Origin of the sequence: Mesorhizobium sp. M0870 (assembly GCF_040319775.1) — a bacterium.
GTDB lineage: Bacteria > Pseudomonadota > Alphaproteobacteria > Rhizobiales > Rhizobiaceae > Mesorhizobium.
On the sequence record NZ_JAMYOI010000007.1, the window covers coordinates 53,661 to 108,931 of the forward strand.

The 55,271-nt window shown below is 61.3% G+C and carries 60 protein-coding genes (2 of these 60 cut by a window edge); 20 read left to right on the forward strand and 40 right to left on the reverse strand.

The features are described 5' to 3' along the window. Positions 1-1,646, reverse strand: partial view of a methanol/ethanol family PQQ-dependent dehydrogenase gene (locus NKH97_RS10770; protein WP_023810387.1) — the 5' portion only. Its footprint begins 256 nt before the window's first position; the window shows 1,646 of its 1,902 coding nt (coding positions 1-1,646); it begins with the start codon at positions 1,644-1,646; the stop codon falls past the left edge of the window. A 686-nt stretch (positions 1,647-2,332) separates the two neighbouring features. Here NKH97_RS10770 and NKH97_RS10775 point away from each other — a divergent pair. Continuing rightward, complete coding sequence (locus tag NKH97_RS10775; protein ID WP_023810388.1) at positions 2,333-2,686, forward strand: hypothetical protein; 354 nt, start codon at positions 2,333-2,335, stop codon at positions 2,684-2,686. 118 nt (positions 2,687-2,804) lie between these two features. Here the strand turns inward: NKH97_RS10775 and NKH97_RS10780 are convergent, their stop codons facing one another. The 6 genes from NKH97_RS10780 to NKH97_RS10805 all read right to left on the reverse strand — a co-directional run bounded on the left by NKH97_RS10780 (position 2,805) and on the right by NKH97_RS10805 (position 7,551). Further along, positions 2,805-3,668, reverse strand: a complete 864-nt coding sequence (locus NKH97_RS10780) for a quinoprotein dehydrogenase-associated SoxYZ-like carrier (protein WP_352610600.1) — start codon at positions 3,666-3,668, stop codon at positions 2,805-2,807. 117 nt (positions 3,669-3,785) lie between these two features. Further along, entirely contained in the window at positions 3,786-4,757 is a 972-nt protein-coding gene (locus NKH97_RS10785) for a quinoprotein relay system zinc metallohydrolase 2 (RefSeq protein ID WP_352793681.1), read from the reverse strand. A gap of 34 nt (positions 4,758-4,791) precedes the next feature. Beyond that, positions 4,792-5,532, reverse strand: a complete 741-nt coding sequence (locus tag NKH97_RS10790; protein WP_023810391.1) for an ABC transporter ATP-binding protein — start codon at positions 5,530-5,532, stop codon at positions 4,792-4,794. Further along, entirely contained in the window at positions 5,501-6,325 is an 825-nt protein-coding gene (locus NKH97_RS10795; RefSeq protein WP_128303314.1) for an ABC transporter permease, read from the reverse strand. Before NKH97_RS10795 ends, NKH97_RS10790 begins: the two co-directional genes overlap by 32 nt. Next, the gene (locus NKH97_RS10800; RefSeq protein ID WP_352793680.1) at positions 6,322-7,308 is read right to left on the reverse strand and encodes an ABC transporter substrate-binding protein; all 987 of its coding nucleotides are present in this window, start codon (positions 7,306-7,308) and stop codon (positions 6,322-6,324) included. The genes NKH97_RS10795 and NKH97_RS10800 overlap by 4 nt, the downstream gene beginning before the upstream one ends. 33 nt (positions 7,309-7,341) lie before the next feature. Continuing rightward, the gene (locus tag NKH97_RS10805) at positions 7,342-7,551 is read right to left on the reverse strand and encodes a hypothetical protein (RefSeq protein ID WP_023810394.1); all 210 of its coding nucleotides are present in this window, start codon (positions 7,549-7,551) and stop codon (positions 7,342-7,344) included. A gap of 363 nt (positions 7,552-7,914) precedes the next feature. Here NKH97_RS10805 and NKH97_RS10810 point away from each other — a divergent pair, with 363 nt between their 5' ends. Continuing rightward, a complete protein-coding gene (locus NKH97_RS10810) occupies positions 7,915-8,295 on the forward strand; it encodes a c-type cytochrome (protein WP_023810395.1) in 381 nt (126 codons plus the stop codon). Between the two features lie 47 nt (positions 8,296-8,342). Here the strand turns inward: NKH97_RS10810 and gph are convergent, their stop codons facing one another. The 10 genes from gph to NKH97_RS10860 are packed head-to-tail and all read right to left on the reverse strand — an operon-like array spanning position 8,343 to position 18,321. Next, positions 8,343-9,044, reverse strand: a complete 702-nt coding sequence (gph, locus tag NKH97_RS10815) for a phosphoglycolate phosphatase (RefSeq protein WP_352440185.1) — start codon at positions 9,042-9,044, stop codon at positions 8,343-8,345. After that, entirely contained in the window at positions 9,041-9,598 is a 558-nt protein-coding gene (locus tag NKH97_RS10820; RefSeq protein ID WP_023810397.1) for a thioredoxin family protein, read from the reverse strand. Before NKH97_RS10820 ends, gph begins: the two co-directional genes overlap by 4 nt. 21 nt (positions 9,599-9,619) lie before the next feature. After that, on the reverse strand, positions 9,620-10,306 hold the full coding sequence (rpe, locus tag NKH97_RS10825) for a ribulose-phosphate 3-epimerase (protein ID WP_128303317.1): 687 nt from the start codon (positions 10,304-10,306) through the stop codon (positions 9,620-9,622). A gap of 59 nt (positions 10,307-10,365) precedes the next feature. Beyond that, on the reverse strand, positions 10,366-11,304 hold the full coding sequence (gene cbbX / locus NKH97_RS10830) for a CbbX protein (RefSeq protein ID WP_023810399.1): 939 nt from the start codon (positions 11,302-11,304) through the stop codon (positions 10,366-10,368). A gap of 7 nt (positions 11,305-11,311) precedes the next feature. Further along, positions 11,312-11,746, reverse strand: a complete 435-nt coding sequence (locus NKH97_RS10835) for a ribulose bisphosphate carboxylase small subunit (protein ID WP_013532057.1) — start codon at positions 11,744-11,746, stop codon at positions 11,312-11,314. 18 nt (positions 11,747-11,764) lie between these two features. Continuing rightward, on the reverse strand, positions 11,765-13,258 hold the full coding sequence (locus tag NKH97_RS10840) for a ribulose-bisphosphate carboxylase large subunit (protein ID WP_013532056.1): 1,494 nt from the start codon (positions 13,256-13,258) through the stop codon (positions 11,765-11,767). Positions 13,259-13,279: 21 nt separating this feature from the next. Next, entirely contained in the window at positions 13,280-14,359 is a 1,080-nt protein-coding gene (gene fba / locus NKH97_RS10845) for a class II fructose-bisphosphate aldolase (RefSeq protein WP_023810402.1), read from the reverse strand. Positions 14,360-14,370: 11 nt separating this feature from the next. Then, positions 14,371-16,383 carry a transketolase gene (gene tkt / locus NKH97_RS10850; protein WP_128303319.1) on the reverse strand — a complete coding sequence of 671 codons (2,013 nt, stop codon included), beginning with the start codon at positions 16,381-16,383 and terminating at the stop codon, positions 14,371-14,373. 10 nt (positions 16,384-16,393) lie between these two features. Further along, complete coding sequence (locus NKH97_RS10855; RefSeq protein ID WP_127293351.1) at positions 16,394-17,266, reverse strand: phosphoribulokinase; 873 nt, start codon at positions 17,264-17,266, stop codon at positions 16,394-16,396. An 8-nt stretch (positions 17,267-17,274) separates the two neighbouring features. Then, complete coding sequence (locus NKH97_RS10860) at positions 17,275-18,321, reverse strand: class 1 fructose-bisphosphatase (RefSeq protein ID WP_023810405.1); 1,047 nt, start codon at positions 18,319-18,321, stop codon at positions 17,275-17,277. A gap of 124 nt (positions 18,322-18,445) precedes the next feature. Here NKH97_RS10860 and NKH97_RS10865 point away from each other — a divergent pair, with 124 nt between their 5' ends. Together NKH97_RS10865 and NKH97_RS10870 are read left to right on the forward strand one after the other, a co-directional pair. Continuing rightward, complete coding sequence (locus NKH97_RS10865; protein ID WP_127319312.1) at positions 18,446-19,384, forward strand: LysR family transcriptional regulator; 939 nt, start codon at positions 18,446-18,448, stop codon at positions 19,382-19,384. 192 nt (positions 19,385-19,576) lie between these two features. After that, positions 19,577-19,777 (forward strand): hypothetical protein, encoded by a 201-nt coding sequence (locus tag NKH97_RS10870; protein WP_023810407.1) that lies wholly within the window; start codon positions 19,577-19,579, stop codon positions 19,775-19,777. 15 nt (positions 19,778-19,792) lie between these two features. Here NKH97_RS10870 and NKH97_RS10875 read toward each other — a convergent pair whose 3' ends face one another. Genes NKH97_RS10875 through NKH97_RS10900 form a run of 6 tightly spaced genes read right to left on the reverse strand, consistent with a single transcriptional unit; the run spans position 19,793 to position 24,832 of the window. Next, entirely contained in the window at positions 19,793-20,422 is a 630-nt protein-coding gene (locus NKH97_RS10875; protein WP_352440191.1) for a hypothetical protein, read from the reverse strand. Further along, entirely contained in the window at positions 20,422-21,258 is an 837-nt protein-coding gene (locus tag NKH97_RS10880; RefSeq protein ID WP_050580490.1) for a lanthanide ABC transporter permease protein PedC, read from the reverse strand. Before NKH97_RS10880 ends, NKH97_RS10875 begins: the two co-directional genes overlap by 1 nt. A 35-nt stretch (positions 21,259-21,293) precedes the next feature. Further along, positions 21,294-22,082 (reverse strand): lanthanide ABC transporter ATP-binding protein PedB/LutE, encoded by a 789-nt coding sequence (locus NKH97_RS10885; RefSeq protein ID WP_128303321.1) that lies wholly within the window; start codon positions 22,080-22,082, stop codon positions 21,294-21,296. Between the two features lie 55 nt (positions 22,083-22,137). Beyond that, the gene (locus NKH97_RS10890; protein ID WP_023810411.1) at positions 22,138-22,581 is read right to left on the reverse strand and encodes a hypothetical protein; all 444 of its coding nucleotides are present in this window, start codon (positions 22,579-22,581) and stop codon (positions 22,138-22,140) included. A gap of 28 nt (positions 22,582-22,609) precedes the next feature. Next, the gene (locus NKH97_RS10895; RefSeq protein ID WP_352440192.1) at positions 22,610-23,581 is read right to left on the reverse strand and encodes a YVTN family beta-propeller repeat protein; all 972 of its coding nucleotides are present in this window, start codon (positions 23,579-23,581) and stop codon (positions 22,610-22,612) included. Positions 23,582-23,602: 21 nt separating this feature from the next. Continuing rightward, entirely contained in the window at positions 23,603-24,832 is a 1,230-nt protein-coding gene (locus NKH97_RS10900; protein WP_352440193.1) for a lanthanide ABC transporter ABC transporter substrate-binding protein PedA1, read from the reverse strand. 38 nt (positions 24,833-24,870) lie between these two features. Between NKH97_RS10900 and NKH97_RS10905 the strand changes: the two genes are divergently transcribed. The 5 genes from NKH97_RS10905 to NKH97_RS10925 are packed head-to-tail and all read left to right on the forward strand — an operon-like array spanning position 24,871 to position 29,449. Further along, positions 24,871-25,086 carry a hypothetical protein gene (locus NKH97_RS10905; protein ID WP_081734810.1) on the forward strand — a complete coding sequence of 72 codons (216 nt, stop codon included), beginning with the start codon at positions 24,871-24,873 and terminating at the stop codon, positions 25,084-25,086. Next, positions 25,083-26,912 carry a (5-formylfuran-3-yl)methyl phosphate synthase gene (locus NKH97_RS10910; protein WP_023810414.1) on the forward strand — a complete coding sequence of 610 codons (1,830 nt, stop codon included), beginning with the start codon at positions 25,083-25,085 and terminating at the stop codon, positions 26,910-26,912. The genes NKH97_RS10905 and NKH97_RS10910 overlap by 4 nt, the downstream gene beginning before the upstream one ends. A 3-nt stretch (positions 26,913-26,915) precedes the next feature. Further along, positions 26,916-27,467 (forward strand): flavoprotein, encoded by a 552-nt coding sequence (locus NKH97_RS10915; protein ID WP_023810415.1) that lies wholly within the window; start codon positions 26,916-26,918, stop codon positions 27,465-27,467. Further along, complete coding sequence (locus tag NKH97_RS10920; RefSeq protein ID WP_352440194.1) at positions 27,460-28,854, forward strand: DUF6513 domain-containing protein; 1,395 nt, start codon at positions 27,460-27,462, stop codon at positions 28,852-28,854. The genes NKH97_RS10915 and NKH97_RS10920 overlap by 8 nt, the downstream gene beginning before the upstream one ends. Positions 28,855-28,858: 4 nt before the next feature. Then, on the forward strand, positions 28,859-29,449 hold the full coding sequence (locus NKH97_RS10925) for a DUF447 domain-containing protein (protein WP_023810416.1): 591 nt from the start codon (positions 28,859-28,861) through the stop codon (positions 29,447-29,449). Positions 29,450-29,469: 20 nt separating this feature from the next. Here the strand turns inward: NKH97_RS10925 and NKH97_RS10930 are convergent, their stop codons facing one another. Continuing rightward, a complete protein-coding gene (locus tag NKH97_RS10930; RefSeq protein ID WP_023810417.1) occupies positions 29,470-30,507 on the reverse strand; it encodes a hydantoinase/oxoprolinase family protein in 1,038 nt (345 codons plus the stop codon). Positions 30,508-30,540: 33 nt separating this feature from the next. Here NKH97_RS10930 and NKH97_RS10935 point away from each other — a divergent pair, with 33 nt between their 5' ends. After that, complete coding sequence (locus NKH97_RS10935) at positions 30,541-31,251, forward strand: HisA/HisF-related TIM barrel protein (RefSeq protein WP_128303328.1); 711 nt, start codon at positions 30,541-30,543, stop codon at positions 31,249-31,251. A 137-nt stretch (positions 31,252-31,388) separates the two neighbouring features. Here NKH97_RS10935 and fae read toward each other — a convergent pair whose 3' ends face one another. The 7 genes from fae to NKH97_RS10970 all read right to left on the reverse strand — a co-directional run bounded on the left by fae (position 31,389) and on the right by NKH97_RS10970 (position 37,955). Beyond that, entirely contained in the window at positions 31,389-31,895 is a 507-nt protein-coding gene (fae, locus tag NKH97_RS10940; protein ID WP_013532036.1) for a formaldehyde-activating enzyme, read from the reverse strand. Between the two features lie 149 nt (positions 31,896-32,044). Then, the gene (locus NKH97_RS10945; protein WP_352440195.1) at positions 32,045-32,920 is read right to left on the reverse strand and encodes a triphosphoribosyl-dephospho-CoA synthase; all 876 of its coding nucleotides are present in this window, start codon (positions 32,918-32,920) and stop codon (positions 32,045-32,047) included. Further along, positions 32,917-33,864: an ATP-grasp domain-containing protein gene (locus NKH97_RS10950; protein WP_352440196.1), complete on the reverse strand. Its 948-nt coding sequence runs from the start codon at positions 33,862-33,864 to the stop codon at positions 32,917-32,919. The genes NKH97_RS10945 and NKH97_RS10950 overlap by 4 nt, the downstream gene beginning before the upstream one ends. A gap of 135 nt (positions 33,865-33,999) precedes the next feature. After that, positions 34,000-34,956, reverse strand: a complete 957-nt coding sequence (gene mch, locus NKH97_RS10955) for a methenyltetrahydromethanopterin cyclohydrolase (protein ID WP_352440197.1) — start codon at positions 34,954-34,956, stop codon at positions 34,000-34,002. Beyond that, positions 34,953-36,047 carry an ATP-grasp domain-containing protein gene (locus NKH97_RS10960; protein WP_352796696.1) on the reverse strand — a complete coding sequence of 365 codons (1,095 nt, stop codon included), beginning with the start codon at positions 36,045-36,047 and terminating at the stop codon, positions 34,953-34,955. The genes mch and NKH97_RS10960 overlap by 4 nt, the downstream gene beginning before the upstream one ends. 13 nt (positions 36,048-36,060) lie before the next feature. Then, the gene (locus tag NKH97_RS10965) at positions 36,061-36,954 is read right to left on the reverse strand and encodes an NAD(P)-dependent methylenetetrahydromethanopterin dehydrogenase (protein WP_023810423.1); all 894 of its coding nucleotides are present in this window, start codon (positions 36,952-36,954) and stop codon (positions 36,061-36,063) included. A gap of 29 nt (positions 36,955-36,983) precedes the next feature. After that, a complete protein-coding gene (locus NKH97_RS10970) occupies positions 36,984-37,955 on the reverse strand; it encodes a beta-ribofuranosylaminobenzene 5'-phosphate synthase family protein (protein ID WP_128303333.1) in 972 nt (323 codons plus the stop codon). A 156-nt stretch (positions 37,956-38,111) separates the two neighbouring features. On the opposite strand from NKH97_RS10970, the gene NKH97_RS10975 reads away from it, so the two are divergent. The 9 genes from NKH97_RS10975 to NKH97_RS11015 all read left to right on the forward strand — a co-directional run bounded on the left by NKH97_RS10975 (position 38,112) and on the right by NKH97_RS11015 (position 45,646). Then, positions 38,112-38,492 (forward strand): 4a-hydroxytetrahydrobiopterin dehydratase, encoded by a 381-nt coding sequence (locus NKH97_RS10975; protein ID WP_352796700.1) that lies wholly within the window; start codon positions 38,112-38,114, stop codon positions 38,490-38,492. 117 nt (positions 38,493-38,609) lie between these two features. After that, positions 38,610-39,698 carry a tungsten formylmethanofuran dehydrogenase gene (locus tag NKH97_RS10980; RefSeq protein ID WP_352796703.1) on the forward strand — a complete coding sequence of 363 codons (1,089 nt, stop codon included), beginning with the start codon at positions 38,610-38,612 and terminating at the stop codon, positions 39,696-39,698. Then, positions 39,692-41,323 carry a formylmethanofuran dehydrogenase subunit A gene (locus NKH97_RS10985; protein ID WP_352796706.1) on the forward strand — a complete coding sequence of 544 codons (1,632 nt, stop codon included), beginning with the start codon at positions 39,692-39,694 and terminating at the stop codon, positions 41,321-41,323. The genes NKH97_RS10980 and NKH97_RS10985 overlap by 7 nt, the downstream gene beginning before the upstream one ends. Further along, positions 41,311-42,219 (forward strand): formylmethanofuran--tetrahydromethanopterin N-formyltransferase, encoded by a 909-nt coding sequence (gene fhcD, locus NKH97_RS10990; RefSeq protein WP_352673756.1) that lies wholly within the window; start codon positions 41,311-41,313, stop codon positions 42,217-42,219. Before NKH97_RS10985 ends, fhcD begins: the two co-directional genes overlap by 13 nt. Then, positions 42,216-43,025 carry a formylmethanofuran dehydrogenase subunit C gene (locus NKH97_RS10995; protein WP_352796709.1) on the forward strand — a complete coding sequence of 270 codons (810 nt, stop codon included), beginning with the start codon at positions 42,216-42,218 and terminating at the stop codon, positions 43,023-43,025. The genes fhcD and NKH97_RS10995 overlap by 4 nt, the downstream gene beginning before the upstream one ends. 102 nt (positions 43,026-43,127) lie before the next feature. Next, positions 43,128-43,958: an S-formylglutathione hydrolase gene (fghA, locus tag NKH97_RS11000; RefSeq protein WP_352796890.1), complete on the forward strand. Its 831-nt coding sequence runs from the start codon at positions 43,128-43,130 to the stop codon at positions 43,956-43,958. After that, entirely contained in the window at positions 43,942-44,271 is a 330-nt protein-coding gene (locus NKH97_RS11005; RefSeq protein ID WP_352796712.1) for a hypothetical protein, read from the forward strand. The genes fghA and NKH97_RS11005 overlap by 17 nt, the downstream gene beginning before the upstream one ends. Before the next feature lie 124 nt (positions 44,272-44,395). Beyond that, positions 44,396-44,860, forward strand: coding sequence for a DUF488 domain-containing protein (locus NKH97_RS11010; protein ID WP_352796715.1), 465 nt, complete (start codon positions 44,396-44,398; stop codon positions 44,858-44,860). Then, positions 44,861-45,646, forward strand: coding sequence for a DUF8758 domain-containing protein (locus NKH97_RS11015; RefSeq protein ID WP_352796718.1), 786 nt, complete (start codon positions 44,861-44,863; stop codon positions 45,644-45,646). Between the two features lie 70 nt (positions 45,647-45,716). Here the strand turns inward: NKH97_RS11015 and NKH97_RS11020 are convergent, their stop codons facing one another. The 6 genes from NKH97_RS11020 to NKH97_RS11045 all read right to left on the reverse strand — a co-directional run bounded on the left by NKH97_RS11020 (position 45,717) and on the right by NKH97_RS11045 (position 53,527). After that, positions 45,717-49,493, reverse strand: a complete 3,777-nt coding sequence (locus NKH97_RS11020) for a vitamin B12-dependent ribonucleotide reductase (RefSeq protein WP_352796720.1) — start codon at positions 49,491-49,493, stop codon at positions 45,717-45,719. Between the two features lie 598 nt (positions 49,494-50,091). Then, positions 50,092-50,403, reverse strand: coding sequence for a PilZ domain-containing protein (locus NKH97_RS11025; RefSeq protein WP_023810434.1), 312 nt, complete (start codon positions 50,401-50,403; stop codon positions 50,092-50,094). A 132-nt stretch (positions 50,404-50,535) separates the two neighbouring features. Further along, positions 50,536-51,024: an NUDIX hydrolase gene (locus tag NKH97_RS11030; RefSeq protein WP_023810435.1), complete on the reverse strand. Its 489-nt coding sequence runs from the start codon at positions 51,022-51,024 to the stop codon at positions 50,536-50,538. A gap of 211 nt (positions 51,025-51,235) precedes the next feature. Beyond that, a complete protein-coding gene (gene gpt / locus NKH97_RS11035) occupies positions 51,236-51,736 on the reverse strand; it encodes a xanthine phosphoribosyltransferase (RefSeq protein WP_128303340.1) in 501 nt (166 codons plus the stop codon). Positions 51,737-51,868: 132 nt separating this feature from the next. Continuing rightward, positions 51,869-52,702: a universal stress protein gene (locus NKH97_RS11040; protein ID WP_352720284.1), complete on the reverse strand. Its 834-nt coding sequence runs from the start codon at positions 52,700-52,702 to the stop codon at positions 51,869-51,871. A gap of 81 nt (positions 52,703-52,783) precedes the next feature. Then, entirely contained in the window at positions 52,784-53,527 is a 744-nt protein-coding gene (locus NKH97_RS11045; protein ID WP_352720282.1) for a competence/damage-inducible protein A, read from the reverse strand. Between the two features lie 321 nt (positions 53,528-53,848). Here NKH97_RS11045 and NKH97_RS11050 point away from each other — a divergent pair, with 321 nt between their 5' ends. Further along, on the forward strand, positions 53,849-54,130 hold the full coding sequence (locus NKH97_RS11050) for a hypothetical protein (protein WP_352796724.1): 282 nt from the start codon (positions 53,849-53,851) through the stop codon (positions 54,128-54,130). A gap of 159 nt (positions 54,131-54,289) precedes the next feature. Here NKH97_RS11050 and NKH97_RS11055 read toward each other — a convergent pair whose 3' ends face one another. The 3 genes from NKH97_RS11055 to NKH97_RS11065 all read right to left on the reverse strand — a co-directional run. Further along, positions 54,290-54,529, reverse strand: a complete 240-nt coding sequence (locus NKH97_RS11055; protein WP_013532013.1) for a DUF2188 domain-containing protein — start codon at positions 54,527-54,529, stop codon at positions 54,290-54,292. 30 nt (positions 54,530-54,559) lie between these two features. After that, positions 54,560-54,838, reverse strand: coding sequence for a DUF982 domain-containing protein (locus tag NKH97_RS11060; protein WP_013532012.1), 279 nt, complete (start codon positions 54,836-54,838; stop codon positions 54,560-54,562). 255 nt (positions 54,839-55,093) lie between these two features. Continuing rightward, a protein-coding gene (locus tag NKH97_RS11065) for an NADH:flavin oxidoreductase/NADH oxidase (RefSeq protein ID WP_352796727.1) crosses the window boundary here: on the reverse strand, positions 55,094-55,271 show its 3' end. The gene runs 926 nt beyond the window's last position; the window shows 178 of its 1,104 coding nt (coding positions 927-1,104); its start codon lies off the right edge, out of view; it ends in the stop codon at positions 55,094-55,096.

Below are 55,271 nucleotides of genomic sequence, written 5' to 3' on the forward strand. Positions count from 1 at the left end.
GTCGTGATGTTGCCGATGATGCCGGACGGGGTCTTGAACTTGTAGAGTTCCTTGCCGTCCTTATCGACCGCCTTGATGTAGCCTTCGAGTGTACCGTAGAAGACGACGTCGCCATCTGTCGCCAACGCACCCGACCACACCGAGAACTGCTCGGGCTTCGACCAGACGATCTCGCCCTTGGCCGCATCCCAGGCAATGAAGTTGCCCATGTTGCCGTCGCCGCCAGGTGCGGGATACATCGACACGGTGGCGCCAACATAAGGCTGACCGGCGGTGTAGCTCACCTTGTAAGGCTCATAGTCCATGCAGACATGGTTGGTCGGGACATAGAACAGCCCGGTCTTCGGCGAATAGGCCGCCGGCTGCTGGTCCTTCGTTCCAAGCGCCGCCGGGCAGATGCCCGTCGAGTTGGTGTCTTCGCCGTTCTGCTGGGTCGAATATTTCGCCACGACCTGCGGGCGACCATATTGTTCGCTCTTGGGGTCCATGACGACTTCCGTCGCCCAGTTCACGGCCGGATCGTATTTCTTGGCGACGAGAAGGTCGCCGGTGGCGCGATCCATGGTGTAGGCGAAACCATTGCGATCGAAATGCACCAGCACGTCGTGCTTGGCGCCGTTGACCTCCATGCCATCGACGAGGATCATCTCGTTGATGCCGTCATAGTCCCATTCGTCATGCGGGGTCATCTGGTAGAGCCATTTGGCAACACCGGTATCCGCATCGCGGGCCATGATCGTCATCGACCAGCGATTGTCGCCGGGGCGTTGTACCGGGTTCCACGTCGAGGGATTGCCGGTGCCATAGTAGACCAGGTTCAGCTTGGGATCATAGGAATACCATCCCCATGTCGTGCCGCCGCCGGTCTTCCACTGCTCGCCTTCCCAGGTGTTCGTGCCGGAGTCCTTGCCCACCGGCTTGCCGAGATGCGTGGTCTTCTCGGGATCGAGCAGGGTGTCTGCGTCCGGACCTTCCGAATAGGCTTTCCAGGCGAGTTTGCCATCTTTCAGATTGTAGGCGGCCAGCCAGCCGCGAACGCCGAATTCGGCGCCGGATACGCCGATGAGCACCTTGTCCTTGACGACGACGGGAGCAGCCGTGCCGGATTCGCCCTTGCCGCCATCGGTCTGGTCGCCGTTCTTGACCGACCAGACGACCTTGCCGGTCTTCGCGTCGAGGGCGACGACGGTGGTGTCGGCCTGATTGAGAATGATCTTGCCGTCACCATAGGCAACGCCGCGATTGACCGTATCGCAACACATGATCGGAATGACGTTGGGATCCTGCTTGGGTTCGTATTTCCAGAGGATCTTCCCGTCATTCTTGAGATCGAGCGCAAAGACATTGTTCGGGAAAGGCGTGTGAACATACATCACATCGCCGATGATAAGCGGTCCACCCTCGTGGCCTCGTAGCACGCCGGTGGAAAAGGTCCACTTGACCTGCAGGTTCTTCACATTGTCCGCAGTAATCTGGTTGAGTTTGGAATAGCGGGTGTTGGCGTAGTCACCCGTCTGCATTGCCCAGTTCTTCGAATCCGAAGCCAGCTTTGCAAGGTCCTCGTTAGCCGACGCCGTAAAGGCCGCGCCGAGCGACAGAAACGCCGCAGTGGTTAGAATATAGGTAGCTTTCGTAAATACACGCATCCGAATTCCTCCCGAGGTTCATAGTGATGAATCATTTGCTGAGCCCACAAGGGCTTGCCCAAGCGATTCACGGGGGGGAAATATTTCCGGCAGCGTGTCACGACCTAAGCCAGATGTGCAGAGGGCACCGTTACTGCCCACCTCACCTTGGCCTACGAAAGACTGTCGCCGCTCCCTAATGACGGTGACGCCCTTGAAGCCGGAAACAGAGTGAGGCTATGTCATCGCAAAACGCTAGGCAAGCAAAAAAGCCTGGGTGTTTTTTTGCACCGCAATATCGTAAATGATGCGGCGCAATATAAGGAAATAAGTATGGTAGTATTTGTTAGATGAAGTATTTCTGATTGAGAAATAACGGTGGGCCGGATAAAATTTGATTATTTTTTGAGTTTTACATTTCACCTAAGTGTGGATTTTATTTGGAGGTATTCACTTCGATGTCTCGGCATGGCCATGTACGTGCCCCGTTGGGAAACGATAGTGAGCCAAGCATGAGATGATCGTTGGAGTTGGAGCGTGGACCGGGGCATGGGGCCCCCATGCGGAACCACCGTCGACCAGCACTGCATTCCTCCTTTGGTCGTATACGGAAGCCATGGGCGCTTGACTGACTCTGCGGCACGTTGCCAACTGCCACGGTGATCCCGACTGGGCGCATCGCGCCCAGCCCAACCGGAGGTTTTCCCGTGATCAGATATGTTGGATTTTCGACTTTGCCGCTGCTCCTTGCCGCGCCGCTGGCCTTCGCAAACCCGGCGGGCGCCGCGGGAGATTACCCGACAGCAACGATCGCCGATTACGTGCTCGGCTGCATGCAGACGAACGGCCAGACACGTCAGGCGCTGGAAAGCTGTTCCTGCTCGATCGACGTCATCGCCTCGATCCTTCCCTACGACCACTATGAGAGAGCCGAGACTTTCAAGAGCATGTCTTTGACCACAGGGGAAAACGCGGGGTTGTTTCGCGAAAGCGCACCGGCGAAGGCAGCCCGCACCGAATTGAAGCGCGCGCAGTCGGAAGCCGACGTGCGCTGCTTTTAGAGCCTGCTCCCTCCGCAAGCCGGATGGAGTACCATCCTTTGTCTGATCCTCGCGAAACGAACTCCACTTTCGGGATCGAGCTGGCAAGCAGCCGGCATTACGGCGCAAGAGGGATACTTCAGAGACCTGCTGTCTCCAGGGGCCACTGATTGCGGAATGTCTTGCCATCCGTGTCGATCGCTTCCACCTGGATTTCGCCGTTGCCGTGCACGCTGAAATCGAACCGGAAATTGGGGTCTTCCGAAATCGATATTCCACCTTCCATGGAGAGGATCGGCCGGCCGGCTTGGGAGATCGACAGTTTCTGGACAAAATGGGCCGGTATGAAATACTGGGTCAGCGGATCCCGCTGCAGGCCCGAATTATTAGGGTGCCGGATCATCAACTGCAGTTCCTCGGTCTTGGTCATCGTCTCTTTGGGCGGGAACTGGCGCAGCTTCATCTGACCCATCGTTGCGTTGGCCTCGTCCTGGTTCTTGACCGCAGGGGCGGAGCATCCGCCTGATGCCTTGACGAAGGTCTGCATCATATGGAGTTGGCCGCTCTGCGTCTCAGCGATGGCACGCAGATAGGAATAGTCGTTGACGCGCACGCGCGTCGACAGATGCGTCACGCCGGCATCCTTGCCGAGCTGGAACGTTGCCGCCACCGGTGCAGGGTTGGCATCGATGATCAAGGTAACGGATTTGATGCCGTCCGGCGCCTTGGCTGGATCGAGATAGATGTCGACGGGCACGATGGCGGCATCCTGCGCCCGCTTCGGCGCTTCGATCCTGACGACCCCGGTATCGACCAGAATTGCCCGATCGCCGAACACGTCGCCCTTCAAATCCTGCCAGATCCTATCCGAGGACGCGGTTGTTTGCTGTGCGCTGGCGGTTCCCGAGGAGCCGAGCAGCGTGCCGATGGCCAAGATGATCGCGACGAAAACGGATGCGAGCGGCAAAGCGAGCTGCCGGCTCGAGTAAGCGTGATTTTGCATTTCGATGCCTCCACCAATGCAAGAGAGGTGGTGCCCAGGCTGCGTTGAGGATAAGCCTTTGGCGACACCTTGGCAAATCGCCGTGCGTTACAGGTACCTGACGCGTGTCGGCATCGTCTATTCCCATTCGAGTTCGGCAAATGCGGCCGTTGCGTTGCGCTCGTTGTAATCGTCGAACAGGTGCCAATTATCCCGTTCGGTTTCGCCCGCGGTTTTAACTGCTTCGCGCAGCGGCGTTCCGTCGGCGATCGCCTTTCGGATATCGCGCGCCAGAATCTCGAAATAGCGTCGCTCCTCCGCCAGCGCCTGTGGCCAGTCGGCCGTTACAGGACCATGACCTGGAACGACGCGCGCGGCGTCGATCGCGGTGAGCGCATCCATCTGGCGGAGCCATCCAAGCAGTGATCCGTCGAGCGTCGGCAAGGAGCCTATGAACACGAGATCGCCGGCAAAGAGCGTTCTGGTCGCGGGATCGAACACGGTCAGGTCGTTGTCGGTGTGCGCCGCCTTCCATGCGCGCAGTTCGATCATGCGCCCGCCGAGGTCGAGTTGCAGGTGATCGTCGACCAGCATGGTCGGCGACACGATCTCGATCCCCTCCATCAGCGCCTCGCCAAGCTGTTCGCGATAGTTGTGCAGATAGAATGCACCACGCGCCTCGAGAGCACGCGGCAGATTGCGGTGACCGACGATGGTCGCGCCGATCTTCCGGAATGCCGCATTGCCGAAGATATGGTCGGGATGCATGTGGGTGTTGACCAGGAAGCGAACCGGCTTTGCTGTCAGCTTTCCGATCGCGGCGAGAAAGGCGTGCGCCTCGATCAGGCTGCCACCGCTGTCGATGACGGCAACCACATCGGTGCCTATGACGGCGCCCAGATTGCAGATCGCACCGTCGTTGGCGGCGGTCATCAACTCATCCGCGCCCTGGAAGGCGAAGACGCCGTCGGCGATTTGTCTGACCGAGAACCGCAAGCTGCCGCCTGCGGCCAGAGCGGCTCGTCCGAGGCAGCATGGCAGCAAGGCGGCGCTGGCGGCGGTGCAGGCGAAGCCACTCACAAGCCTGCGTCTTAGCAGATCAACCGACATGAAGGCCTCCGATATGCATTTCGCCTGCTGGCGATCAGGTGACGTCCGGAAATCTATGATGGAACGACCGCAGAAGGTCGCTCATCACCTGCGAATTGCGATGTTGCCGTGGCAGCCGTACGTCGAACACGCCGAGCACATGGGTTGGCCGCGGCGCGAGCACGATGATGCGGTCCGACAGCATCAGTGCCTCGCGTAGATTGTGCGTCACCATCAAGGCGGTCGTTGGCCGTGCCGACCACACGGTCAAAAGCAGATGCCGAAGCCGCTCGGCGGTCTGTTCGTCGAGCGAGACAAAGGGTTCGTCCAGGAAAAGCACCGCCGGCTCGGTCGCGAAAGCCCTGGCAAGTGCTGCCCTGCGCGCAAGGCCGAGCGACAGTTCGGCAGGATAGAGCGAGCGCATACCGGCGAGGCCGAGCGTGTCGAACAGCCTGTCGAGATTTTTCGCTCTCAAGCTTTTCGGCAACGCCAGCCTGACATTCTGTTCCACCGTTCGCCACGGCAGCAGGGTCGGTTCCTGGAATACGGCGGCGATGCGGTTCGAACCTCCTTGCGGCAACTGGAAGGAGCCGGAAAAGTCTTTGTCCAAGCCAAGCAGGATACGCAGCGTCGTGGTTTTGCCGCAGCCTGACGGTCCCAGCAAGCAGGCGAATTCGCCTTGCCGGACCTCGAAGGAAAGGTCCTGAAGCGCCGTGATCGAGACGCCTCGCGCGGACCTGAAGGTCTTTTCGGCGATGTCGACCTTAAGCGGGACGACGGCGCCAACGGGTTGCATGTCGTTCAACGGGCTGCACCAGGAGAAGTTCAATGACAAGCATCACCGCCACGAAAGCCAGCGTGTAGGCAAGAATGGCGGCGACATCGAAGAGCTGGAAATAGAGATGGATCTGGAAGCCGACACCGTTCGAGCGGCCGAGCAGTTCGACGACCAAGACGATCTTCCAGATGAGGGCGATGCCGGATCGCGATGCGGCGGCAAGATAGGGCTGCAATTGCGGCAGCAGGATATGGCGGATGCGTTCAAGGCGGCCGAAGCGATAGACGGTGGCCATTTCGGCGTAACTTGGATCAAGCGCCCTGGCGCCTTCGCGCATCGTCACCACGACATTCGGGATCTTGTTCACCGCCACCGCGCCGATCGCCGCCGCCTCGTTGAGGCCGAACCAGATGTAGCCGAGGACGATGACCACCAGCGCCGGGATGTTGAGGAACAGGATCACCCACGGGTTGAAAAAATGGTCGACACGACGATGGCTGCCGAGCAAAACGCCGATGACGGATCCGATGATCATTGCGACGATATATGCCGCGGCGACCCGGCCGAGGGTCACGCCGAGATGGTAAAAGAGATCGCCGTTCGCAGCCTCCCTGAGAAGCACCTGCCAGACCTGCCCAGGTCCTGGAAAGGCACGGCTTGGCCAGACGCTTGCCGCAAGGTTCCACAGCAGGCAAAGCCCGAGCAGGGAAACCGCTACGGTCAGCGCGGGCACCAGTGCCATCGCCAGGCTACGTCGGCCGGACATGCTCGGCGGGGCATCACGCGTGCCGCCGGTTTCCAATGCGGTCATTTCCGGGGTTCCTGCCAGAATGTGCCGGGCGCCATCTCCGGTGCGCTGCCGACCAGCTTCGCGCCGCCGATCGCCGCCAGCACATGGTATAGCCTGCCGGCGTCGGCCGCTTCCTCGGCGACCGACCGTCTGGGAATGCCCTGGCGGTAGCGATCGCGCAGCTTTTCCAGTTCCTTGCCTTCCGCGCGAATGATCGGCGCCAGGCGCAGCCATTCGTCATCGGATCTGGCCAGCAAGTCCTTGGCTTGCGCGGACGCCCTCACGAAACCCCTGACGGCATCCGGGTTCTGGTTCGCCCATTGGTCATGGAAGACGTAACCGAGCGCCGAAACGGGTCCCAGAGCCCCGAGCGTCTTTGCCGCGTCATTCACGCCGATCAATCGACGGAAGCCATTGGCCTCGAGACGCGCGCAAAAATGCCAGAAATTCAGCACTGCATCGAGTTCGCCCTGTATCGCCTTTTCCGAAATCAGTGGCGGCGCGCCAAAGACGATGTCGCTGGTTGCCGACAGGTCGACGCCGACATCGCGTCTGGTCAGCGCTTGTATCAGCAGCCAACTCTTGTCGAGCGGGCCGCCGGCGACGCCGATCTTCTTGTCCTTGAGATCGGCGACCGTCCGGATCGGCGAATCCTCCTTCACCATGATCGCACCCACCGCGGTCGAATAGGGGGTCAATGTGAGGTCGCCGCCTTCGGAGCGCTGGCGCGAGACCCACAGCCAGTCGGAGACGATCATATCGATCGCGCCAGCCAGCATCGCGACGTTGGTTGCATCCTCGCCGGCGAAGTCGATGATCTCCAGACCGATCCCGTTCGCGGCATCGAATTTGTGCTGCCTTAGCGTATCGAGTTCCCAACTCACGGTTCCAAACTTCAGCACACCGAGGCGAATCCTGGCTGCCGCAACGCCCGGCCTGGTAGCAAGAACAGCGGCTGTCCCGAGAACCGCCAGACGCAACGTCATGCGCCGTGAAACCATCATGACACCTCCTCCCCAGGGTTCCGCGCTGCCAAATCAAATGGCTCGTTCCTTGTTTGGAAATGCGCATTTCCAGCGCATGACCTTGAGGGTCGGGTGTTCTTGGGACCATTTCGCGATTTCGCTGGGGGCAAGGATCATGCATTGGAACAGAGTGCCGCGGCTCTCGAAATAGAGATGTTCGTCTCGGCAATTGCTCGGATTGGCGCTGAGGCAAACCGTCAATATGAGATCGACCATGTCCATTCAGCACCTCTTGCGCGTTCCCAAACGCTCATCCCGGCGAGCTCAGCCCAACCAGAAGCGAGGGCAAAATCACCGTTTGCCGGATTTCCCGAGGTGCCAATGGAGAAACCGGAGTGAGGTCAAGCTACGCGCTCGCCGGATCACCGTCAACAAAGACGAATGGACGGGTCTGTTGAGCACCCAGGCCTCTAAACCTTTGTACGATTGACTTTCACAACATGCCAATTAGCTTCTGAATCACGCGGCGCGGCTCCACGGGAGAAGCGGATATTCCACACCACCGCGTAAGGCGCATGCCGACGGATCAAAGGATCGGCATGCGCAAATCGTCCAGGGCACCCAGACGATCAATGAGGAAATGCCATGCGCGCAATCGCATTTTTCGCAGTCATGTCCGTTGTGCCCTTCATCGCGAGCCAATCCCAGGCACAGGATGCGGCGGCGGGTGAGAAGGTCTTCGCCAAATGCAAGGTCTGCCACGTCGCCGACCAGGACAAGAACAAGGTCGGCCCGTCGTTGAACGGCGTCATAGGCCGAACGGCTGGAACACACCCGGGGTTCAGCTATTCTCAGGCGATGGTCGCGGCTGGCAAATCCGGCGTCAAATGGGATGAGCCCTCACTGAAGACCTATCTTCACGATCCCAAGGCCATGGTCAAAGGAACGAAGATGGCGTTTGTCGGCCTCAAGCAGGACGAAGACATCGCCAATGTCATTGCCTATCTGAAGCAATTCTCGAAATAGAGCGCAGCCGGCCGTTCGAATTTGCGTTCGGCCGGCGGACGCCTCAATCACGCATCGGCTTGCAGCCTCTGCATTGCCGAAGGCAGATCGAAAAGGCTGTCGCAAACAAGGTCGGCGCCAAGCTCTTCCACCGGAATGTGGCTGTAGCCGCCGCGCAACAGAATGACGGGCAAGCCGGCGGCGCGTGCGGCGCCCAGGTCAGCGCCACTGTCTCCGACCAGCAGCGCGTCACCGGCGTCGACCCCAAGCTGTGCCAACGCCAGCAGCAGGGCATCGGGCGCCGGTTTCAGGAATGTCACCGCGTCTCCGCCAACGATGGCGCCGAAATATTCCGTCAATCCGAAATGAAGCAGGATTTCGCGGGTCGCCAACTGCGGTTTGTTGGTTACCACCCCCATGCTTACCCCGCCCAAATGAAAGTGGGTGAGAGCCTCCCTGACGCCAGGCATCAGCCTTGTCAGGCCGGTCAGATGCCGGCGGTAGATAGGCGCCATGACGCGGTTGGCCTCATCGAGAGCGTTACCGAGCAGTGGCGCTCCCGACGCCGCGAAGGCTCGCTCGATCAATTTCCTGACGCCGCCGCCGATCATGGCCGTGACCTGATCCAGGCGCAGCGGCGGCAGATCGCGGCTGGCCAGCAATTCGTTGACTGCGGCCGCTATGTCCGGCGCCGAGTCGACCAGCGTGCCGTCGAGGTCGAACAGGATCGCCTTCGGCGATCGAAGCGGCCTACCTGCGCCGACGTTCATGCGGCATCCTTCCACTTGATCGAGCAGCCGATCGAGGCGATCTGGTCCAGCGGCCCGTCGCCGGTTCGGGCAACCTGCTTCATCGCCTCGAACAGATCGCGTCTCAGCCCGGGCGCTCCGGCTTCTCGTCGCGAGGCGTCCAGCCGACCGCGATATTGCAGTCCCAACTCGCTGTTGAACCCGAAGAAATCGGGAGTGCACACGGCTGCGTAATCGCGCGCCACAGTTTGGTGCTGGTCGTGCAGGTAAGGGAAGCTGAAGCCGCTCGTCGTGGCGAATAGCTTCATTTGGTCGAAGGAATCCTCCGGGTAGGCATCGGCATCGTTTGAGTTGATCGCGACAAAGCCGATACCTTCGGCCTTGAGGTCGTTGGCATCGCGCACGATACGTGAAATCACCGCCTTCACATAAGGGCAGTGATTGCAGATGAAGGCCACGACCAGGCCGTTCGGGCCGGCCTGGCTGAAGATCGAATGCGACCTGCCGTCGACGTCAGGCAAAACGGCATCGATGGCGCGCCAGCCGAAATCGCAGACAGGGGGGACGGCCGCCATGCTTGCCTCCGATGGAATGGTTTACGCGGCTTTCCGGATCGCACCGTCGGCCGCCTGTCGGATGGTTCCAATGTTGGCGCGATAGGCCGCCTCGGTGCCCCCCTTGAACACGGCCGACCCGGCGACCAGCACATTGGCGCCGGCCGCGGCGACCAGCGGGGCGGTTTCGGCCGTGACGCCGCCATCGATTTCGATGTCAATCGGGCGGTGGCCAACCAGTGCCTTGATTCGCCTGATCTTCTCGATGACCGCGGAAATGAAGGCCTGGCCGCCAAAGCCTGGATTGACCGTCATCAGAAGCACCAGGTCGAGCCTGTCGAGCACATATTCGATGGCGCTCTCCGGCGTCGAAGGATTCAGCGATACGCCGGCCTTCTTGCCGAGATTTTTGATCGCCTGCAGGGAACGATCGAGATGCGGCCCGGCCTCGGCGTGCACCGTGATGATGTCGCAGCCGGCGTCGGCGAAGGCGGCCAGATAGGGGTCGGCCGGCGCGATCATCAGATGGCAGTCGAAGACTTTGTCCGTTCGGTCGCGGATCGCCTTGATCACCGGCGGACCGAAGGTGATGTTGGGTACGAAATGCCCGTCCATCACGTCGAGATGGATCCAGTCGGCACCCGCCCGCACGACAGCTTCGACCTCGTCGCCGAGCCGCGAGAAATCCGCGGAAAGCACGGAGGGTGCGATGATTGTCCTGGTGACCATGGTCGTCGTCTCCAATCCTGTCTGCGCTGTTGGTCTCTGCGCCAGCCGGCTTCATCCCGTCAGCGCATCTTCGTCTCCGGTTCGCCTTCGAGTTTCCCTTCCGCGAACACGCGGCTGCCGCGGATGTCGGATTCCTCGATGGTGACAAGATCGGCCTTGGTCAACACCCTGCTGCGCGATGCGAAAAGCCGGTTGGCCTGCCGCAGCCGTGCCCGATCGAGCCCATTGCGGACCGAACGCGCGTTGGAGAAATGCGGCAGCCTCATGCGGATCGGAAGATACTCTTCGAGCGCACGGGATGCCGCCTCGCTGAGGCGATAATTCTGCTCCGCGAGCATAATCTCGGCGATTGATTTCAGTTCGCTGACACCATAGTCGGGGAAATCGAGATGGTGGGCGATGCGCGAACGCATACCGGGATTGCTGTCGAAGAAGCGGTCCATCTTGTTCTTGTAGCCGGCAAGGATCACAACCAGATCGTCACGGTTGTTCTCCATGCACTGCAGCAGGATTTCGATCGATTCCTGGCCGTAGTCGCGTTCGTTCTCGGGCTTGTAGAGATAGTACGCCTCGTCGATGAAAAGCACGCCGCCCATGGCACGCTTGATCACCTCGCGGGTCTTGGGCGCGGTGTGGCCCACATACTGGCCAACAAGATCGTCGCGCGTCACGGCGACCATGTGGCCTTCGCGGACATAGCCCAGACGATGCAGGATTTCGGCCATCCTCAGCGCCACGGTGGTCTTTCCGGTGCCGGGATTTCCCGTAAAGTTCATGTGCAGCGTCGGGGCGCCCGAGGTCAGCCCGAACTTGCGGCGAAGCCGGTCGACCAGGAGGAGAGCGGCGATCTCGCGGATGCGGGTCTTGACCGGCTTCAGGCCAACGAGTTCACGGTCGAGCTTGTCCATCACCTCGTCGATGTTGGAGGCCTCGAACTCGGCCTGCAGATCAACCGTCGCGTCCTGTGCGGCAGCGTCCTTGGTCATCGCGTTCAGCATGGTTCAGCTAGCTCCGCTCGCCCTCGGGCCTGTCGGTCGCATAAGGCACGATCGAATAACCCTGGCTGCGGCCGTCGCGCTCCTGGCGCAGCAGCCGGAACCCGGGTTCGCTGGGCGGCCGGTTGACAATGAACGACATGCGCGGCGCTTCCCAGCCCTTGGTCGAATCGAAGGCGGTTACCCGCACATACATGTTCGGACAGGCTTTCCGGCAAGCATTGACCTCGAGCAGTATGCCCGCCGGATCTTTCAAATCGAACATCGGGTTGCCGTACATTTCCCAGTAGGTGTTTCGCGGATGCGGATCGTCCGTGTACTCGACGCTGACCGCCCAATGGTTCTTCAGCGCGTATTTGATCTGCGCCGAAATCTGCTCATCGGTCAGGTCTGGCAGGAACGAGAACTGTCCCTGCGTGACCTTGTTTCCCGGATTGGTCATCATGACGATGGTTCCTTTCGTCTAGAAGCTGGGCGTTGCGGTTGGCACGAAGTCGGCCGTGTCGGTCGATTCGTAGTTGAAGGTGACGTCCTTCCAGGTCTCCAGGGCAGCCTTCAGCGGCGTGCACCATCTGGCCGCCTGTTCGAGGATCTTGGTCCCTTCGCGCAAATAATCGCGCCCCTCGTTGCGGGCCAGGATCATCGCTTCCAGGGCGACGCGATTGGCCGTCGCGCCTGCCTGGATGCCGTCCGGATGGCCGATTGTGCCGCCGCCGAACTGCAGGATGACGTCCTCGCCGAGATAGTGGATCAACTGATGCATCTGGCCGGCATGGATGCCGCCCGAGGCGACGGGCATCACCTTGTTGAGCGAGGCCCATTCCTGATCGAAGAACAGCCCGGTTTCGAGGTTCTGCGGCGTGCGCTCCTCACGCAGCGTGTCATAAAATCCCTTGATCATGAGCGGGTCGCCTTCCAGCTTGCCGACCACAGTGCCGGCATGGATGTGGTCGACGCCGGCCATGCGCATCCATTTGCAGATGACGCGGAAATTCATGCCGTGGTTCTTCTGGCGCGAATAGGTCGAGTTGCCGGCACGGTGCAGGTGCAGGATCATGTCGTTGCGGCGTGCCCACTTGGCCATCGACTGGATCGCCGTGTAGCCGATGACGAGGTCGATCATGACGATGCAGGAGCCAAGCTGCTTGGCGAATTCGGCGCGCTCGTACATCTCCTCCATCGTGCCGGCGGTGACGTTGAGATAATGGCCCTTGACCTCGCCAGTGGCAGCCGACGCCTTGTTCACGGCCTCCATGCAGTAGAGGAAGCGGTCGCGCCAGTGCATGAAGGGCTGCGAGTTGATGTTCTCGTCGTCCTTGACGAAATCGAGGCCGCCCTTCAGCGCTTCGTAAACGACGCGGCCGTAATTGCGGCCCGACAGGCCGAGCTTCGGCTTCGTCGTAGCGCCGAGCAGCGGCCGGCCGAACTTGTCGAGCCGCTCACGCTCCACCACGATGCCTGTCGCCGGCCCCTGGAAGGTTTTGAGGTACGCGACCGGGATACGCATGTCTTCCAGCCGCAGCGCCTTGACTGCCTTGAAGCCGAACACATTGCCGATGATCGATGCGGTCAAATTGGCGATCGAGCCCGGCTCGAACAGGTCGAGGTCGTAGGCGATGTAGGCGAAGTACTGTTGTTCGGTCTTGGTTCCGGGACCGGTGTTCGGCACCGGCTCGGATCTGAACGCCTTGGCGCGGTAGAGCTCGCAGGCGGTCAGCCGGTCGGTCCACACCACGGTCCACGTCGCGGTGGAGGATTCGCCGGCGATGGCGGCCGCCGCCTCCTCGTGGTCGACGCCCGGCTGCGGCGTGATCCGGAACATGGCGATCAGATCGGTCTCCTTGGGCCTGTAGTCAGGCTCCCAATAGCCCATCTTCTTGTAGGGGATGACCCCTGACTTATAGCGTTCCTTGCCTTCCTTGAGCGTCCCCGCTGGCAGTATGTCGATCTTGTTCATGACAGGTCTCCTGTTTGTTGCTCAGGCGGCTTTCGCGGTTGCGATATGGGGGTCGAGTTTTCCCGCGGCGTAACGTTTCGCCATCTCGTCCATGGCGATGACCTTGATCTTCGAGGCGTTGGACGCCGTACCGAAGCGCTCGAAGCGGTCCCGGCAAAGGTCGCGCAAGGCATCCATGGCGGGTTTCAGGAATTTGCGGGGATCGAACTCGCGCGGGTCTTCCGTCGCGACGCGGCGGAACTGTCCGGCCATGGCCATGCGGCAATCGGTGTCGATGTTGACCTTGCGCACGCCGTAGCGGATGCCGCGCTCGATCTCCTCGACCGGAACGCCAAAGGTCTGGGGCATCTCGCCGCCGTATCTGTTGATGATGTCCTGCAGCTCCTGCGGCACCGAGGAAGAGCCGTGCATGACCAGATGCGTGTTGGGCAGCTTCTCGTGGATCGCCTCGATCACCTGCATGGCCAGGATGTCGCCGTCCGGCTTGCGGGTGAATTTGTAGGCGCCGTGCGAGGTGCCGCAGGCAATCGCCAGCGCGTCGACCTGGGTTGCAGTCACAAAGTCGACCGCCTGATCGGGATCGGTCAAGAGTTGGTCGTGAGAGAGCGCGCCCTCGGCGCCGTGGCCATCCTCCGCCTCGCTTTGGCCGGTTTCCAGCGAGCCGAGCACGCCCAGTTCGCCTTCGACGGAAGCGCCGACCCAATGCGCCATGCGTGCGACGCGTTCGGTTATGGCGACGTTGTAGTCGTAGCTTGCCGGCGTCTTGGCGTCCGCCATCAAGGATCCGTCCATCATCACCGAGGTGAAGCCGTGGCGGATCGCGGAAAGGCAGGTGGCCTCGCTGTTGCCGTGGTCTTGATGGATGCATAGCGGGATGGCCGGGTGGATTTCGGTCAGCGCCTCCATCATCTTGGCCAGCATGATGTCGTTGGCATAGGACCGGGCGCCACGTGAAGCCTGGATGATGACTGGCGCGTCGCAGGCCTTGGCCGCCTCCATGATGGCGAGGCCCTGTTCCATGTTGTTGATGTTGAATGCCGGAACGCCGTAGCCGTGCTCGGCGGCATGGTCGAGAAGCTGGCGAAGGGTGATGCGAGCCATTGTGAATCCTCCTAGATGATGAGCTTCAGCGCCGCTGCAGCAACCGCTTCGGACGTTATGTTGAAATGCCGGTAGAGGTCGGGGGCAGGGGCGCTGGCGCCGAAGCCGGTCATGCCGACGAAAGCGCCGGTCTCGCCGATCCAGCGATCCCAGCCCAGCCGGGCTGCCGCTTCGACCGCGACGCGCGGCGCCGAGCCGAGAACGGCCTTGCGGGTGGCGCTTTCCTGCTCCTCGAAAAGCTCCCAGCACGGCATCGACACGACGGCGACGGCGACGCCATGCTCGGTCTCCAGCCTTTCGGCGGCAGCAACCGCGATCTCGACCTCCGAGCCGGTGGCGATCAGGGTGACGGCGCGGTGCTTTGTCGGCTCGCGCAGGATGTAAGCGCCTTGGCAGGAGCGGTTCTCGTCGCTGTGCGACCGACGCAGCATCGGCAAGTTCTGGCGCGACAGCACCAGGACGCTCGGCCGATCCTTGCTCTTTAGCGCGAGTTCCCAGCACTCCGCCGTTTCGATGACATCCGCCGGGCGGAAGACGTTGAGATTAGGCGTGGCACGCAGCATCGCAAGGTGCTCGACCGGCTGGTGCGTCGGGCCGTCCTCGCCGAGGCCGATGGAATCGTGTGTCATCACATAGATGACGCGCTGGCCCATGAGCGCCGAGAGCCGCATCGCGCCGCGCGCATAATCGGCGAAGCACAGGAACGTACCGCCATAGGGCACGAAACCGCCATGCAGCGCGATGCCGTTCATGGCGGCAGCCATGCCGTGCTCACGAATGCCGTAGTGAATGTAGCGGCCCGCATAATCACCCGGCGCAATGCGGTTCATGCCCTTGGTGATCGTCAGATTTGAATGCGTCAGATCGGCCGAGCCGCCGACGGTCAATTCCGTTACGCCGTTGATGGCCTCCAGCGCCATTTCGGAGGCTTTTCGCGTCGCCACCTTGGTTGCCTTCTCGACATGTTCGCGACGAAAGGCGTCGAGCGCTTTGAAGACGGTGTCGGGCAGTTCGGCGGCGACGGCGCTCTCAAAAGCCTCGCGCCGCGGCGAGGCGGCAAGCCGCTGCTCCCAGGCGCGCCGCATCGCTTCGCCGCGACCGGCAATCTCGCGCCAGGCGAAAAGGATATCATCCGGCACATCGAACGGCGCGTGGGCCCAGCCGATGTTTTCGCGTGTCGCGGCGATCTCTGCTTCACCCAGCGGTGCGCCGTGCGTCTTCTCCGAACCGCCGAGATTGGGGGCACCCATGCCGATCACTGTGCGGCAGGCAATCAGCGATGGCCGATCCGACCGCCGCGCCGACTCGATTGTCGCGGCGACTGCCTCCATGTCGTGGCCGGCGACGCTTTGGACATCCCAGCCGGCGGCCTTGAAGCGCGCCGGCTGGTCCATCGACGTGGAGAGGGAGGTCGGCCCGTCAATGGAAATCGCATTGTCGTCCCAGAAGACGATCAGGCGGGAAAGCTTCAGGTGACCAGCGAGGTCTATCGCCTCGTGACTGATGCCCTCCTGAAGGCAGCCGTCGCCCGCAATCACATAGGTATGATGATCGACCAGATCGGTACCGTAGCGGGCGGCAAGCATACGTTCCGCCAGCGCCATGCCGACCGCCGTGGAAATGCCCTGTCCCAGCGGTCCGGTGGTGGTCTCCACGCCAAGCGCATGGCCGTATTCCGGATGTCCGGCGGTGCGGCTGCCCAACTGCCGAAATCGCTGCAATTCCTCGATCTGCATGTCTTCATAGCCGAGCAGATGATGCAGCGCGTATTGCAGCATCGAGCCGTGGCCGGCTGAAAGCACGAAACGGTCACGGTCGGGCCAGCCCGGCCTCGACGGATCGATGTTGATGAAGCGGTTGAACAGCACCGTTGCGACATCGGCCATGCCCATCGGCATGCCAGGGTGACCCGAATTCGCCTTTTGGACACTGTCCATCGCCAGCGCGCGAATGGCGTTCGCCATGTCGCGCTCCGAGACGGGAGCGGTTGTGGTGACGGGCTTCAGTGCTGTTTGGCTGGTCATTGCATCCTCCTCACGACACACGGCTCTTGCGTTCAATCAATTGCAGGATGAGCGGCGTCAGGATCAGCTGCATGGCAAGATCGAGCTTGTTGCCTGGCACCACGATGGAATTTGGCCGCGACATGAACGAGTCGTGGATCATCGACAGCAGATACGGAAAATCGATGCCGCGCGGATTGGCGAAGCGGATAACCAGCATCGATTCGTCGGGCGTCGGAATCCAGCGCGCGATAAACGGGTTGGACGTATCGACGATCGGCACGCGCTGGAAGTTGATGGCGGTCTGCGAGAATTGCGGGACAATGTAGCGGACATAGTCGGGCATCCGGCGCAGGATGACGTCCATCACCGCCTCGGTGGAATAGCCGCGTGTCGAACGGTCGCGATGGATCTTCTGGATCCATTCGAGATTGATGACCGGCACGACGCCGATCTTGAGATCCGCATGCTTGGCCAAATTGATCGTGTCGGTGACGACACAGCCGTGCAGCCCCTCGTAGAAGAGCAGGTCGCTGGGAGCGAATTCGCGCCATTCGGTAAAGGTTCCCGGGGGCGTGCCGTGCTGCTTTTCCTCTTCCTCATCATGAATGTAGGTGCGGGTCTTGCCGGTTCCGCGGCGGCCATATTCCGCGAACACCTCTTCGAGAATTCCGAGTTCGTTGGCCGCGGCATTGAAATGGGTGAAGTTCGGGTTGCCGGCCTTTTCCTCCTCGGCCACCTTTGCCTTCATCGCCGCGCGGTCGTAGCGGTGGAATGCGTCGCCTTCGATGAAAGCGGCCTCGATGTTCTCGCGCCGGAAAATCAGCTCGAAGATGCGCTTGACCGAGGTCGTGCCGGCGCCCGACGACCCGGTGATGGTGATGATGGGGTGCTTGGCTGACATGGTGCTGCTCAGGCTCTGAACAGGCCGCGGCGGCTGAACAGCGGCGCACGCTCACCGATGTTGCTCGGCTCTGTGTGGTAGCGGGTGATGCGCGCGACTTCCCGCGCCGACCCGAAGATCATCGGCACGCGCTGATGCAGGCTCTCGGGTTCGATTTCCAGGATACGGTTGATCGCATCGGTGGCGGCACCGCCAGCCTGTTCTATGAGATAGGCGATCGGGTTGGCCTCGTAGACGAGGCGCAGCCGTCCCTGACCATAGCCCTTGCGCCGATCGCCGGGGTAGAGAAAAACGCCGCCGCGCATCAATATGCGGTAACAGTCGGCAACCAGAGAGGCGATCCAGCGCATGTTGAAATCCTTCTCGCGCGGTCCTTCGGTGCCCTCCAGGCAGTCGTCTACATAGAGCCGCACGGCCTCGTCCCAGTGCCGGTAGTTGGCGGCGTTGATGGCGAACTCCTGAGTGCGTTGCGGAATGATCCGGCTTTCATAGGCCTGGACGAAGGTTCCGAGCCTTGTCGAGAAGACGAAGACATGCGTGCCGCTGCCGAGCGACAGGACGAGTGCCAGCTGCGGCCCATAGATGAAGAAACCGGCGCCTAGCTGGTTCACGCCCGCCTGCAGGAAAGAGGCGGCCGGATCAGCGTCCGGCGCGCCAGTTGCGGTCAGGAGCGAGAAGATCGTTCCGATCGACACGTTGGTGTCGATGTTGGAAGAGCCGTCGAGCGGGTCGATCGCGATGGCGAGTGGCGCTTGCCTGTCGAGCAGGACTGGCTGCTCCAGCTCCTCGGAGGCGTAAAGCGCGACCGGTGCACGGCGCATGGCGTCGAGGAAGATGTCGTCGGAGAAGACGTCGAGATCCTTCTGGACGTCGCCATCGGCATTGGCGCCACGGGTTTCGGCAAAGGCGGCGCCGAGCACCCCTTGGTTGATGGTGTTGCGGACCTTGATGGCGGCTTGTGTCAACTGACGGACGGTCGTCACAACTGCCGAGCGAAATTCGTCAGGCTGGCCGAGATAGGAGTTCAGAAAAGCGTCGAGCGTTGCCGCTGGCATCGTAACCTCCCGGTCGGGCCGCATCTCCTCGGAGCGGCTGGACTGGAGGAATGGAAACAAACGTCGCCAGATAAGTAAAATTCAATAACTTTACTTAACCAGTAAAAATAATTTAGTATGCGGCATGAGAAACCTCACCCTTAAGCATTTCAAGACCGTCCAGGCAATCATCAAGTGCGGCAAAATTGTCAGCGCAGCCAAGATGTTAGGTCTGTCTCCTCCAGCGCTGACAATCCAGCTGCGGCAAGTGGAGGAAGAATTCCAGCTGGCTCTGTTCGACCGAACGTCGGACGGCATGCGTCCCACTGCCGCAGGTCGGGCTTTCGTCGAGACAGCGCAGGTTATCGAGGAGCATCTCGGTTTGCTCGAAGACAAGATGGATGCCATCAAGGGCGTACGCACCGGCAGCTTGAGGCTCGGCGTTGTTTCCACCGCCAAATATTTCGCGCCGCGGCTGATGGCTGCGTTCATGAAGGACCATCCCGACATCGACATGCGGCTTGCCATCGGCAACCGTGCCCAGACGATCGACAACCTCAGGAACCACGACATCGATATCGCGCTGATGGGGCGCCCGGCGAAGGAGGTTCCGGTGCGTGCTTCGGTCTTCGGCGATCACCCGCTGGTCATCATCGCGCCGCCCGACCATCCGTTGGTCGCGGCGCGCGATATCTCCAAGGAGCGCATCGCCGAGGAGCATTTCCTTATTCGCGAGCCCGGCTCCGGAACCCGCATCTCGTTGGAAATATTCCTGAGCGACGTACCTGGGCGCATCGACGACCTCGGTGTCGAGATGGCCTCGAACGAAACGATCAAGCAGGCGGTGATGGCTGGTCTCGGCATCGCCTTCATCTCTGCCCACACCATCGCTGCGGAAACCGAAGCAGGCCGGCTTGTCATCCTCGACGTTGTCGGCATGCCGATCCGCCGGCAATGGTTTTCGGTGATGCGAACCGATCACGCGATCTCGCCGGCCATGGCCACGTTCAACGATTTCCTGATGCGCAAGGGCGCGATGTATCTGCCCCTTTTCGGAAAGCTGTATCCAGACAAGGCGGGATGACATTGCACGAACGCAACGGATGAAAGCCCGGTGGATAACGCTCGCGATCGTTGGTGTTATATAAGCAATATGTTATGTTGCAGTGCGAAAGAGCGGGGGCCACGTCCTTTCACACCCGTAAGCGATCCGTATGTGCAACCCCTGCAGAAATCTCCCGGGTAGGGTTCGGGAATTCGATGGGGAAAAGGGGTAATGCTTTACACACTCGTTATGATGGTCTGCCTGACGGATGTACCGCGGACCTGCGAACAACGCGAACAAATGGTAGACGGTCTGGCGATGAATCCCGGGACTGCCTTCATGCAGGCGCAGCCGCTGGTGGCTCGGTGGATCGAGACGCATCCCGGTTATTTCGTGCAGCGCTGGCGTGTGCTGCCTGGCAGGGGGTCATGAGGCAGGCGCCAAGGTCTATTTCTTCACGACGAGCGTTTCCGAGACGGTCTTCGACAACTGGTAAAGCCGCTGCTCGATTATCGTGGGCACATCGCAGACATAAGTCAGCGACTGGACCCGTTCGGTGAAAATTCGCGTCGCGAAATTCAGCTGGTCGGTTCGCCGTTCGACTTCGTCCGGATCCGCATCGGCCTTGGCGCGCAGCGCGTCGACTTCGGATGCTTCCTTGCGCAACTGTGCCGCCATTTCGAGCTGTTTGTGCGCATAGCGGGAGATGCCGGAGATCACGTGCGAACGCTCGGCGTCCATATGGTCGAACATTCCCTGCACCAGCATCGTCATTTTTGGTGCGACCTGCTCGGCCGACAGGGAAGTCGCGAAATCCTTGATCTCTTTCTGGGCTTCGGCAACCGGCGTCCGCCGGGCCGCCACCGCCTCGACAAGCGCCGACACACGGGCATCCTTCGCCCAATCTTTCGCGGTCGCAGGAAGCTCCGGCCCATTCCAGATCTGGCCAAGCGAGAGCTGTGGCACCTTACGCTGCATGCAGGGCCAGTCGGGATCGGTGTTTGCCGCGCCGGCGCTCCCCATCGAGGCAAGCGTGGCGACCAGAACCAGAGTGTGAGCAAGCCTCATTCGCGCCATCAGGCGTTTCCTCCCATGTCCTGTTTGCGGATCACCAAACCGCGCGAAGGATCGTATGCGATGATGGCGCCGCCCAGAAACAGCAGCGTGCAGCCGGCGACGACGCCCAGCGACAGCCATTCGATCTGTCCGTAGAAGGCAAAGCGGATCAGTTCGACGGCATAGGTGAACGGGTTGCAGAGGCAGATCTTGTAGAGCAGCGGGCTCGCCTCCTGGATGCGCCACAAGGGATAGAGCGCCGGAGACGCGAAATAGCCGGGAAAGATGACGAAGTTCATGATGCCGGCGAAGTTTTCGAGCTGCTTGATCAGCGAAGACAAGAGCATACCGAGCGCGCAAAGCATCATGCCCGACAGGAACAGTGCCGGCAGCACGTAGAGGTAGCCGAGTGGCGGCGCCTTGACGCCCCACAACCAGGCAACGATCAGGAACGCGTAGACCTGCACGATCGATACGGCCACACCGGCCAGCATCTTCGACACCAGCAGGAACCAGCGCGGAAACGGGCTGACCAGCAGGATGCGCATGTTGCCCATCTCGCGGTCGTAGACCATCGACAGCGAAGACTGCATGCCGGAAAACAGCAGGATCATGCCGCAAAGGCCCGGTGTGATATAGACCTCGTAGAGCACATAGGTCTTGTAGGGCGGGATGATCGACACGCCGAGCACCTGGCGAAAGCCGGCGGCGAAGATGAACAGCCAGACGAGCGGCCGGACCAGCGAGGAAATGAAGCGTTCGCGCTGGTGCAGGAAGCGCAGGCACTCGCGCAGGACGACGCCTTTCAGGCAAATGAGATAGTGGCGCAGGCCGAATGGCTCAGACCGCACCGGCATGATGCCGGCGACCTTTCCAGGCATCGCAGGAGCGCTCATGGCGACGTCTCCGCCATGCCCGCCGCATCGACGCGGCTGAGCTTCGAAAAGGTTTCGCGAATCGAATTTCCACCGTTCGCACGGGTCACATCCGACACCTTGCCGCTCGCGACCAGATCACCCCGCCGCAGTATGACAACATGGTCGGCGTCTTCGACTTCGTCGATCAGATGCGTGGCCCAGAGCACGCCGATGCCCTCTGCCTGGACGAGCTTGCGGATGGTGGCGAGGATGCCCGCGCGGGATTCGATGTCGAGGCCGACGGTCGCCTCGTCAAGCAGGAGCAGGGAAGGTCGGTGAAGCAGCGCCCTGGCGATTTCGATGCGTCGCATCTGACCGCCGGAGAGGCTGCGTGCCTTGTCGTGCTGGCGGCCCTGCATGTCGACCGTTTCAAGCAGCGCGGCAATGCGCTGGCGAGCTTCGCGTCCGCCAATGCCATGCAGCGAGGCGTGGTAGGAGAGATTCTGGTAGACGCTGAGGTCGAGGTCGAGCGTGCGTGCCTGGAACACGATGCCGACCCGTCTGAGTGCTTCGCCGGACGCGCGGCGAATGTCATGGCCGAAGATGCGGATCGATCCGTGACGCGTGTCGTAGAGGTGGCTTATCAGTGAGAACAGCGTTGTCTTGCCGGCCCCGTTGAGGCCGAGCAGAACGGTGAAAGTCGCCGGCGCGATCGAGAAGGAGACGTCGTTGAGCGCCCGCTTCTGGCCATAGGAATGGCTGACGGCGCCGACATCGAGCGCCGCCACCTCTTCTCCCGGACCGTTTGTCCTCATATGCTGCATGCCGGGTCGCTCCTTCAGGACGCGTTGGCTATCTGGCGCCCTGGTCGCCTTTGTCTCACTTGATCGTAATCTTGCCCTTCAGTCCCTTGTCGGCAAGGTCGGGAACCGACCAGGTATATTCGCCCGGGCGAACGGTATGGAACTGCACCTGGATCGTTCCCGCATCGTCGAATTCCAGCCAGGCTGGTCCGCCGTCCATATGCACTTCCAAATCGTTGATGACGATCTGGTCCATCCAGACATTGCGGAAGAGGTCGGTCACGAACTTGTATTCGAAACCGCCTTTGGAGGTGATCTTCCAGCGATACCCCTGGCCGGCGATCAGCTCGAAGTCCTTCTGATTGACGGCATAGGTGGAATCGGCCGAACCGATAATCAATTCCGGCAGGTTCTTGCTGGCACGCGACGGTTTTGGTGTTGCGTCGTCGGCGCTTGCTCCGATCGGAGCAAGGACAAATCCGGCGAGCGCGGCGAAGAAAAACCTGCGGCAAAGTTTCATGTCTTGACCTCCCGATGATCAATGTCTGCTATTTGGGCGAAATGACCACACCCCAGGGCTGCTGGCCCACGGTGAGCGATTGGACCGGCTCGTCGGTGGCCGTGTCGATGAAGGTGATATCGTTGGAATTGCCATTAGTGGTGATTAGCGTTTTCTGGTCGGGCGTGAAGGCCAGATGCCAGACGCGCTGGCCGACGAGGATGTATTTCTCCACCTCGTAGGTATCGGTATTGATCACCGCGACATGGTTCGCCGGGCCGAGCGCGACATAGGCTTTCTTGCCATCGGCACTGATGGCGATGCCTACCGGCTGGATGGTTTCGGCCCGCAGTCCCTGAATCGCGAACTGGATCTTCTTCACCACTTCGCGTTTGGCGTTGTCGATGACGCTGACGGTGCCGCCAACCTCGGCGCTGACCCAGACCTGCGTGCCGTCGGGCTTGAAGTCGGCGAAGCGCGGGCGCGTGTCGACCAGCACGTTGTCGGTCACCTCATGCGTGCCGGTGTCGATGAAATGCGCCATGCTGGTGGTTTCCGAAGTGTTGACCATGGTCTTGCCATCGGGGCTGACACCCATGCCTTCCGGTTCCACGCCGACCGGAATCTCGGCCAGGACCTGCTTGCTTTCGACGTCGATGGCGGTGACGAGATTATCGTCCTCATTGGCGACATAAAGCGTCTTGCCGTCCGGCGAGAGCACGAACAATTCGGGATCGGGGCCGGATGGCAGCGTACCGACGATTTCAAGCGTCGCGGTATCGATGATCTGGACCGTATCGTCATCGCTGGCGCATAGGTAGACGAACTTGCCGTCATGCGAGATGGTGATGCCGCGCGGCCTCTGGCCGACTTCGACGGTCTTCATCACCTGCATCGTCGCCGTGTCGACGACGGTCATCGTGTTGTCCTTCTCGTTGGAAACGTAGGCCGTATAGGCCGATGCGGGGCTGACTGTCAGGCCGGCCGCGAGAATGGCGAATGCGCAAGCTCGTTTCTGCACGCAAATTCCTCCCGATTGACTCTACTTGAGAGCGCATTTCGTTTCCGGCTGATCGACACCGAGCGTGTCGAGTTCGGAGACCTGGTGAAGATAGCCCTCTTGTGGCGATGTCGAGACGACGGACTTGGTATCGCCAAGCAGGATCGGCTGGCGAAGCTGGAGGTTCCATTTGCGGAAGGTCAGCTTCTGCCCCTTGAAAGCAGCAACCGAAAAATCGTCAGAGCGCATGTAGTCGCTGATCTTTTTCGCATCGTCGCCGTTGGTGCGCGTGGTGGCCTCGCCGACGGCACGCACCGCCGTCCAGGCCGACATGTCCTTGGAGAGCATCCGCCGGCTCGTCGTCTTCAGGAAGCGGCTCTGCATCTGGATGCCGCCCCACTGTTCGCTGGCGGGATGCCACGACGATGCAACCAGACCGGCCGTGCCGGCGACCAGCCGCGGCGTCCAGGTGCGATAGGGCACGTAGGTCCCGAAAACCTCGCTTTCGTCGGCGACAAGCACCACGTCATGCTCCGGGAGATCTTGCGTGAACACGGAAATCTGCTGCTGTATCTGCGTGGCGCCGGTGTCGGTGCGCCTGGCTGTGCCGGTATCCTTGAATTCCTTCTCGGCGACGATCTGGCCGCCGAAGCGGGTCGCCGCGCGGCGCAACGCATCGGCGTAAAGATGATCCTGCTCATGCGATCCATAGAGCAGCACCCAATTCGGCCACTTCTTCACCATGAGATACTGCGCCAGCGCATCGGCCAGCATGCTGCGCGTCGGCGCGATATGGAAAACGTTGATGCGGCAGTCCTCCTCGCGAAGGCTGTCGTCGGTCGCGCCGACGTTGAAGATCAGCACGCCTTTTTCGCGGGCGATGTCGGCGATCGACAGCAATTGTTTTGCTGAAAGATCGGCGACCACATAGCGGTCGCCTTTGGCGATCAGGTCCTCGAATGCCCGAACCGCGTCGCCTTCGGGTTTGATCTCGGTCACGTCCAGGCTGAATTTCTGGTTGGTGAACTTTCCCGTCGTGTTGTTGTCGCCGATTGCCACCTCGGCGCCGGCGACACCTTCGTCACGTGGCGGCAGGTCGAGCATGGAAAGCGTCAATTGCGGTGCGTAGGCCCGCAAATAACCTATTTTGATTTCAGTTGTCTTTTTTTCCGGCTTCGCCACCGTTTCCTGGCCTGTCGCGTCGGAAACGTTGACGGTCAGGGAAAAAAAGCACAAAAAGGCAGCGAGAGTGCCTGGCACCGCGCTCGTCATCGATAGTAATTACCCATTCTTGCGCAAAGGTTCGACTGTTGCCGGACCCGCGCCAAGTCAAGGTGCCCATGATCAACTTAGCCGACCCGCAAAATTTATCAAACCCTATCGGACGACTTTTCGCGCCTGCCAGAACGGTGCGGAAAGTCGCCAGCGTCGATTCGCGTGGCAACACCGACGAGACGTGGCGCAGGGGCATCGACCGCCTTTATAAAAACGTCTTGTCCTCCAAACTGGAGAAACTGTTCAAATGACCAGAATGCTGGCAAGCGTCACCGGCATCGAAGAGGCGGAGATCGCTCTTTCTGGAGGTGTCGATATCGTCGACCTGAAGGACCCGAAGGCGGGAGCCCTGGGCGCGGTGTCCACGGAAACCATGCGCCGAACCATTTCGTTCATCGCTGGTCGGGCTCCGGTCAGCGCGGTCTGCGGCGACCTGCCGATGGAGCCCGAAACGATCCGCATCAAGGCCGAAGAGATCGCGGCGACCGGCGTCGACTATGTGAAGATCGGATTTTTCCCTTCGGCAAATATCTCTGCCTGCGTAGAAGCGCTCGAACCGCTCGCTGCACGAACGAAGCTGATTGCCGTGCTGTTTGCCGATCTGGCGCCGGAGTTCGAGCTTCTGCCGATGTTCGCCAGGCATCGCTTCCATGGCGTGATGGTCGATACCGCGCAAAAGGGGAAGGGCCGGCTGCTCGATCATCTGCCGCCGGAGCGTATTCCGGGATTCGTCGATCGCACGAAATCGCTCGGTCTGATGGCAGGCCTGAGTGGATCGTTGGAAGCTCCGGATATTCCGCGCCTATTGCCTTTCGCTCCGGATTTTCTCGGCTTTCGGGGGGCGCTGTGTGGCCATTCCGGTCGCACGAGTTCGATCAGCGCCGAGGCGGTCTCGCAGATTCGAGAGTTGATCCCGACGGAATCCGGGACCGGCGGTCAATTGAGTATCGACTATCGCCTGTTGGCGGCGAGAGGCTATTCGCCGGACACCGACCCGACACTGGGCACGGACAGGACTTTTGTGCGGGATTTTGTTCTGCCGGTCCAGATCGGCGCCTACAGCTTCGAGCATGGCCATACTCAAAAAGTGCGCTTTGATGTGACCGCCGACGTGCTGCAAATCACCGACCATCCCGAGGACATGCGCCATGTATTCTCTTATGACATCATCATGGACGGCATTCGCACCATCGTCGCGCGAGGCCATATCCAGCTCAGCGAGGCTTTGGCCGAGCAGGTGGCAGCGCACGTCCTGGAGAACCAGCGGGTCGTGCGCGTTACGGTAAGGGTGGAAAAGCTCGAGCTCGGTCCTGGCGGTGTCGGCGTCGAGATCGAACGCAAGCGCCAATCGGCGGGACGCGGCGCTGCCTCCGGCACCGCTGGCCGAGAAGACCGAAGCGTTGTCTTCCGGCCGCGCCAGGAACGCCCCGAAATGCTCCGACGGGCCATCGTCAAGCTTGGCGGCAGCACGGCCCACGCGGCGGAGATGAAGAGCTGGATCGCAGCGCTGGCGGGTTCCCGGCTGCCGATCGTCATCGTGCCCGGCGGCGGGCTCTTTGCCGATCATGTGCGTGAGACGCAGACACGCATGGATTTTTCCGACACCGCCGCACATGCCATGGCGATCCTGGCCATGGAACAGTTCGGCCATGTCATCCTCGACCGGGACGAAAGGCTGACGCCGGCACGGTCGCTGGATGAGATCGGGCGAGCGTTGGAGGCGGGGAAGGTTCCGGTGTGGCTGCCGTCGTCACTGGCACTGCCGGCGCTGGATGTTCCGGCCTCCTGGGACATTACCTCCGATTCTCTGGCCGCCTGGCTTGCCGGTAAGCTTGGCGCAAACGCGCTGTTGCTTATCAAGCAGACCGGTGCATTCTTCGACAGCGATACCGCTGACAGCCTGAGGACCCGAGGCATTGTCGACCCAGGCTTTGCCGCCATGCTGCCTGACGGCGTCGATTTCCATCTCGCCGGTCCGAAGGATGCTGCCGAGGCCGGCGCGATGCTCGTGTTAGGCAAGCTGCCCGGCATCAGGATCGTGGCTTCTACAGGGTCGTCGGCAAAGAAGGCGGGATAGCCGATGGTGAAGCTGCATGTGCCGCGCTGGGCGTGGGTTTTGACGGGTTCCGGGCATTTTTTTACGGAGAGCTTCGCACTTGTTCGCCAACTCGAACATTGCGATGTCTTCGTGTCGAAGGCCGCCAACGAAGTGCTGCGCATGTACAAGCTCAAACTTGATTTCCCGGAGACGACGCGCGTGCTGCACGACAAGACCGCGAGCGCGATCCCGGTCGGCGAATTCTACCACGGTGTCTATCACACGGTCGTGGTGGCGCCGGCCACGTCCAACACGGTCGCCAAATGCGTGCATGGCATTTCCGACACGCTCGCCACCAATGTCTTTGCCCAAGCGGGAAAGTGCCGTGTGCCAGCCATCGTCTTTGCTTGCGACACCGCACCGGAACTCGAAACCCAGGCACCGCACGGGCTGGTCAAGGTCTATCCGCGCAGGATCGATCTGGAAAATACCGAGCAGTTGAAGAGTTTCGAGCGGACCCAGGTGGTCGAGTCGCTCGCTGATCTCGAAGCCTCGCTCACACGGCGACAGGCCGAACTCGCAAGCGATGGCTGAGCGGCTGGTTTTTCTTACCGGCCATCTGGCCAAGGCGCGGCTGGAACGGCTGCTGGCCGGGCTGGGCAGAACCGAATTCGCGTGGGAAATCGTCGACGTCGGCGTCAAGGTCGCCGCGCTGATGAGCGAGGACATTGTGAAGCGTCGGCTCACTCTGACAGGAGACGCCGACCGCGTCATCCTACCCGGACGCTATCGGGGAAACATCGAGCACCTGTCGGAGCATTTCGGCGTGCCTTTTGTGCGCGGCCCCGACGAGATCGCCGACCTTCCGGCCTTCCTTGGCCGGGCGGGCAAACCGCCGGATCTGACGCGTCACGATATGCGCATCTTCGCCGAGATCGTCGATGCGCCGATGCTGTCGGTCGAGGCACTGATGGCGAGGGCCTCGATGCTAGCTGCGGCCGGCGCCGATGTCATCGATCTGGGCTGCCTGCCGGAGACGCCGTTTCCATTGCTGGCGGAGGCTGTGCGAGCGCTCAAGGCACGGGGATTTATGGTCAGCGTCGATTCGGCCAGCGTGGACGAACTGACGATCGGGGCACGCGCCGGCGCGGACTATCTTCTCAGCCTCGATGAGAACACGCTGCCGTTGATCTTCGATCATAGGGCTACGGCAGTGTTGATACCTTCCACGCCTGGCGATCTGGATTCGCTCGGCCGGGCCATCGAAGCCGCGCAAAAGGCCGGTATCGCCTTCATTGCCGATCCCGTGCTCGACCCGATCCATTTCGGCTTCGCCGTTTCACTCGGGCGCTTCATCGAGGCGCGGCGCCGCTGGCCGGACGTCGAATTGCTGATGGGCACCGGCAATCTCACCGAATTGACCGACGCGGACAGTTCTGGTGTTACGGCCGTTCTAGCGGGACTCTGCTCGGAACTCCGGATCCGAAACGTGCTGGCGGTGCATGTCAGCCCACACACGGTGCGGACGATCGAGGAGCACGATATCGCCCGCCGCGTCATGTTGGCTGCTTGCACGGACGGCGCCTTGCCGCGCGGCTATCACCCAGGCCTGTTGCAGGTCCACGATCGCAAGCCTTTCACAGCCTCAACCGACGATATCGAGGCATTGGCGGTCCAGGTGCGCGATGCCAACTTCCGGATCGCGGTAGCGGAGGACGGCATCCATGTTTTCAATAGCAAAGGGCATGCAGTTGCCACGGATGCGTTCGAACTTTTTGCCGGGCTGGACGTCAACGCCGATGGCGCACACGCTTTTTACCTCGGCGCGGAACTGATGAAGGCCGAGATCGCGTGGCGCCTCGGCAAGCGTTATGTGCAGGACGAGCCGCTCGCATGGGGCGTTGCCGCGCCGGCTCCCGAAACCGACCGTACCCGTCTTGCCGAGCCGGGCAAGACGCTCCGCGCAAGGAAAGAGCGCTAGGACCATGCCCTACATCCGCGAATCGATCATCACGACGGTCAACAAGGCAGGCAACGTCCACATCGCGCCGATCGGCATCATTGCCGAGAATGACGGCTGGGTGATTGCGCCGTTCCGGCCGTCGGTCACGCTCGACAATCTCGCCGAAGTGCCGTTCGCCATCGCCAATTATACCGACGACGTGCGTGTCTTTGCCGGCTGCCTGACAGGCCGCAAGCATTGGCCAATCGTTCCGGTTGACGGGTTTCCGGTGCCGAGGCTCGAGGCGGCGCTGGCGTATTCGGGGCTCCAAGTCCAGGCAGTCGATGACAATGGCGTGCGCCCCCGCCATTTCTGCCGCGTGGTGCGGGAGGAAGCGCTTGCGCCGTTCACCGGCCTCAACCGAGCCAAGGCGGCGGTGCTTGAGCTGGCCATCCTGGTCAGCCGGCTCGGCATGCTGCCGCGCGACAAGATCGAGGCGGAAATCGCCTACCTTTCGATCGCCATCGAAAAGACAGCAGGCGACGGTGAAAAGGAAGCCTGGGGCTGGCTGATGCAGCGTGTCAGCGATCACTTGACCGCCAAAAGTTCCGGTAGCGAGGACGCGCGAGCATAGGCGCGGGCGCCGCAACCTGCTTACGAAGGATATCCCGCCAAAAGCGCCACCGCGGACGCGGGTGCCGCGCTGCTCGCTTGCCCGCGAATGGTGTCATCAGCGGGGATGATGTCGGCGAAATCAATGTAACTGCGTTCCATGCGTTCTGCCAGTCGCCTGATCTGCCAGCGGCCGATTCCGGCGCCGACGATCGGGACATCCCGAGGCAGGGTTCCGGCAACCAGCGACGCTGCATCGTGCACTTTGCGCAGTTGCTGCTCGCTGAACCAGCGCGCGACTTCACCCCATTCCGGCGGGGTAAGGTCAGTGGCGTCGCGCCCGACCATGCGCGCCAGCCGCGCGATCGAGCCATCCACGGTCTTTTCCTTGCCGTCGGCGGGAGGGTGCCTGTCGTCGTCCTCGTCGAGCACGCCCAGGATGCGGTGAGCGTCGGCGATTGAGGCGAAATACTCGTTCATCAGCGGCGTTAGCCTGCCACGGACGGGAGCCGACGAGGCTACGCCGAACAGGAATGTTCTGGTAAAGCCGGTATAGACCAATTCGCCGGTTAGAAGCCGTCCGGCGTCGGTGTAGCCGTCATTGGCCACGGCGCCGTTCTTGATGGCGATGATATCGGTGGTGGTGGAGCCCATGTCGACGAACAGGGCATCGCCGGCAAGTTTTGCCACCAATAAGGCTGTCGCGTGCCAATTGGCGGAAGCCACATCGGCGCCTAGCTGCGCTGCCCGCTCGACCCCGACGAAACCGGATGGTCCGGCATAGACCAGCTTTTTGTCTGTGGGGAAATGGGTGGAAATCTGACCCAGCAGAGCCGCTACGCCGACATCGCGAGACGGAAAGATGTCCGACAGTTCGCCTGTCATGGTGAATGCGTTGAGATCCGCACCCGCGTAGATCGGAGCCGTTTCGTCGAGGGCTGAAGCCAGCTTGTGCAGCCCTTGCCAGAGCGGCGTTGCGATCGTTACCGCCTCGACGATGCGACCGTCTTGTGCGCGGGTCACCTTCAGATGTGCGCCGCCAATGTCGAAACCGGCAATGATGCCCTTTCTTTTTTCCACGCTTCAAGCTTTCATGACGGGGGCAATTGGTCGGTGAAAAAAGCGTTGCGTATCATTCCGGTTCTCGACCTGAAAGACGGCGTGGTGGTTCGCGCCCAGCAGGGAAAACGCGATCGCTACAGGCCGATCGTTACGCCGCTCAGCCGAAGCCCTGATGTCGTCGCGGTCGCTGAAGGACTGCGTGGGCTTTATCCTTTTTCGACCTTCTACATCGCGGATCTGGACGCTATCGAAGGCGGTGTGCCAAACAGCGACGCACTCGCCCGGCTGAGGACGATGGCGGAGCCGCCGGAACTTTGGGTCGATGCCGGTGTGGCCGACGAAAAGACACTTTTGGCGGCGCTTGCCGAACGCTCGCTGTCTCCTGTTTTGGGCTCTGAATCGCAGCGGGACGACATGTTGCTGCGGCGTTTTCGCGATCATCCCGATCTCATCCTGTCCCTTGATTTCGTCGGCGATAGTTTTTGCGGACCGCGTTCTCTTCTCGATGAGCCCGAGCTTTGGCCGCAAAAGGTGATTGTCATGACGCTGGCCAAGGTCGGTGCGGCCGCCGGTCCCGACTTCGGGCGGTTGCAGGAGGTCAAGGCCAAGGCCGGAAATCGCGCCGTCATCGCGGCCGGCGGCGTCCGAGATGAGACCGACATCAGCGCCTTGTCCGCGATGGGTGTCGCCGCGGCGCTGGTCGCAACCTCATTGCACAACGCTACGCTCACCCCCGGCCGCCTCGCGTCACTCGGCGCCTGACAATCGTCGCTCGTCAACTCCCGACGGGCGAGCGCCCTTGGGGAGTTGACGTTTCAAAAGCCCAGAACCTTTTTCAGCCGGCGCAACAGACCATCCGTCTCAGAAGAGGGTTTTTCCTGTGCGGGGCTGTCTCTTGTCTAGGCTGCGAACGGATGCTTGACCTTGTCGCGCTGGGCCGTTGCTTCGGCGGCGGTCGGCGTTCCTGCAACGGCGCGCTGGATAGCTTCCTTTGTCGCCTCGTAATTGTATTTCTGGATCTTGGCGTCGTCCGCCGCGTCCCAATGGATGAATACCCCGACGCAGATGAACACGTCGTCCGCTTCGTTGGCCGGAATGGTCCCGTCCGCGACGCTGTCCTGCACGGCCTTTGCCACGGCGTGCTGCGCCGGGCCGAACATCTGGACCGCCTGCTTGGCGCCCTTGATCGTGACCTTGTTGAACATCACGGTGTTGGGCTTGCATTGAAGATTGGGCGCGATCACCGCCAAAAGCGAAGTAAAGCCGTCCTTGTTGTTGGTAAGCGCGTTGCAGAATGCCGTTTCGACCGCGCTCCCCCGCGGGCCGATGAGCAGGTCGACATGCGCGACTTCGTTGCCGTCTCCCACCAGCGATTCACCGACCATAACCTTTGAGATTTTTGCCATGCCAATTTCCTCCAAGACACAATTATGGTGTCCACGGACGCTGCAACCGAGCAGGCGCTCGATGGACAGCTATCCTTGTTGGCAGCGTCCGGATTTGCCCGGACCGGTTGGCTAGATAGCCGCGGAAGCACAGCTTCCGCTTTTGGAAGTCAAGCACCAACGCCGCGATTATGCAAGGTGAGGGCGAGGGTGTGGACTAAAAGAGTAGCCACGGTGAGGTCGGCCGAGGTGCCGGGATTGATGTTGTCGGCCTTTAACCGACGGTCGAACTCCATGAGCAGGCGAATGCGAGACGGTTCGTCGCCCTCGGCATGGAGCGCCGCCTGGACGGCAACGGCTTCCTGCCGCGCCTGATTTGCGACGTCAACGCCGTGCTTGCGCATCACATGGCTGTCGGGGAAGTCGGCGAAAAACGCCATGTAGACGAATATCGTCGGCCACATGCCGGTTTCTCCACGTGCCAACGCTCCATCCAGCGCCGCGAGCCCGACCCCGAACACGTCGCCGAAACAGCTGCCGTACTGGCGGGCGATCATGTCGCGGTCGGTGGCCTCCCGCATCGCGTCCAGCAAATGGATCTTCGGCTCCTGCCGCACATCGTTGGCGGCTTCTCCGAGGCCACCTGGCGCGGCCGTGACGATCGCCTCGAACACCGCCTTGGTATCCTGCACGCTCAAAGCCCGAAGCAGCGAGTCGAGATTGTCCTGCAGTCTGTCACCGCTCATTTCGGCGGCGCATATCAGTGGCCCTGTCAGAAGGATGATTCCGAGATTGGTATTGGTTGCGACCGCCAGTCGGGTCGCGCGCACCGCCTCCAGCATGCGCTGTCCGACCGGCAGACGAGGATCGGTCAGCGGCCCGGAAGAAACCTCCGCACTCATCATGAATTGAGCGGCCGACATGCCGTGTCCGTCGGCGAACAGATGGACGTTGCCCGGTTTGAGGGCTTCGATCTCCATCCTGCAGGCATCCTTGTAGCTGGCCCGGAGGCGTTCACGCGATAGCGCCAACCTAGCGGCCCTCACGAATTCGCAGGCGCGGCGAAACGGTAGGGCCGCGGCGCGGCGGCCGCTTCGGCGCGGTCGGCCAGGAGTTTCAGCAAGGCATCGGCGATTGCTTCGGCGATGTTCACGGCGACCACCGATTGCAATCCCGACCAGGCGGGCATGCTGTTCACTTCGAGTATGAGCAGATTGCCGTCGTCAGCCCGCACGATGTCCACGCCGGCAAAATCCGCGCCGACCGCAGCTGACGCGGCGACAGCCAGCGAGGCCAGTTCCGCCTTGCCATGTTCGGAAACCTGTTCCGGCACGCCGCCCCTGTTGACGTTCGTGATCCAGTCGTCGCTGATGCGGCTCATCATCGCCACGGTCTCGCCGGCGCAGACAAAGACGCGAAAATCCCGGAAAGGCGGACCGGCACGCGACACATATTGCTGAAGGTAGTAGACGCTGTTCACCTCTTCTGCGGCCGGCAGGTCCGAGAGCGTGCGGATCAGCTTTATCCCGCGGCCTTGCGCCCCGAACAATGGTTTCAGCACCAGCGGTCCCCGCGGAAGCTCTTGCGCCGCGATCTCCTCGGCGACGGCAAGTCCTTCTACGGCAAAGGTGCGTGGCGTAGGCAGGCCGGCATTTTTCAAGAGGAATGTCGTCATCGACTTGTCGACGCAGCGCTCGATCGCCTGCGCGGAATTCCACACGGGAACCGACAGTCTGCTTAACGCGTGCAGCACGCCGAGGCGCCGGGTAATCGCTTCGAACGATCCAGCGGCGATCGAACGGACGAGCACGGCGTCGGGCAGCGTGCCGCCGAAGCCAGGGATCGAAAGCCCGCTCGGGCTGCCGGTGTCGAATGCGATAGCCGCCAGCGGCGCGGCTGCAACGGCGGCGCCCCGCCGACCAAGCCCTGCCGCCAGGCCGTTGGAGCCGGTGTCCACTTTGTCGCTGACGATCAGGATGCGAGGGATCATGTGGCCTCTCGGGTGCGGGAATGTCGGCGGCGCGAGCGATTCCACGCCCTCATTGCCGCGTCCGCGGCAGGGCTGCACGAAATGCAGTCGTCGGGCAGGCGAATGACGGACGAATCCCTTTGCACCGCCATCCTCTTAGCCGAGACTCCGTTCGAGCATCTTCAGATCACGCCCACCGGCGCGAAACGTATCGCCGGTTTCGATCGCTGTCACGATCACTTCGGCCGGGCTGAACAGCAGCGGGTCGATGGCATAGAAATCGCCCTTGAACCGCGTGAAGATCTCGGCGAAGGGTTGGCCGTAGTCCCGTGAGGCGCTGCTTGGGAGTTTTTCCGCGAGTTTGCCAGCTTCTTTCGCCGATCCTTTCACGAAGAGCTGGACGCTGCCGCCATAGATGATGGCATCGTTGGTTCGGCCCATGGCGGTCAGGAAATCCGGATGGGGGGCGGGGATCGGAGCCGTTCCGATGCCATCGACAACGTTCTCCAGCGGGAATTTGAGATCGTTGATCTTGTGCAGGGCAACCTCGAGCGCGCGCGCAACGATCTGCACGCCGCCGGCAAGGCTTTGTGTCGGCGCATAGAGGAAGGTGAGCTTTTCCGTCGCCAGTCCAGTTGCCTTGCCCACTTTCTCAACGATCGCGCGGGGAGGCGGTTCGGCGGTCTCCAGGATAAGCACCGCGGACGATGCGATGTCGCGATAGGAAAGTGTTTCGAACAGCGGTTCGACCCGGGCGAGTGCCCGCGCCGGTCCAGATCCCATGGCGAAATAGTCCTGGCCAGACAGGTTCCAGCCCGCATACTGGCTGCCCAGGCAGGCTAGCACCGGCTGCGAAGATCGCGCTTCGACGGTGAACGGCCATTGCTGTGACGCGCGATCCATGAACACCGAAACGCTGCCGAGACCGCCCATCGCGGCCTCAGCCATGCGCAGCCCGGCTTCGACGCTGCCGACGGTCTTGGCGCCGGCATCGATCAGGCGCTCGCCCAATGGCCCCGTGGAGACGACGATACGCAGGCGTTCGGCGTCGCCGATCATGCCGTCAACGATGCGCTGTGCATTGTCGTTCAGGAATGCCGAACCGTCTTTCATGTCCGGTCTCCTTCCCATTGGAGTTGCAATTGACTGGCTTGTCCCTTGATGAGCCGCTTGGTCGATTGGACGCTCGGACCGCGTGCGAAGACCGTGCAGACAGGGTCGCCGGCAATCAGACGGGTGCCAGCCGACTGCTGGTCCGCTGTCCATTCAGGCCAGGCGATCGACGGAAAGTGAGTGATTGGCGTCGCGGCGTAAGTCACCATCGACGCCATCGAATCGACGAAGCGCGGCAAGCGGAAGACCTGACCCGTCGCGGCGCGCAGATGCGCTTCGATCAATGGCGCTTCGACATCGTCGAAAATGTCGAGGGTGGCGCCCGGCCTCGGATTGATCTCGATGAACTTGTAGCCATCCGGCCCGCGGATGAGATCGGCGCTGCACAATCCAACCAGGCCGGCGCGCCGCGTCAGACTTGAGAGCCAACCGCCGATGAGCGCCGCCTGTCTGCGATCGAAGCGTCTCAACCGCACGGCGCCGCCGTAGCGATAGGGCGCTGTCGGGGAGGGGGACGTCCACTGTTGGCTGAAGCCCACGATGTGCGCGGTTTGCCCGTTGCCGACGAACAGGGCCGAGATGCTGCGTCCGGCAACGAAGCGCTGGAAATAGCGGCCGGCGGTCGGGCTTTCTCCGGCTGCTCGTCTGACGTGCCCGCCGCCGGCGCCGCCCGCGGTCTTGACCACCCAGTTCTCCGGATCAGGCGGCTGGTCCCATCGCAATTGCGGATGCGGGATGCCGAGTTCGGTGCAATCATCAGCCAGCAACTGCGGATCCTTGATCCTGCGGATCGCGCCGCCGCCATTGCCTGCGAGCGGAAAGTGTCGCGCGATCTTGTCCACGGTCTCAGGCATCCGCTCAAACCCAGAGCCCAGGATAATGGCGACCGGGAGGTCGTCGCCAGCCAATCGCCGAAGCGTGTCGATGATGCGCTCGCCATCGACGCCCCCCTGCAGGTCGCCCGGCAATGTCGTCGCGCGTTCTGCGAGCGCGACGGTGTCCGTATCGCAAAAGAAATCGGCGACCAGCGGACGATAACCGGCGCGACGCGCGGCGGCGGCCAGCGCCCGGCCTGAAATTGCCGCGATCAAAAGAGATCCGGCGTTACTTGGCAATCTCGCGTGCAAGGGAAAACGCTTCCTGAAAATCGAGCGTGATCGTCTTTTCGGATTCGATCATTCTTTTGAAGAGACCGAATTCGACCTTATATTTGACATTGCCAATGGCAAGCGGACCAATGCCGACAGCTTTTGCCGTTTCGAGTGGATCACCATTGGCATTGACGGCCAATCCTTCGATGCCGGCCGGGGGAACAGCATTGACGTCGGCCGCAATAAGCAGGTCATTGCCTTTCAATTGGGCTTTGGAGACCACTTGGACGCCGGCTTTAGCGCAAGCCAGGATAATTTCGTTTGCCTCGACCAGCTTTGTCTTGCGGGCGTCGCTCGATCCGTCAGCGGCATCGACGATGATGTTGAATCTGCTTTCGATCTCGGCCGCGATCTGCTTGACCCTTTCAATGCCGTCATGGCCGACAAGTGTGACCCGTGCACCTTCCTCTGCCGCGATGACGGCGGTGCAGAAGCCGACGACGCCGGTGGCGCCGAAAACAGCCACCCTCGTATCCCTGAGCCCACGCTGGAATTTCTTCTCCAGCGCCTTTTCGACCTTGGCCACCATCGCCGCGGCCGTGGTGAACGAGCCGGCCGGATCGGCAAATACCGAAACCTGGAAAGGCGGCACCATCGCCTTCTTCGCGGCGTCGAACATGTCGAGCGCCAACGAGGCATCTTTCCCGGCGATGAAGATGCCGGTGTCGACACCCGCATCCGGCGGGCGCGAAAAGATCGCGTCCTGGACCAGGCCTGTCACTTCGGCGAGGCTTACATCGACATAGGGGACGACGGCGTCGAAACCTGCGTCGAGCGCCATATTCACGTCGAAGGGGCTCATCTGCTTCAACGGTGTCAGCATGTGCAGGATGTGTTTGCGGGCCATTTCTTGCCTTTCTGCCTGAAACGGGAGCGTCAGCTGCCGACGAGATTCAGCCTGGTTGAGCTGATCTTCGCGCCGGAGTTCCTGCCCTTGACGATCTTGATCTCAAGGCCGTCTCCAACTTTCGTCTTCCGAACCGCGTCGACGAACTTGAGTGCGGCGTCATGCGATGGCGCGAAGGCAAAGCCTGTCGGCCCCCAGGAACTCTGGCCGATGCCGACGGCGCCTGCTTCATTGAGACGGTGGGCCGCCATCTCGACCCCCTTCGAGGTGAACACGCCGCCCTGCGCCGGGGCGAAATGGCTGCCGATCAGCATCTGTATCGCGGTGACGGCGGCGCCGAATGCCGGAAGGTCCCGCTCGACCAGAGCCGGCATAATGCCCATCAGCACCCTCCGGCAGATCTCCCCGCTGCCTGCCGTTGGGAATGGCGGCAGCGAACGAAACGCCGCCACCTCGGCAGCGCCATGCAGTCCATGCCCGGAATGGTCGAGGATGAGGATGACGCGCCACTCTTCCGGAAACGGCAGCCGCGCGACGACCGGAGGCGTTCCGCCGCGGTCGTTCTTGCCGGCGTCGACTATGACGCCGCCGTCTTCGAAACTTGCGATGCCGATGCCGGATCGGCCGCCCCGCTCGAGCAGGCTGGCGTCGCCGACGATATCCAGAGGCAAATTATGGAGAGTGCGCAATGCCGAGGCGACGGCAAGGGCGATCTGCGTGCCGGACCCCAGACCCGCATGACTGGGGATCGACTGCTCGACCACCAGATGGTGCTGGCCGCGAATGCCGAGATGCTTGCAGAGCGTCGACAGATGCTCGCTGGCGCGGGTGCTCTCGGAGTCTTCGACGATGGTCTCGCCGGACCGCGACAGGGTGACGACGGTTTCGGGTTCGCTCAATGGAAGCCCGACGCTGCCGAACCGCCGTCCGGCATCGCCATTGAGATCAAGGAAGCCGAGGTGCAGGCGAGCGGGCACTCGTATGGTAACAGAATTCGACATCTGCCCCCCGATGGGTGCATCATGGATGCATCATGGAAGTTTAGGTGCCCGGTACCATGATAACTGTTTTCGTCGATGGGGCAAGCCAAAGAGAATGCATCCACGTGTTTGCCGGCTCCGGCGCGTAGACAGACCGAGCAATTCGCGGAGGTCGAGATGAACGAGACAGTCAAGGAAAAGGTCTATTCGGAAGCCGAGATCGCCGATCGGCTTGACAAGGAGCTGCCGAAATGGCGTTACGAAAACGGCTGGATCCGGCGCAAATACAAGACCCACAGCTGGAAATCGACGCTCATGGTCATCAACACGGTTGGCCATCTCGCCGAGGCGGCGTGGCACCATCCCGATATCACCGCCTCCTATGCCTGGGTCGAGGTGCGCCTGACGAACCACGCGGCGAAAGGCATTACCGACAAGGATTTCGAGTTGGCGAAAAAGATCGAGGATGTTGTCCAGTGGCAGCCGGCCAAGGAAGGCGGGGCACTGGAAGGCACTCCGCTGACCGATCAACGCTTCGCTTACGTCAAATATGACTAAGCAGGGTCGGAATTTGTTGACGCGTATGAAAACATTCGCTGATCTGCTGCAAGGTGGGGTTCACGGCCAATCCAGTTTCGTCTAGGATCGGGCCGGCACCAGAAAGTAGTTTAGCGAATGGCGGTTGCTTGGATCGGCAACCGGGAAGCGCTGATTGAGCACGCGGCTACGCATGCCGCGTCGCTATTGTCGTCAAGTCGGTGCCCGGTTTTCAGCTTTGATACGGATATAGACGGCACGAGGGCGGCGATCGCGCTGGCCGAGCGGGCTGGCGCGGCATACGACCATGCCGATGGCGCGGCACTTGCCCGGGAGACCGCGCTTTTTACCGACAAGGGGGCAATGACCGTCGCCCCCGGAGAGACGCGCCGGCGTGCCGATGTCGTGGTGATCGTGGGCGAGATCCCGCGGATCCATCATGGTCTTGTTGGCGAACTCGACGGGACGGTTCCCGACCTCTCGACCGGGAACCAGCGCGCGTTCTTCGTGGTAGGTCCAAACGGGATGTCCGTGTCGCCGCTGAACGGCGGGCGCAAGGCAACGCAACTTTCCTGTGGCCAAGCCAGCCTCGCCGCCACGCTAGCGGCACTGAGGGCACAGTACAAAGGGCAGCGTACATCGCAACCGGTGTCGAATTTCAATGATTTCGCCAAAGCTCTGGCGGCCGCGCGTTTTCCCGTGTTCCTGTTTTCAGGCCACGCCGCCGAAGGCCTGGCATTGGAGATGCTGCAAGGACTGATCGCCGACCTCAATCGCAACTCGCGCGCATCCGGCCTTCATCTGCCGGCGAACGAAAACGGCTGGGGTAGCACGCTCGCCTCGGCCTGGATGACAGGTTTTCCGCTGCGGACCGGCTTTGCACGCGGCTTCCCGGAATTCGATCCCTGGCGTTACGATGTGGCGCGCATGATCGCTGCCGGCGAAGCCGACCTGCACCTGCGGATCTCCGCCACAACGGCTCAACCGAAGGAAAAAAAGCGCCGCATCGCGCTGATTGCGTTGACGAAAACGCAAGAGCCGGTTGCCGGCGCCGCGGTCACCATCGCCATCGGCGAGGCTGGGGTCGATCACGATGCGGTTGTCTACTCCAGCCGCACGGGCTCGCTCAGGTCGATCGATGCGCAAGCGGCCTCGCAATTGCCTTCCGCCGCGACGATCATCCGCCTGATCGCTACCCATGCTTTCCCCGAGGCACTGCCATGCTGACGAAAATCGCCGGCGGCGACATCATCGATCCCGTCAACGGCCGTCTCGGCAAGGGCGACCTCTGGATCAAGGACGACAAGATCGTTCCGGCGCCGGCGGGAGGGGCGGCCGATCGGATCATCGAAGCCAGCGGCTGCATCGTGATGGCTGGCGCCATCGACATCCACTCCCACATCGGCGGCGGCAATGTGAACACCGCGCGGCTGCTCTTGCCCGAACAGCATGCCGCCCATCAGGTGAGGCCAGCAACGACGCCGCTTTCCAATGCCGGCTGGTCGACGTTCCAGACCGGCTGCCTCTACGCAAAGATGGGCTTTACGACGGTCGTCGAGCCGGCGATGTCGCCGGGAGCGGCGCTTCACACGCATCTCGAACTGGCTGACATCCCGATCATCGACAAAGCAACCCTCGCCATTCTCGGCAATGACGATTTCCTGTTGTCGATGATCCGCGACGACGCCCCCCGAACGATGATCGAGGACTATGTCGCCTGGACGGTCGCTTCGACGCGAGCGCTTGGGGTCAAGGTGATCAACGCCGGTGCGGCGGCCGCCTTCAAGGAGAACGTCCGCACCTTCTCGCTGGACGATGTCGTGCCTTCCTCTGGCGTCAGTTCGCGCAAGATCGTCAAGACGCTGCAGGCCGCCGTCGACAGTCTTGGCCTGCCGCATCCCTTGCATGTCCATTGCAACAATCTGGGCAGCCCCGGATCGGCGGATACGGCGGCTGCGACGATTGCAGCGGCGGATGGGCTGCCGCTGCACCTGGCCCACCTCCAGTTCTATGGCTATGGCACCGAAGGAAAACGCGGGTTTTCTTCCGCCGCCGCACGGCTTGCCGAACTGGTCAACGCGACGCCGGAAGTCACCATCGATATCGGCCAGGTCATGTTCGGCCAGACGGTCACGGTCTCCTCCGACGTCATGCGGCAGTTTTCGGCGCGTGGCAGCGCGCACCCCAAAAAGACCGTCATTCATGACGGTGACGGCAATGGCGGCGGCATCGTGCCCTACAGCTATGGCAAGGACTTCTACGGCACGATGCAGTGGGCGATCGGGCTCGAGCTTTTTCTCCTGATCGACGATCCCTGGCGTGTGTTCTTCACCACCGATCATCCCAACGGTGCACCTTTTACCGCTTATCCGGCGCTGTTCGAACTGCTGATGAGCCGGGAAGCGCGCGCCGAAATGACCGCCGGACTTTCACGATCCGCTCTGGCGCTCTCTACCCTGGCCGCAATCGACCGCGAATACACGTTCGAGGAAATCGCCATCATGACGCGCGCGGCGCCGGCCAAGCTGCTCGGTTTGACGGATCGAGGCCATCTCGGCGCCGGTGCAACAGCCGACATCGCTGTCTATCGCAGGGACCGCAGTATCGCGAAAATGCTCGGACAAGCGGCGTATGTTTTCAAGGATGGCGATCTCGTCGTGCAAGACGGGGAAATCATCCATTACCGCTGGGGCAAGGCATTGAGGCTCAAGCCGCCTGTCGACAAGGCAATGGTGCGACGCCTCGAGGACTATCACCAGCAGCGCTACGGCCTGTCGCTGGACTGGTTCAATTTTCCGGATTCCGCGATTGCGCGCGAACAGCCATTCGGCGAGGTGCCATGCCGAACATGAGCGTCAATGGGGTGACGATCGACGATACCTTCGCCGAAGCCTTCGGCATGCGCGCAACCGCCATCGTCATCACCGCGCCGAGCCGGAAATGGGCTCGCCAGGCGGCGATCACGATGACCGGCTTCGCCACCTCGGTGATCGGTTGCGGCTGCGAAGCGGCAATCGATCTCGACCTGCCGCCATCGGCCACACCGGATGGCCGGCCGGGCTGCCGCGTCATGATTTTCGCGATGGGAACGGACGAATTGCAGAAACAACTGCTCAATCGTGTCGGCCAGTGCGTTTTGACCTCGCCGGGTTCCGCCTGCTTTGCCGGGCTGCAGGGCAGCGCCGAGCTCAAGCTCGGTTCGGCGCTGCGTTATTTCGGCGACGGCTGGCAAATCTCCAAGAAGATCGGCGACAGGCATTTCTGGCGTATTCCCGTCATGGATGGCGAGTTCCTGTGCGAAGCAACGACCGGACTGACGAAGGAAGCTGTCGGTGGCGGCAATTTCTTTGTCATGGCGCAAAGCAGCGCCAACGCTTTGGCCGCTGCCGAGGCCGCGGTCGCTGCGATCGGCATGGTGCCTGGCGCCATCGTGCCGTTTCCGGGCGGCATTGCCCGTTCGGGTTCCAAGATAGGTGGCAAATACAAAGGCATGATCGCCTCGGCCAACGAAGCCTACGCGCCGACGCTGCGCGGCGTCGTCGCGAGTGAACTCGGTCCCGACATCAACGCCGTCCTGGAAATCGTCATCGATGGTGAAACCAATGATGCAGTTGCCGCCGCGATGAAGGCCGGCATCAAGGCTGTCATAGAGCTCGGACCGAAAAGAGGCGCGGTTCGCATCAGCGCCGGCAATTACGGCGGCAAGCTCGGAAAATTCATCTACTCGCTGAAGGATATGCTGCCATGAAGGGGCTGACCTTCACCCTGGTTACCGAGCCGCCGGAGCGCCTTGACCTGTCGCCGCTGACGCCGGAGCGGCTGGCCGGGATCGAAAGGCGCGACGTCGAAAGAATTCAGATCGGCATGTCGAAGCACGGATCGAAGGTGGGCGACATTTTTCGCGTCGCCGGCGGCGATCCGACAAGCATCGTGTTCGAAGGTGGAAGCGCGCGCCTTGACCTTGTGGCGCAAGGCATGCGGACCGGGTCGGTTCGCCTCGTTGGCAATGCCGGCGCCCAGGCCGGGCGCGCCATGCGCGGCGGCAAGCTGACGATCGAAGGCAATTCGGGTCCATACGCCGGCTCCGGCATGCGCGGCGGCAGGCTCGACATAACAGGCAATGCCGGCGACCACCTCGGTGCGCCGCTCGTTGGGGAACTGGCCGGCATGAACGGCGGTGTGTTGATCGTCAGGGGCAAGGCGGGCGCCTTCGCGGCGGACCGCATGCGGCGCGGCCTGATCGCGGTGCTGAAAGGCTCCGGCGACCTTGCCGGCAGCCGCATGATCGCCGGCACGCTGGTGGTGGCCGGTGGCACCGGTGATATGCCCGGCTATTTGATGCGTCGCGGTTCGATCCTTCTCGATCGCACGCCGGCACGCATGTCGCCGAGCTTCGTCGAATGTGGCGCGCCCGAGAGCGTTTTCGCCGCCATCATCGATCGTCATCTGATCGCCGAGGGCATTTTGAAACGGCCGCTTCTGGGGAGCGCACCGCACAAATATGGCGGGGATAACGCAGTGCTCGGCATGGGTGAGGTTCTTTTTCCGCGCTGAGATACGTCGACACAAGAACCATACGATGGCAGGACTCAAGTGCTTGCCGCTGGGTGGCAGTGGTGGGGCCGACCGTCATTCGGCCTGCAACGTGGAGAACACATGAAAATCATCTCTCAAACGAAAGCCCATGGCGGCGTGCAGGGCGTCTATTCCCATTGGTCGACGAGTTGCCGTTGCGACATGACTTTTGCCGTTTTCATACCTCCGCAGGCGCGGGAGGCGCCTTGTCCCGTTGTGTGGTATCTCTCAGGCCTGACGTGCACCCACGCTAATGTAATGGACAAGGGCGAGTACAGGCGCATGGCCGCCGAGCTTGGCCTGATCGTCGTCTGTCCTGACACCAGCCCGCGCGGGGCCGACATTCCGGATGAAAGAGACAACTGGCAGTTCGGCTCCGGCGCCGGCTTCTATCTCGATGCGACGCAAGAACCTTATGCGAAGAATTATCGCATGTATTCCTATGTCACCGAGGAGTTGCCAGCTCTCATCGCGGCTGAATTTCCAGCCGATATGGCGCGCCAGGCTATCTCCGGCCATTCGATGGGCGGGCATGGCGCGCTGACGATTGCCTTGAAGAATCCGCAGCGTTTCAAGAGCTGCTCGGCGTTTGCCCCGATCGCCCAGCCAAGCACCGCCGGCTGGTCGAGGCCGGCCTTTGAGAAGTATCTCGGCAAGGATGAGGCCTCGTGGCGAACCTGCGACGCGACGTCGCTCATCGACGACGGATACCGTTTCCCCGAATTTTTGGTGGATCAGGGAACGTCGGACGGATTTCTTGACGATGGGCTGAGGCCTTGGCTGCTTGAAGCGGCCTGCAACAAAGCAGGTATTCCGCTAAAGCTGCGGATGCAGGATGGATATGATCACTCGTATCTTTTCATCTCCAGCTTCATGGACGACCATCTGAGATGGCATGGCGAGAGACTTTGAGCTGGGCAAGCCTAAGGCATGGGCAGATGCAAACAAGTTCTTGAATTCGAGCCTTTACGCCGAGAACGCCGCGCCTGCCGCCGTCAAGCGCTACACATTCAGCCCCGACGCCGCCTACGCGAAAGAACTGAAAGCGGTAGCAAGCCCCGATGAGATCCCGGAGCCGCCGTGCGGCGACTGGGGCGAAATGCCTGACGGCATCCAGTATTTCGAGGTGCCCACGGGTGAGGGGCGGAAGCTGCTGTTCGTCCGCATCGGGCAGGATGAGCCGTTGTTTGACGAGCAGACGCTGCGGGTGTTGCCGGCGGGCTAGGAGTCGGCCGAAGCCAACCGCGATCGCACGGCGTCACTAATGTGCGATCTAGTGATTGATCGTGCGTCACGCTTCGGACAAGTTTGATGGCCTATGACCGTGGTAACAGAAAATGAGATGTCCCATGGCGCTACTGACAATTGGCTACGAAGGTTCTGAAATTGGCGACTTCGTATCCGTACTGAAGGCAGCAAAGGTTGAATTGCTTGTCGATGTGAGAGATTTACCCCTGTCAAGAAAGCCCGGATTCTCCAAAAACTCGCTTAGGAACCATCTCGAAAATTGTGCGATCGACTATCGGCACACAAAAATTCTTGGTGATCCCAGAGAGGGTCGGCTGGCTGCCCGAAGCGGCGATCGTCAGCGGTTCGAGCGAATTTTCAGAAGCCATATCGCGAATGAGGAAGCTGGAAAATTAATCCGTGATTTGGCATTGCAGGCGGAAACAAAAAACATCTGCTTGATGTGTTTTGAAAGGGATCACAAAGACTGCCATCGCTCTATTGTTTGTGAAGAGATATTGAAAATCAGAAAGAGTTCAATTAAAAATCTTGGCGTACCGAAAGGCTTTTGTCTAAAGGCTGCGTGATTGGCATCTCTATCTCAGCGCGACTCGGCGGTGATTTTGGTAAAGGCGGCGCCGCGCGTTGGAGAAACTCACGGGGAGCTGGTCTGTTGTGCAGGGTTAGATTTCAACGGTAACTGGATTCGGCTATACCCAGTAGCTTTTCGGACTCTAGAAGATGCCCAAAAGTTTGGTAGATGGGATACTATAGAGTATGGCTGGAGCCTTCCTAAAGGCGACCACAGAAGCGAGAGCCGAAGGCTGGAGCATCGTTCTCTCGTAATAACGGGCAGTTTGTCTGAAAAATCACGAGCCCAATTCTTAGCTCGGCATGTTGTTTTCAGTCTTAATACCGAACTAGAACGAGGTCGAAGTTTGGCACTGATTCGACCACTGAACGCTGAGTTTGTGGTTGAAAGAAAAGATCGCGCTACGTTTGAGGACGAGAAAGCGCGATTTCGTAAGTGGCACGATCAGGAGGCCAATAGCCTGTTTGGGTTTCTGGACAAGAGCTTAGTTCCGTATGAACCAGCTCCATTTCTCTTCAAGTATAAATACGAAACGGCAGATGGGTCACGTGAAGGAACTTGTCAGGATTGGGAGATAGAGGCGACTTTTCTCAAATGGCAACGGCTTTATGGCGAAACGGAAACGTTGCGAAAAATGACGGAAAGATTTGGAGTCGAGTATTCGAAGAAAGGTTTTGTTCTCGCGATGGGGACCCACAAAGCCTATCCGCAATGGCTTATCAATGGTGTGATCCGGCTCGATCATGGGGTTGAGAACGAAATCCAAGAATCACTTTTTTGACGGTTTAAATAAATCAGCCCGATCTTGCGACCGGGCCGATGATGTTGCGTTTTAGCGCCTCAGAATATGCTCAGCTGCACCCGCTCGTCGAACCGCACGTGTCGCACTTCTCGCAAGTCCCGTTCCGCACCATCGTAAAGTTCTGGCACTCGGAGCAGGAATTGCCGGTGTAGCCCTGGAGCAGGGACTTGGCGCGGCGGTCGTTGGCGAGTTTCTTGGCTTCGGCCGCCTCAACGGCCGCGGCGTCGGTGAACAAGCCTGCCGTGGCATCGGAAGCAGCGGCTTCCTCGAAGGCGATGTCCTCGGCCAGTTCCTTTGCCCGCTCCTCATAGTCGCGCTTGTAGGCGACCGCTTCGTCGCTAGCAGGTTTCAGCGCCAGCACGTTGGAGCCGGAGAAGGCGGTCGGCACCGAGCGGGCAGGGGCGCCCGAGGGGGCCGCAAAGCCTTTCGGATCATTGCCGCTGACGCGCGACACCAGCTTCACCGGCGAGGCGCCACGGGTCAGGCCCTTGGAAACCGCATCAGTCTTGCCTTCGCTGATGCCGCGGCCAAGTGCGGTGTTGGAAAAGTCCGACTGGTCGACATGAGCGAGATCGTTGCGCCCGAGATAGGAGATCGCCAGCTCGCGGAACACGTAGTCGAGGATCGACGTCGCGCTCTTGATGGCGTCATTGCCCTGCACCATGCCGGCCGGCTCGAACTTGGTGAAGGTGAAGGCGTGCACATATTCGTCGAGCGGCACGCCATATTGCAGGCCGAGCGAAATGGCGATGGCGAAGTTGTTGAGAAGGCCACGCAAGGTCGCGCCTTCCTTGTTCATGTCGATGAAGATCTCGCCGAGACGGCCATCGTCATATTCGCCGGTGCGCAGGAAGATGGTGTTGCCACCGATCTTGGCCTTCTGCGTGTAACCCTTGCGGCGGCCGGGCAGCTTTTCCTGCTCGCGCGACACGCGCTCGATGATGCGCTCCACGATCCGCTCGGTGATCTGTGCGGCACGTGCTGCCGCAGGTGCGGCGAGCAGCTGCTCGACGGCTTCGTCCTCGTCGTCCTCGCCATCGGCGAGCAGCGAGGAGTTGAGCGGCTGCGACAGCTTCGAGCCGTCGCGATAGAGCGCGTTGGCCTTCAGCGCCAGCTTCCACGACAGCATGTAGGCGCCCTTGGCGTCTTCCACCGTCGCATCGTTGGGCATGTTGATGGTCTTGGAGATGGCGCCGGAGATGAAGGGCTGTGCTGCCGCCATCATCTGGATGTGGCTGTTGATCGACAGCGAACGCTTGCCGATCTTGCCGCACGGGCTGGCGCAGTCGAACACGGCGAGGTGTTCGGCCTTGAGGAACGGCGCGCCTTCCAGCGTCATCGCACCGCAGACATGGATGTTGGCGGCCTCGATGTCTTTGCGGGAGAAGCCGAGCGCCGGCAGGATCTCGAACGAGAAGTCGTTGAGCTGCTCGTCGGTGAAGCCGAACGTCTCCTTCACCCAGTCGGCGCCGAGCGTCCACTGGTTGAAGACGAACTTGATGTCGAAGGCCGACTTCAAGGCTGCGTTGAGCGCCTCGATCTTGTCGTCGGTGAAGCCCTTGGCCTTGAGCGCGCCGGGGTTGATGGCCGGCGCCTGGTTGAGGTTGCCGTGGCCGACCGCATAGGCCTCCATCTCGGCGATCTGGGCTTCGGAATAGCCGAGCGTGCGCAGCGCTTCCGGCACGGCGCGGTTGATGATCTTGAAGTAGCCGCCGCCGGCGAGTTTCTTGAACTTCACCAGCGCGAAGTCGGGCTCGATGCCGGTGGTGTCGCAATCCATGACCAAGCCGATCGTGCCGGTCGGCGCGATCACGGTCGCCTGTGCGTTGCGGTAGCCATGCTCCTCGCCGAGCTCGATGGCGCGGTCCCAGGCGGCCTTGGCGTGGGTTGCAAGGTCCTGCTGCTTCAGGTCGGAAGCGACCAGCGGCACCGGGTTGACGGCGAGCTTCTCGTAGCCCTGCTTCTCGCCATAGGCGGCACGGCGATGGTTGCGCATGACGCGCAGCATGTTCTGCGCATTGCGGTCGTAGTCGGCGAAGGCGCCGAGTTCGCCGGCCATCTCGGCCGAGGTGGCATAGGCCATGCCGGTCATGATCGCGGTGAGTGCGGCGCAGATGGCGCGGCCTTCATCGGAGTCGTAGGGAATGCCCGACGTCATCAGCAGGCCGCCGATATTGGCATAGCCGAGGCCGAGCGTGCGGTATTCGTAGGACTGCTTGGCGATCTCCTTCGACGGGAACTGCGCCATCATGACGGAGATTTCGAGAACGATGGTCCACAGCCGCACCGTGTGCTCGTAGGCTGCGATGTCGATCGTGCCGTCAGCGTTGCGGTAGGGCAGCAGATTGATCGAGGCGAGGTTGCAGGCCGTGTCGTCGAGGAACATGTACTCCGAGCACGGGTTCGACGCCCGGATCGCACCGGCCGATGCGCAGGTGTGCCAGTCGTTCATCGTCGTGTTGAAATGCAGGCCCGGATCGGCCGACGCCCAGGCGGCGTAACCGATCTTTTCCCAGAGATCCCTGGCCTTCAGCGTTTTCATCACCTTGCCGTCCTTGCGGGCGGTCAGGTGCCAGTCGGCATCGTCCTCGACGGCGCGCAGGAAATTGTCCTTCAGCGACACCGAATTGTTGGAGTTCTGGCCCGAAACCGTGAGGTAGGCATCCGAATCCCAGTCGGTGTCGTAGGTCTTGAACGACATCGAGCTATAGCCCTGCTTGGCGAACTGGATGACGCGGTAGATGTAGTTCTCCGGCACGGCCGACTTCTTGGCCGCCTTGATCTCGCGCTTCAGCGCGGAGTTGATCGACGGATCGAAGCAGTCGTCGCCATTGCCTTCGCAGTTGACGCAAGCCTTCATGATCGCTTCGAGATGCTTCTTGACGATCTTCGAGCCGGTCACCAGGGAGGCGACCTTCTGCTCTTCATTGACCTTCCAGTCGATGAATTCCTCGATATCGGGGTGGTCGGCGTCGACAATGACCATTTTGGCGGCGCGGCGCGTGGTGCCGCCCGACTTGATGGCGCCCGCCGCACGGTCGCCGATCTTGAGGAAGCTCATCAGGCCCGACGAGCGGCCGCCGCCGGACAGTTTTTCGCCTTCGCCGCGCAACAGCGAGAAGTTGGAGCCGGTGCCGGAGCCGTATTTGAACAGGCGCGCTTCACGCACCCACAGGTCCATGATGCCGCCCTCGTTGACGAGGTCGTCCTGTACGCCCTGGATGAAGCAGGCATGCGGCTGCGGATGCTCGTAGGAGGATTTCGACTTGGTCAGCTTGCCGGTGAACGGGTCGACATAGAAGTGGCCCTGGCTCGGGCCGTCAATGCCATAGGCCCAGTGCAGGCCGGTGTTGAACCATTGCGGCGAGTTCGGCGCGACGCGCTGGGTGGCCAGCATGTAGGCAAGCTCGTCGCGGAAGGCGCGCGCGTCTTCCTCCGACCCCTTGAAGTAGCCGCCTTTCCAGCCCCAGTAAGTCCAGGTGCCGGCAAGCCGGTCGAAGACCTGGCGGGCGTCGATCTCGGAACCGTAGCGCTCGGCTTCCGGCAGCTTCGCCAGTTCCGCCTCATCGGCGACGGAGCGCCACAGGAAGGAGGGGACGTCGTTCTCCTCGATCTTCTTAAGGCGTGCGGGGACACCGGCCTTGCGGAAATATTTCTGCGCCAGGATATCGGCTGCAACCTGGGAGAACTGCGCCGGCACGTCGATATTGTCCAAGCGGAACACCACCGAACCATCCGGATTCTTGATCTCCGAAAGCGCCTTGCGGAATTCGATCTCCGCATAGGCAGATTGTCCTGGCTTGGTGAAACGACGCTCGATGCGCATTGGTCCGGTCCCTTTTGTCTATATATAGCGCTTTTCCCAAGGGATTTCTGCCCCCGATGCGAAACGCGCATGTCCGCCGTCTGCCGGGCGTTCGAAACGACCGGCTCTCCATTTTCGCGGTCTCCGCCGGCCCTGCTGGTCAAACTCCTTGCGAAGTATCTGTCCAACGCGCCGACGAACCCGCGGGTCCCTCAAAACTGATTTTTTCCGATTCCCTCGATCGAGGGAAATTCACACTATCTAGCGTCGAACCTACCTGCAAACACTAAATATAGTATTAACAGACAATTTATTCAAGCCCGACAATTGTCCCTATCGTCCCAACCGCCCCACAATCCCAACGCTTCCGCCGGCCTCGTAAACAGGCGGAAATGCGAGCAAAAACGCACATAGTCCGGGAAAAAAGACCGGGCTCAGAACTTTCCGGTCGCACTCTCAACAGGAGCACATGGCCTATAAAAGGCGACTCGTTTTGCGCCGTCAAGGATTCGTTTGCGTAGCTTTTGTGACCCCAACATCTTGTGTGTCACATATGTGGATAACGGGGATAGAATGCAGGCGCGGATCACGATTTTCCGCGCGCAAGCTTGCCCGGGCGTCAGCCGTAATGCAGCCGGGGTTTTGGCTCGGTGCCGGTGAACTGCACCCCGATACGGTCGTTGCGTCGCCAGCGGACCTCGCAACGATAGGCAATGCCGTCGAGCGGCACATAGAGAAGGAAGCGATCTGGGACCCGGGCTTCGAGCGGTATCTTCAGTTCGGCGCCGCCGTCGTGCTGATTGCGCAGCGTGCAGCCCACTTCCGAATTCGAAATTCCGGTGATGATCGACCCGCCCTTGAGCACGCGCGGACGACGCTCGCGCTGGGGCTCGTCGGACTCGTTTGGAATTGGATTTGCGGGATTCGCCATCGATCAAAAATACCAGAGCTGCCGAATCCTATCCTTGATTCCTTAGCAAAGCATTCATGTCGATACGCGGCAACGCATGTCCAGCCCCTGCAAGCCAGTCCCGTTTTGCAAAGAGCGCGGTGTGGCCGCCCGTCAGGAGAAGCTGTGCGGGTCGGCGCAGAAATAGGCGATGATCTGGCAAAGGTCGGGTTCGTTGACCATGCGCACCGCTTCGCTTGCGCGGACCCATTTGCGGGTGCGTGAGTGTTTTTCCTTCCAGCGGTCCGCGACTTTGTCGACATGCAGCGGAAACACCAGGACCTCGCACGGCACTTCTTCGCCGGAAGCCAGTACCTTGGCGTAGAAGTAACGGCCGGCTTCAAGATGAGAGACACGACCGCGCAGCCCGGCCTCCTCGCCGGCTTCGCGCGCCGCGGCCTCGCAGAGCGGCTCCCTGGCCTCGGGCCAGCCCTTGGGCAACACCCATCGACCCGTATCGCGGCTGGTGATCAGCATGATCTCGACGCCGTCTCCCGTGTCGCGCCAAGGCAGGGCGGCAACCTGCAGGCGGCACGGCGCCGTGCCGAAGAGCCGTCGGACCCTTTCGGCCAGATGATTGTGTGTCGTTGGCCTCGTCAACATCGAAGAAGCTAGCCCCAGCCTCCGGAATCGTTTGCCGTCTCACGAATCTTACGGCTAATTGTCGGCAATAAAAGTAAAAAATTTCATTCGCCTGGCCGATTTCCGCCGATAGACGTCGATTTCACAAAATATCCGGCCCTGCCGGACCTGTTTGCGAAAGCAAATCATCCCCAGTGCAAGCTGCCGGTCTGTAACAGGCAGGTAGTTCGAATCAGCCCGCGTGGTCGTCGGCGATCGGCTTCTGGTAGGTGAAGCCCATGTCCCACGGGAAATAGATCCAGGTGTCCTGGCTGACTTCGGTGACGAAAGTATCGACCAGCGGCCGGCCTTTCGGCTTGGCGTAGACGGTGGCGAAATGCGCCTTGGGCATCATCGCGCGCACGATGCCCGCCGTCTTGCCGGTGTCGGTCAGGTCATCGATGATCAGCACGCCGGCGCCGTCTTCGGCGAGCAGGGCAGGGGTGATCTCCTTGAGGACCTGCAGCTGCCCCTGGCTGGTATAGTCGTGATAGGAGGCGACGCAGACCGTCTCGATGACGCGGATGCCGAGTTCACGCGAGATGATCGCCGCGGGGACCAGCCCGCCTCGCGTGATGCAGACGATCGCTTTCCATTGTCCCTTGTTGGCGCCGGAAAGCCGCCAGGCGAGCGCCCGGGCGTCGCGATGGAACTGGTCCCAGGAGACCGGAAAGGCTTTTTCGGGAAGGGACATGTCGCGCACTCCACAGCACGCGGGGATCGCGCGCAGGTAAACAGGGGAATGCGCGCGGAATTAGCTGGAAAGCCCCCATCTTGGCAAGAGCAAGGGCCTTGGCAAAGGCAAGGGCCAACGATCGGTGTGGACCTACCGCGACAGGAAGGCTGCCACCGGCGCGGTGCGCAGCACGCTGCGCGTCACGCCGCCGAACAGAAGCTGACGCAGCCATGAGTGGCTGTAGGCACCAAGCACCAGCAGATCGGCGCCGGTTTCCGCGATCCTGGTCTGGATGATGTCATCGACCGAACTGCCGCCCGACTGCTGCACCGAGACGCTGACGGTGGCGCCGTGGCGCGATAGCGCCGACGCGATTTCGGCGCCGGCGGCCTCCGGGCTGTCGTCGAGCGTTTCAGGAGGGTCGATAACCAATATGTCGGTCTTCTCGGCTTCGATGATGAAGGGCAGCGCGTCGAAGGCGGCGCGTGCCGCTTCCTTGCTTCCGTTCCAGGCGAGCAAGACGCGTTTGAAGGTGGTGATCAGCGGACCCTCGTGCGGCACCACCAGCACCGGCCGGCCGGCATCGTAGACCAGCGTGTCTACGTCCGCGCTGGAATCTCCGCCCGTTTCGCGCTGCGCCGCTATGATCAGGTCGGCGGCCCGCACGCTCGAAATCCCGGACAGTGCGCTGTCACCCGAAAAGCTTTCCAGGCTTCGCCACTCGAAGGAAAGACCGGAATCCTCGATATGCCTGAGAAACAGCGTCCTCAACTTCTCGGCCCGTTCCCGGTTCATGTCTGCAGAAACCTGCAGGAATTCGGTGTCGGGAAAGCCTGTGGCGGAGGTGTAGGGCACGGGAAGCGTTTCGGCGTGGATGCCGACCAGATGGCTCTGAAACCGGGTGGCGAGCGGAATGGCGCAGTCGAGCACGCGCTCGGCGTCCTGCTCGTTCTGCAGAATGGCGACGATGGTTTTGAATCGCATGACAATCCCTCGGTTTACGAGCTGGCGAACTCGTGCCGGGGAAACGTTGCAGCGTCGTGCTTTGTTCCGGCCTGGACCAGATCAGCCGGGATTGCTGGCGAAGCCGGCGACCATCGCCTCGACATCGGCGCGGGCGGCGTCCAGCGCCTCCTGGCTGCGGGCACGCACGACCAACTCGGTCCAGAACTTGCCATCGCCATATTTCGGGTAGGAGCCGATGATCGTATCGGGATGCGCTTTCTGGATATCACCCAGCGGCCCGCCGATGAGGCCTTCGCCGAACGGGCAGGGCACGGTCGCCGACAGCATCTTCGTGCCGGCCTTCAGCGTCGGCACGACATTGTCGAGCATGGCTTGGAAAATCGATGGCACGCCGGCCATGACGTGGACGTTGCCGATGCGGAAGCCAGGCGCGACCGACACCGGATTGTCGATGAGATCGGCGCCGCGCGGCATCCGCGCCATGCGCTTGCGGGCCTGCGTGTATTCGATGCCGCGCGCGGCATAGCTTGCTTCCAGCATCGCATAGGCCCGGGCATCGTATTCGCAAGGCACGCCAAAAGCCTTGGATATGGAATCGGCCGTGATGTCGTCATGCGTCGGACCGATGCCGCCGGTGGTGAACACATAGGTGTAACGGCTGCGCACGGCATTCACCGCCGCGATGATCTCGTCTTCCTCGTCAGGGACGATGCGCACTTCCTTGAGGTCGATGCCGATCGCCGTCATGATGTCGGCGAGATGGCCGATGTTCTTGTCCTTGGTGCGGCCGGACAGAATCTCATCGCCGATGACGAGCATGGCGGCGGTCACGATTTCAGGCATGGAAGGCTCCGGCAAGGCGAGTGGCCTGGGAAGGCGAGTGGTCTGAGATAGCGCGGCGCGACGGTGGCCGCAATGTCATCTTCGCGCCGCCACGGCGAGCCGATGAGGTCAAGGATCTAGGTTCGAACTGGTCGAGGGAATAGGGCACATGCCGCAATTCGTGATCCCGGAGCGAACCGCCGCATTCATCGAGCGCATCGCCGGCCGGGCTTTGCTGGTCAGGGCCTCACCTCAGCTTCACGACAATTTCAAGGAACCATTCGGCTGACTACCGGGTTTTATGAGTGTCGCACCAAGGCGGCTAAGATACGGAGTGATTCAATGGTTACAAAAATTCTCGCAGCATCTGTTCTGACGATCGGTCTCGCAACATCGGCGATGGCGCAGTCACTGGACGACAGGTATTCCAACAATCGTGATTGGTGGCTGTTCGGCGACAACGACCAGACAACTGTCGACCCCTATACCACGGGAAGCATCCGTGACGGCTCCGGGTTGAACACCCAAGGCAATAGCGGCGCAATAGGCCCATGTGCCCACAACACGCCAGGCCCGGACGCAAACGCAGGGCAAAACGTCAACGATCAGTATTGCGGCAAATAGCCAGAACGCAATTTCCGAAAAGCGGATACCGACTTTCTGGAAAGCCATGTTCGAGGGCTAGTCCGCAAGGACAGCCGCTGGCCGCTGGCGCGTCCTTTCTCCGGACGGCGCTGCGGTCGGCGCCCTGTCGGACCGCTCAACATCAAGCGCTATACCGAATTAATCTGAGACTTCTGTCTGCGGCCGGTCGCGGCCGTCGGCCAATTCTTCGTGCCATTTGCCTTCGGCGTCCTCATACTGGATGCCGTCGGTCGCTCCGGCGACCTGCTGCTCAGCCGAGGCGATTTCGGCTGCGCGCAATGCGTCCTGATGCGTGGGAAACGTCTCGGAAAAGGTCGCTCCGACCTTGTAGGCCCAGCCGCCGTCATGCTCGACGATCTTGTAAGTCAGCTTCGCCATGGAAAACCTCCGGTTGAAAGGTCCGTCTGCTCAATGCAGCCGGTCGTCGGGCAGTCTGTCGTCGGGCACCAGCACTTCCGATTCCTTGGCGGCTTCAATCAGCGCCCGGCGCGCATCTGCTGTCGAACGATAACCTTCCAGCACTTTGAGGCAAGTGTCGAGGGCATCACGATGGCGCGGGCCGCGATTGAGCGGCCACACCGTCATCAGGCACTCCGCGGCCTCCTGGGCGCTGCGGATGTGGCGATATTTGCCGACGTGGCCAAGTTCGACGACGACCGGCACTTCAAAAGGTTTGTTGTCCATCATGGCCGCAACGCAAAGCAGCCAATTTGGTTGCAACCATGGCCGTCAGCCTGCGCCCAAACGTCTCAGAGGCTGTTTGAAGGCTCTACACCTGCGGTCAGCGCGCAACCGGCAAGAATGCCCTGAACAGTTTCCTCCCACGCCGGCCACGCCCGCCGCAGCCTCGTCCCACCCAACAGCTTGCGGACGGAATAGCTGCGAAGCACCGTCAAACTGTCTGGAGACAGGAGGGGCGCGCGTTTCGAGAGCGCGGACCGTTCAGCCCACCGCCTTCATCCAGTGCTGCATCGTGGTCACCGAACGGGCAAGCTGCGGCGCCGGGTGGATCGTCTCGCTGAATGTCGCCGCCGCACGCCATCCCCAGCGCGGATCAGCCAGGAAGGCCCGCGCCAGCGCCACCATGTCGGCGCGGCCCTCGGTGAGGATCGCTTCGGCC

Coding starts and splice junctions, on each gene's coding strand:
- NKH97_RS10780 (WP_352610600.1), bottom strand. CDS start 3,668: ATGCAAAATCACGCTTACTCGAGCCGGCAGCTCGCTTTGCCGCTCGCA.
- NKH97_RS10785 (WP_352793681.1), bottom strand. CDS start 4,757: ATGTCGGTTGATCTGCTAAGACGCAGGCTTGTGAGTGGCTTCGCCTGC.
- NKH97_RS10790 (WP_023810391.1), bottom strand. CDS start 5,532: ATGCAACCCGTTGGCGCCGTCGTCCCGCTTAAGGTCGACATCGCCGAA.
- NKH97_RS10795 (WP_128303314.1), bottom strand. CDS start 6,325: ATGACCGCATTGGAAACCGGCGGCACGCGTGATGCCCCGCCGAGCATG.
- NKH97_RS10800 (WP_352793680.1), bottom strand. CDS start 7,308: ATGATGGTTTCACGGCGCATGACGTTGCGTCTGGCGGTTCTCGGGACA.
- NKH97_RS10805 (WP_023810394.1), bottom strand. CDS start 7,551: ATGGACATGGTCGATCTCATATTGACGGTTTGCCTCAGCGCCAATCCG.
- NKH97_RS10810 (WP_023810395.1), top strand. CDS start 7,915: ATGCGCGCAATCGCATTTTTCGCAGTCATGTCCGTTGTGCCCTTCATC.
- gph (WP_352440185.1), bottom strand. CDS start 9,044: ATGAACGTCGGCGCAGGTAGGCCGCTTCGATCGCCGAAGGCGATCCTG.
- NKH97_RS10820 (WP_023810397.1), bottom strand. CDS start 9,598: ATGGCGGCCGTCCCCCCTGTCTGCGATTTCGGCTGGCGCGCCATCGAT.
- rpe (WP_128303317.1), bottom strand. CDS start 10,306: ATGGTCACCAGGACAATCATCGCACCCTCCGTGCTTTCCGCGGATTTC.
- cbbX (WP_023810399.1), bottom strand. CDS start 11,304: ATGCTGAACGCGATGACCAAGGACGCTGCCGCACAGGACGCGACGGTT.
- NKH97_RS10835 (WP_013532057.1), bottom strand. CDS start 11,746: ATGATGACCAATCCGGGAAACAAGGTCACGCAGGGACAGTTCTCGTTC.
- NKH97_RS10840 (WP_013532056.1), bottom strand. CDS start 13,258: ATGAACAAGATCGACATACTGCCAGCGGGGACGCTCAAGGAAGGCAAG.
- fba (WP_023810402.1), bottom strand. CDS start 14,359: ATGGCTCGCATCACCCTTCGCCAGCTTCTCGACCATGCCGCCGAGCAC.
- tkt (WP_128303319.1), bottom strand. CDS start 16,383: ATGACCAGCCAAACAGCACTGAAGCCCGTCACCACAACCGCTCCCGTC.
- NKH97_RS10855 (WP_127293351.1), bottom strand. CDS start 17,266: ATGTCAGCCAAGCACCCCATCATCACCATCACCGGGTCGTCGGGCGCC.
- NKH97_RS10860 (WP_023810405.1), bottom strand. CDS start 18,321: ATGCCAGCGGCAACGCTCGACGCTTTTCTGAACTCCTATCTCGGCCAG.
- NKH97_RS10865 (WP_127319312.1), top strand. CDS start 18,446: ATGAGAAACCTCACCCTTAAGCATTTCAAGACCGTCCAGGCAATCATC.
- NKH97_RS10870 (WP_023810407.1), top strand. CDS start 19,577: ATGCTTTACACACTCGTTATGATGGTCTGCCTGACGGATGTACCGCGG.
- NKH97_RS10875 (WP_352440191.1), bottom strand. CDS start 20,422: ATGGCGCGAATGAGGCTTGCTCACACTCTGGTTCTGGTCGCCACGCTT.
- NKH97_RS10880 (WP_050580490.1), bottom strand. CDS start 21,258: ATGCCGGTGCGGTCTGAGCCATTCGGCCTGCGCCACTATCTCATTTGC.
- NKH97_RS10885 (WP_128303321.1), bottom strand. CDS start 22,082: ATGCAGCATATGAGGACAAACGGTCCGGGAGAAGAGGTGGCGGCGCTC.
- NKH97_RS10890 (WP_023810411.1), bottom strand. CDS start 22,581: ATGAAACTTTGCCGCAGGTTTTTCTTCGCCGCGCTCGCCGGATTTGTC.
- NKH97_RS10900 (WP_352440193.1), bottom strand. CDS start 24,832: ATGACGAGCGCGGTGCCAGGCACTCTCGCTGCCTTTTTGTGCTTTTTT.
- NKH97_RS10910 (WP_023810414.1), top strand. CDS start 25,083: ATGACCAGAATGCTGGCAAGCGTCACCGGCATCGAAGAGGCGGAGATC.
- NKH97_RS10915 (WP_023810415.1), top strand. CDS start 26,916: ATGGTGAAGCTGCATGTGCCGCGCTGGGCGTGGGTTTTGACGGGTTCC.
- NKH97_RS10920 (WP_352440194.1), top strand. CDS start 27,460: ATGGCTGAGCGGCTGGTTTTTCTTACCGGCCATCTGGCCAAGGCGCGG.
- NKH97_RS10925 (WP_023810416.1), top strand. CDS start 28,859: ATGCCCTACATCCGCGAATCGATCATCACGACGGTCAACAAGGCAGGC.
- fae (WP_013532036.1), bottom strand. CDS start 31,895: ATGGCAAAAATCTCAAAGGTTATGGTCGGTGAATCGCTGGTGGGAGAC.
- NKH97_RS10950 (WP_352440196.1), bottom strand. CDS start 33,864: ATGATCCCTCGCATCCTGATCGTCAGCGACAAAGTGGACACCGGCTCC.
- mch (WP_352440197.1), bottom strand. CDS start 34,956: ATGAAAGACGGTTCGGCATTCCTGAACGACAATGCACAGCGCATCGTT.
- NKH97_RS10965 (WP_023810423.1), bottom strand. CDS start 36,954: ATGGCCCGCAAACACATCCTGCACATGCTGACACCGTTGAAGCAGATG.
- NKH97_RS10970 (WP_128303333.1), bottom strand. CDS start 37,955: ATGTCGAATTCTGTTACCATACGAGTGCCCGCTCGCCTGCACCTCGGC.
- NKH97_RS10975 (WP_352796700.1), top strand. CDS start 38,112: ATGAACGAGACAGTCAAGGAAAAGGTCTATTCGGAAGCCGAGATCGCC.
- NKH97_RS10980 (WP_352796703.1), top strand. CDS start 38,610: ATGGCGGTTGCTTGGATCGGCAACCGGGAAGCGCTGATTGAGCACGCG.
- NKH97_RS10985 (WP_352796706.1), top strand. CDS start 39,692: ATGCTGACGAAAATCGCCGGCGGCGACATCATCGATCCCGTCAACGGC.
- fhcD (WP_352673756.1), top strand. CDS start 41,311: ATGCCGAACATGAGCGTCAATGGGGTGACGATCGACGATACCTTCGCC.
- NKH97_RS10995 (WP_352796709.1), top strand. CDS start 42,216: ATGAAGGGGCTGACCTTCACCCTGGTTACCGAGCCGCCGGAGCGCCTT.
- fghA (WP_352796890.1), top strand. CDS start 43,128: ATGAAAATCATCTCTCAAACGAAAGCCCATGGCGGCGTGCAGGGCGTC.
- NKH97_RS11005 (WP_352796712.1), top strand. CDS start 43,942: ATGGCGAGAGACTTTGAGCTGGGCAAGCCTAAGGCATGGGCAGATGCA.
- NKH97_RS11010 (WP_352796715.1), top strand. CDS start 44,396: ATGGCGCTACTGACAATTGGCTACGAAGGTTCTGAAATTGGCGACTTC.
- NKH97_RS11020 (WP_352796720.1), bottom strand. CDS start 49,493: ATGCGCATCGAGCGTCGTTTCACCAAGCCAGGACAATCTGCCTATGCG.
- NKH97_RS11025 (WP_023810434.1), bottom strand. CDS start 50,403: ATGGCGAATCCCGCAAATCCAATTCCAAACGAGTCCGACGAGCCCCAG.
- NKH97_RS11030 (WP_023810435.1), bottom strand. CDS start 51,024: ATGTTGACGAGGCCAACGACACACAATCATCTGGCCGAAAGGGTCCGA.
- gpt (WP_128303340.1), bottom strand. CDS start 51,736: ATGTCCCTTCCCGAAAAAGCCTTTCCGGTCTCCTGGGACCAGTTCCAT.
- NKH97_RS11040 (WP_352720284.1), bottom strand. CDS start 52,702: ATGCGATTCAAAACCATCGTCGCCATTCTGCAGAACGAGCAGGACGCC.
- NKH97_RS11045 (WP_352720282.1), bottom strand. CDS start 53,527: ATGCCTGAAATCGTGACCGCCGCCATGCTCGTCATCGGCGATGAGATT.
- NKH97_RS11050 (WP_352796724.1), top strand. CDS start 53,849: ATGGTTACAAAAATTCTCGCAGCATCTGTTCTGACGATCGGTCTCGCA.
- NKH97_RS11055 (WP_013532013.1), bottom strand. CDS start 54,529: ATGGCGAAGCTGACTTACAAGATCGTCGAGCATGACGGCGGCTGGGCC.
- NKH97_RS11060 (WP_013532012.1), bottom strand. CDS start 54,838: ATGATGGACAACAAACCTTTTGAAGTGCCGGTCGTCGTCGAACTTGGC.